The 57671-nt window shown below is 60.7% G+C and carries 46 protein-coding genes and 1 other RNA gene (1 of these 47 running past the window's edge); 11 read left to right on the top strand and 36 right to left on the bottom strand.

Annotated elements, in window-relative coordinates; genetic code table 11:
- Positions 1–207: 207 nt before the first annotated feature.
- The 5 genes from ssrA to GOQ28_RS02420 all read right to left on the bottom strand — a co-directional run bounded on the left by ssrA (position 208) and on the right by GOQ28_RS02420 (position 5175).
- Positions 208–594, bottom strand: a transfer-messenger RNA (tmRNA) gene (ssrA, locus tag GOQ28_RS02400).
- Between the two features lie 90 nt (positions 595–684).
- Positions 685–1314 carry a biliverdin-producing heme oxygenase gene (locus GOQ28_RS02405; protein ID WP_236844202.1) on the bottom strand — a complete coding sequence of 210 codons (630 nt, stop codon included), beginning with the start codon at positions 1312–1314 and terminating at the stop codon, positions 685–687.
- 1 nt (position 1315) lies between these two features.
- Positions 1316–3652 (bottom strand): ATP-binding protein, encoded by a 2337-nt coding sequence (locus tag GOQ28_RS02410; RefSeq protein WP_160355301.1) that lies wholly within the window; start codon positions 3650–3652, stop codon positions 1316–1318.
- Positions 3653–3934: 282 nt separating this feature from the next.
- On the bottom strand, positions 3935–4801 hold the full coding sequence (locus GOQ28_RS02415; RefSeq protein WP_160355302.1) for a YihY/virulence factor BrkB family protein: 867 nt from the start codon (positions 4799–4801) through the stop codon (positions 3935–3937).
- A gap of 95 nt (positions 4802–4896) precedes the next feature.
- Entirely contained in the window at positions 4897–5175 is a 279-nt protein-coding gene (locus GOQ28_RS02420) for a hypothetical protein (protein WP_160350259.1), read from the bottom strand.
- Between the two features lie 27 nt (positions 5176–5202).
- On the opposite strand from GOQ28_RS02420, the gene GOQ28_RS02425 reads away from it, so the two are divergent.
- On the top strand, positions 5203–6267 hold the full coding sequence (locus GOQ28_RS02425) for a D-hexose-6-phosphate mutarotase (protein ID WP_202109607.1): 1065 nt from the start codon (positions 5203–5205) through the stop codon (positions 6265–6267).
- A 21-nt stretch (positions 6268–6288) separates the two neighbouring features.
- Here GOQ28_RS02425 and GOQ28_RS02430 read toward each other — a convergent pair whose 3' ends face one another.
- From GOQ28_RS02430 to GOQ28_RS02440, 3 genes are all read right to left on the bottom strand, one after another.
- Positions 6289–7473: a lytic murein transglycosylase gene (locus GOQ28_RS02430; RefSeq protein WP_160355303.1), complete on the bottom strand. Its 1185-nt coding sequence runs from the start codon at positions 7471–7473 to the stop codon at positions 6289–6291.
- A gap of 264 nt (positions 7474–7737) precedes the next feature.
- Positions 7738–8553: a ferritin-like domain-containing protein gene (locus GOQ28_RS02435; RefSeq protein ID WP_160355304.1), complete on the bottom strand. Its 816-nt coding sequence runs from the start codon at positions 8551–8553 to the stop codon at positions 7738–7740.
- A 72-nt stretch (positions 8554–8625) separates the two neighbouring features.
- Positions 8626–9651: a GGDEF domain-containing protein gene (locus GOQ28_RS02440; protein WP_160355305.1), complete on the bottom strand. Its 1026-nt coding sequence runs from the start codon at positions 9649–9651 to the stop codon at positions 8626–8628.
- A gap of 483 nt (positions 9652–10134) precedes the next feature.
- On the opposite strand from GOQ28_RS02440, the gene GOQ28_RS02445 reads away from it, so the two are divergent.
- The 3 genes from GOQ28_RS02445 to GOQ28_RS02455 all read left to right on the top strand — a co-directional run bounded on the left by GOQ28_RS02445 (position 10135) and on the right by GOQ28_RS02455 (position 10947).
- The gene (locus tag GOQ28_RS02445; protein ID WP_160350263.1) at positions 10135–10335 is read left to right on the top strand and encodes a CsbD family protein; all 201 of its coding nucleotides are present in this window, start codon (positions 10135–10137) and stop codon (positions 10333–10335) included.
- A gap of 24 nt (positions 10336–10359) precedes the next feature.
- Positions 10360–10524 (top strand): DUF1328 domain-containing protein, encoded by a 165-nt coding sequence (locus GOQ28_RS02450; RefSeq protein ID WP_160350264.1) that lies wholly within the window; start codon positions 10360–10362, stop codon positions 10522–10524.
- A 72-nt stretch (positions 10525–10596) separates the two neighbouring features.
- Positions 10597–10947, top strand: a complete 351-nt coding sequence (locus tag GOQ28_RS02455; protein ID WP_160355306.1) for a BON domain-containing protein — start codon at positions 10597–10599, stop codon at positions 10945–10947.
- An 86-nt stretch (positions 10948–11033) separates the two neighbouring features.
- On the opposite strand, the gene phaR is transcribed toward GOQ28_RS02455, so the two are convergent.
- The 5 genes from phaR to GOQ28_RS02480 form a co-directional block, all read right to left on the bottom strand.
- Positions 11034–11597 carry a polyhydroxyalkanoate synthesis repressor PhaR gene (phaR, locus tag GOQ28_RS02460; RefSeq protein WP_160350266.1) on the bottom strand — a complete coding sequence of 188 codons (564 nt, stop codon included), beginning with the start codon at positions 11595–11597 and terminating at the stop codon, positions 11034–11036.
- 91 nt (positions 11598–11688) lie between these two features.
- Positions 11689–12426, bottom strand: a complete 738-nt coding sequence (gene phbB / locus GOQ28_RS02465; RefSeq protein WP_160355307.1) for an acetoacetyl-CoA reductase — start codon at positions 12424–12426, stop codon at positions 11689–11691.
- A gap of 49 nt (positions 12427–12475) precedes the next feature.
- Positions 12476–14098, bottom strand: a complete 1623-nt coding sequence (phaC, locus tag GOQ28_RS02470) for a class I poly(R)-hydroxyalkanoic acid synthase (RefSeq protein ID WP_160355308.1) — start codon at positions 14096–14098, stop codon at positions 12476–12478.
- A gap of 248 nt (positions 14099–14346) precedes the next feature.
- Positions 14347–15111, bottom strand: a complete 765-nt coding sequence (gene pgeF / locus GOQ28_RS02475) for a peptidoglycan editing factor PgeF (protein ID WP_160355309.1) — start codon at positions 15109–15111, stop codon at positions 14347–14349.
- Positions 15099–16073, bottom strand: a complete 975-nt coding sequence (locus GOQ28_RS02480; RefSeq protein ID WP_160355310.1) for an RluA family pseudouridine synthase — start codon at positions 16071–16073, stop codon at positions 15099–15101. Before GOQ28_RS02480 ends, pgeF begins: the two co-directional genes overlap by 13 nt.
- Positions 16074–16178: 105 nt before the next feature.
- Between GOQ28_RS02480 and GOQ28_RS02485 the strand changes: the two genes are divergently transcribed.
- The gene (locus tag GOQ28_RS02485; RefSeq protein ID WP_160355411.1) at positions 16179–16973 is read left to right on the top strand and encodes an outer membrane protein assembly factor BamD; all 795 of its coding nucleotides are present in this window, start codon (positions 16179–16181) and stop codon (positions 16971–16973) included.
- Between the two features lie 67 nt (positions 16974–17040).
- Here the strand turns inward: GOQ28_RS02485 and GOQ28_RS02490 are convergent, their stop codons facing one another.
- Positions 17041–19272: an ATP-dependent DNA helicase gene (locus tag GOQ28_RS02490; RefSeq protein ID WP_160355311.1), complete on the bottom strand. Its 2232-nt coding sequence runs from the start codon at positions 19270–19272 to the stop codon at positions 17041–17043.
- Between the two features lie 302 nt (positions 19273–19574).
- Here GOQ28_RS02490 and tex point away from each other — a divergent pair, with 302 nt between their 5' ends.
- A complete protein-coding gene (gene tex / locus GOQ28_RS02495; RefSeq protein WP_160355312.1) occupies positions 19575–21959 on the top strand; it encodes an RNA-binding transcriptional accessory protein Tex in 2385 nt (794 codons plus the stop codon).
- A gap of 81 nt (positions 21960–22040) precedes the next feature.
- Entirely contained in the window at positions 22041–23381 is a 1341-nt protein-coding gene (locus GOQ28_RS02500; protein WP_160355313.1) for a tryptophan--tRNA ligase, read from the top strand.
- 305 nt (positions 23382–23686) lie between these two features.
- Here GOQ28_RS02500 and GOQ28_RS02505 read toward each other — a convergent pair whose 3' ends face one another.
- From GOQ28_RS02505 to GOQ28_RS02555, 11 genes are all read right to left on the bottom strand, one after another.
- Positions 23687–25690 carry an ankyrin repeat domain-containing protein gene (locus GOQ28_RS02505; RefSeq protein ID WP_160355314.1) on the bottom strand — a complete coding sequence of 668 codons (2004 nt, stop codon included), beginning with the start codon at positions 25688–25690 and terminating at the stop codon, positions 23687–23689.
- A 151-nt stretch (positions 25691–25841) separates the two neighbouring features.
- Positions 25842–27152 (bottom strand): ankyrin repeat domain-containing protein, encoded by a 1311-nt coding sequence (locus GOQ28_RS02510; RefSeq protein ID WP_160355315.1) that lies wholly within the window; start codon positions 27150–27152, stop codon positions 25842–25844.
- Between the two features lie 149 nt (positions 27153–27301).
- Complete coding sequence (locus tag GOQ28_RS02515) at positions 27302–27634, bottom strand: DUF3325 domain-containing protein (RefSeq protein WP_160355316.1); 333 nt, start codon at positions 27632–27634, stop codon at positions 27302–27304.
- Entirely contained in the window at positions 27634–29331 is a 1698-nt protein-coding gene (locus tag GOQ28_RS02520; protein ID WP_160355317.1) for a PepSY-associated TM helix domain-containing protein, read from the bottom strand. The genes GOQ28_RS02515 and GOQ28_RS02520 overlap by 1 nt, the downstream gene beginning before the upstream one ends.
- Entirely contained in the window at positions 29328–29633 is a 306-nt protein-coding gene (locus tag GOQ28_RS02525; protein ID WP_160350278.1) for a DUF3649 domain-containing protein, read from the bottom strand. The genes GOQ28_RS02520 and GOQ28_RS02525 overlap by 4 nt, the downstream gene beginning before the upstream one ends.
- A gap of 256 nt (positions 29634–29889) precedes the next feature.
- Complete coding sequence (zapE, locus tag GOQ28_RS02530; RefSeq protein ID WP_160355318.1) at positions 29890–30981, bottom strand: cell division protein ZapE; 1092 nt, start codon at positions 30979–30981, stop codon at positions 29890–29892.
- A gap of 167 nt (positions 30982–31148) precedes the next feature.
- Positions 31149–32576, bottom strand: coding sequence for a dihydrolipoyl dehydrogenase (gene lpdA, locus GOQ28_RS02535; protein WP_160350280.1), 1428 nt, complete (start codon positions 32574–32576; stop codon positions 31149–31151).
- A gap of 486 nt (positions 32577–33062) precedes the next feature.
- The gene (gene odhB / locus GOQ28_RS02540; RefSeq protein ID WP_160350281.1) at positions 33063–34277 is read right to left on the bottom strand and encodes a 2-oxoglutarate dehydrogenase complex dihydrolipoyllysine-residue succinyltransferase; all 1215 of its coding nucleotides are present in this window, start codon (positions 34275–34277) and stop codon (positions 33063–33065) included.
- Between the two features lie 45 nt (positions 34278–34322).
- Complete coding sequence (locus tag GOQ28_RS02545; protein ID WP_160355319.1) at positions 34323–37196, bottom strand: 2-oxoglutarate dehydrogenase E1 component; 2874 nt, start codon at positions 37194–37196, stop codon at positions 34323–34325.
- Positions 37197–37499: 303 nt separating this feature from the next.
- Positions 37500–39572, bottom strand: a complete 2073-nt coding sequence (locus GOQ28_RS02550) for an OPT family oligopeptide transporter (RefSeq protein WP_160355320.1) — start codon at positions 39570–39572, stop codon at positions 37500–37502.
- 82 nt (positions 39573–39654) lie between these two features.
- The gene (locus GOQ28_RS02555) at positions 39655–40125 is read right to left on the bottom strand and encodes an Lrp/AsnC family transcriptional regulator (protein ID WP_160350284.1); all 471 of its coding nucleotides are present in this window, start codon (positions 40123–40125) and stop codon (positions 39655–39657) included.
- A gap of 127 nt (positions 40126–40252) precedes the next feature.
- Between GOQ28_RS02555 and mdeB the strand changes: the two genes are divergently transcribed.
- Positions 40253–42958 carry an alpha-ketoglutarate dehydrogenase gene (gene mdeB, locus GOQ28_RS02560; RefSeq protein WP_160355321.1) on the top strand — a complete coding sequence of 902 codons (2706 nt, stop codon included), beginning with the start codon at positions 40253–40255 and terminating at the stop codon, positions 42956–42958.
- Positions 42959–42977: 19 nt separating this feature from the next.
- On the opposite strand, the gene GOQ28_RS02565 is transcribed toward mdeB, so the two are convergent.
- The 3 genes from GOQ28_RS02565 to GOQ28_RS02575 all read right to left on the bottom strand — a co-directional run bounded on the left by GOQ28_RS02565 (position 42978) and on the right by GOQ28_RS02575 (position 45402).
- Positions 42978–43301: an NIPSNAP family protein gene (locus GOQ28_RS02565; protein WP_160355322.1), complete on the bottom strand. Its 324-nt coding sequence runs from the start codon at positions 43299–43301 to the stop codon at positions 42978–42980.
- Between the two features lie 57 nt (positions 43302–43358).
- Positions 43359–44333, bottom strand: coding sequence for a Bug family tripartite tricarboxylate transporter substrate binding protein (locus GOQ28_RS02570; RefSeq protein WP_160355323.1), 975 nt, complete (start codon positions 44331–44333; stop codon positions 43359–43361).
- A 157-nt stretch (positions 44334–44490) separates the two neighbouring features.
- Positions 44491–45402, bottom strand: a complete 912-nt coding sequence (locus GOQ28_RS02575; protein WP_160355324.1) for a helix-turn-helix domain-containing protein — start codon at positions 45400–45402, stop codon at positions 44491–44493.
- 148 nt (positions 45403–45550) lie between these two features.
- On the opposite strand from GOQ28_RS02575, the gene GOQ28_RS02580 reads away from it, so the two are divergent.
- Positions 45551–46453 (top strand): LysR family transcriptional regulator, encoded by a 903-nt coding sequence (locus GOQ28_RS02580; RefSeq protein WP_160355325.1) that lies wholly within the window; start codon positions 45551–45553, stop codon positions 46451–46453.
- A 55-nt stretch (positions 46454–46508) separates the two neighbouring features.
- Here GOQ28_RS02580 and GOQ28_RS02585 read toward each other — a convergent pair whose 3' ends face one another.
- Genes GOQ28_RS02585 through GOQ28_RS02595 form a run of 3 tightly spaced genes read right to left on the bottom strand, consistent with a single transcriptional unit; the run spans position 46509 to position 50115 of the window.
- A complete protein-coding gene (locus tag GOQ28_RS02585) occupies positions 46509–47480 on the bottom strand; it encodes a Bug family tripartite tricarboxylate transporter substrate binding protein (RefSeq protein WP_160355326.1) in 972 nt (323 codons plus the stop codon).
- Positions 47481–47489: 9 nt separating this feature from the next.
- On the bottom strand, positions 47490–49079 hold the full coding sequence (betC, locus tag GOQ28_RS02590; RefSeq protein ID WP_160355327.1) for a choline-sulfatase: 1590 nt from the start codon (positions 49077–49079) through the stop codon (positions 47490–47492).
- Between the two features lie 7 nt (positions 49080–49086).
- Positions 49087–50115 (bottom strand): Bug family tripartite tricarboxylate transporter substrate binding protein, encoded by a 1029-nt coding sequence (locus GOQ28_RS02595; protein ID WP_160355328.1) that lies wholly within the window; start codon positions 50113–50115, stop codon positions 49087–49089.
- Between the two features lie 284 nt (positions 50116–50399).
- Between GOQ28_RS02595 and GOQ28_RS02600 the strand changes: the two genes are divergently transcribed.
- Together GOQ28_RS02600 and GOQ28_RS02605 are read left to right on the top strand one after the other, a co-directional pair.
- On the top strand, positions 50400–52688 hold the full coding sequence (locus GOQ28_RS02600) for an NADP-dependent malic enzyme (RefSeq protein WP_160350293.1): 2289 nt from the start codon (positions 50400–50402) through the stop codon (positions 52686–52688).
- 142 nt (positions 52689–52830) lie between these two features.
- A complete protein-coding gene (locus GOQ28_RS02605; RefSeq protein WP_160355329.1) occupies positions 52831–53286 on the top strand; it encodes a DUF2214 family protein in 456 nt (151 codons plus the stop codon).
- Between the two features lie 244 nt (positions 53287–53530).
- Here the strand turns inward: GOQ28_RS02605 and GOQ28_RS02610 are convergent, their stop codons facing one another.
- The 5 genes in view from GOQ28_RS02610 to sdhD are tightly spaced (at most 22 nt apart) and all read right to left on the bottom strand, a layout consistent with a single transcriptional unit that may run on beyond the window.
- Complete coding sequence (locus tag GOQ28_RS02610; protein WP_160355330.1) at positions 53531–54841, bottom strand: citrate synthase; 1311 nt, start codon at positions 54839–54841, stop codon at positions 53531–53533.
- A 21-nt stretch (positions 54842–54862) separates the two neighbouring features.
- Complete coding sequence (locus GOQ28_RS02615; RefSeq protein WP_160355331.1) at positions 54863–55126, bottom strand: succinate dehydrogenase assembly factor 2; 264 nt, start codon at positions 55124–55126, stop codon at positions 54863–54865.
- A gap of 22 nt (positions 55127–55148) precedes the next feature.
- Positions 55149–55865 (bottom strand): succinate dehydrogenase iron-sulfur subunit, encoded by a 717-nt coding sequence (locus tag GOQ28_RS02620; RefSeq protein ID WP_160350297.1) that lies wholly within the window; start codon positions 55863–55865, stop codon positions 55149–55151.
- Between the two features lie 13 nt (positions 55866–55878).
- Positions 55879–57657 (bottom strand): succinate dehydrogenase flavoprotein subunit, encoded by a 1779-nt coding sequence (gene sdhA, locus GOQ28_RS02625; RefSeq protein WP_160355332.1) that lies wholly within the window; start codon positions 57655–57657, stop codon positions 55879–55881.
- A 3-nt stretch (positions 57658–57660) separates the two neighbouring features.
- Positions 57661–57671, bottom strand: partial view of a succinate dehydrogenase, hydrophobic membrane anchor protein gene (sdhD, locus tag GOQ28_RS02630; protein WP_160350299.1) — the end only. 373 nt of this gene lie beyond the right edge of the window; 11 of the gene's 384 nt are visible here — the last part of the coding sequence; its start codon lies off the right edge, out of view; the stop codon is at positions 57661–57663.

Consider the following 57671-nt stretch of genomic DNA (forward strand, 5'->3'; position numbering starts at 1 on the left):
AATTTTGAGAATTACCGCATGAGAGTCTTGGCTCAGTGCGGTTGGAACGGTGTGATTAACCGGGTCTGATGAACGGTCATCCCCCGTTTATGGGGTAGAGCCGTAGAGCCGAGCCTGAATGCTCATCCCCCGTTTATGGGGTAGAGCCAATCGCATCAAAAAAGAAACAGGCACTTATTTCTAAGTGCCTGATAAATAAGGAATTTGTGGTGGAGCCGGGGGGAATTGAACCCCCGTCCGCAAGCCCTCCGCAACCAGTTCTACATGCGTAGTCGGCCTATTTGGTTTTAACTCTGGACTTAGCCAACCGACAGGCCGGACCAGAGCGATTCACGTAATTTAAATCTGAGCCGTGTGACCCCAGCGCAGACCGATTCCTTGTAAATGTCGCTGCTGCGGTTCGGGGTTGCCCCCTAGGAAGTTGCCTTCCTCCGCCTGACCCAAGGACAGATCAGTGCAGCGGCTCACCGATTAAGCGGCGAGAGCGAAACGCTCGTCGTTGGCGTTTGTAGTGTTCCAGTGGATTTACGAGCTTACTGGTGCTCGGCATGCCCTGAGTTGTTTCGCGACCCACGTCGAATCCGGATCGGCCCCAAGTAAAGATCATTGTACCCGTAATGCCCCGCGAAAGCGACCCTCTTGTGCGGAGCCTCCAGAGTGCCCTCTGAGGTACCGAATCCGTCACTAGGCAGTCAGATGCTGCCCAAAAAGCTGGAACATCCGGCGTGCGCCTTCGATGGCTTCGCTGCGGGCGCGTGCATCGTCATCATATTGACTCAGCAACTGCTGCAAATCCATCCACCGAGCCTTGGTGTCGGCACCATACCCCGTAAAGAACTGCAGCCCCGACTGTGCCGTCAGTTCGAAACGTCGCTTGAACTGTTTAGCCAAAACGGCGCCGCCCAGCATAGACCCCTCGACCACATAAAGGGCCCCCAGTAACCGGGCGTCGTCGGCGAATTGCTCGCGCAAATCATCTGCCAGAGCAGCGTCACGCAGCGACCCGCGCGGCAGCCCCAGCGCGTGGAGATCGCTCTCTAACCATGGCACCTTTCGTCTGTCGCGATAATAGAAATCCGCGACTCGCGAAGATGCCCGCGCACGCTCGCTGAGAAATGCTTCGAATACTTCGTAGAAGGCATGGTAGCGCTGCAGCAACTGACCATATTCCTCGCGCGTGTAGTCGTCTCGCGCGAGGTTCATGCGATTCTCGATATCGTCATGCTCGGCACGCGTGGCCGCGCGCAACGCATCGCGTAGCGATAGCATGGCGATCGGCGCGTCTTCGCAGTCAGATTCCATCGAGGAAAGCATGTCAGGCAAGGAGCTTTTCATTACCGTCATTGTCTTGCACACCCATTTCGAGGGGCGTGTTCTCGGCACCACAGGAGGCGTTGATCAGCGTGAAGTGAAACGTACTGCCAACACCCTCTTCGCTGGTCGCCCAAAGCTTGCCATTATGCTGTTCGACAATGCCACGCGCAATCCAAAGACCGAGCCCCGTGCCATGATTCTTGGCTTCCTCGGCCTGCCAATACCGTTCGAAAATGCTTTCCAGATTCTCGGCCGGAATGCCAGAGCCCGTGTCGGCGACACGGAACAATACCTCGGCGCCCTGAGACTGCGCGGAGACCGCGATACTGCCGCCGCGAGGGGTGAACTTCACCGCGTTGCTCACCAGATTGTTGAGCACCTGCAAAATCCGGTAGCGCTCGCAGATGACCTGACTTTCTTCTACTGGCGCATGAATCTGCAAGTTGACGCCCTTTTCCGCCGCGATCGCGTGACAAGACTCGACTGCCTCGCTGATCAGACAGCGCGTGCTTTCGGGCTTGAGCTCCAGATCCATCGTGCCGGCTTCGATCTTCGCCACGTCCAGGATGTTGGTGATGAGCTTGGTCATGAGGTTCGTCGCGCGCAGGCCGCGCTCGATCATGCGTTGCACGGAGGGCTCTTGGCCGGAATGAAAACGCTTGATGAATTCGTAGCTCAAGGAAATGACGCTCAACGGGGTCTTCAGGTCATGCGAGACCATCATCACCATCTCGTCTTTCTCGCGACTAAGCCGTTCGGCGCGCAAGCGGGCCGCTTGCTCCTTGCGATATTCCTGCTTGAGCGCCAGCGCGATGATGTCGTTGCGCAAAGCTGCGACGGCATCGATCTCCACCGCCTTCCAGGGCGCTGACTTTCCCACCACCACTTCTTTCCAGGAATCGAAAGACTGACGGGGATGCAGCGTCAACGTATCGCCTGACATGCGTACCGCCTTGGTGGGCGCGCCAGCCCAGGTCACCGTGGTGCTTTGTTCCGGGCGGAACCAGAAAACATAGTCGCGCCCCGAGCGCCCCAGCGACATTGCCAGCAGGCCGCTGGCGCGCGCTCGGTACTCTCCGGCCGGAGGAAAATGCGCCGACAATTCGCTGGTCTTGAACAGGGACTGCGTGGGGTATGCCTCGCCCAGCCAGGCGATGAGTTGCTCCAACATCTCGACCGGAGGCGTCCGCCCCGCGCAAGTCCATTGGTTGCCGTAGCAAACCGCGACCGCGCCAGGTCCGTCCGAGGTCAATGCCTGCAGGGCATCGATGTGTTGCGAAAGGCCGCAAGACAAGTCCGACACGGACTCCAGCTGATCGACTATCCGTAGCCGCGCCTGCTCCAGGCGCTGACGATATTGGTGTTCTTCGAGGTCTTCCTTTGTGCGCAGCTGCGACGACACAATCCTGCCTATCGTCTCCGCCGCGATCCGCTGGTCGGCGTCGACCAAGAGGGGTTCACTGTGATGGCAAGCGATCAACCCCCACAACTCTCCATCATCGATCAGAGACACAGTCAGCGAGGCTTGCACGCCCATGTTGCGCAGGTACTCCAAATGCACGGGCGACACGCTTCTAAGCAAGCTCTTGCCCAAATCTAGCGGCTGTGCCGAGCCGGGCTTTTGCACATCGGGCACGATGGGCGACGGCACATAATCGACATCCGGGATCATGCGTAGCCAGTTCTGCAAAAACACGGCGCGCGCCTGCGGCGGGATATCCGAAGCAGGAAAATGATGTCCAAGATAAGATTCAAGTTTGTCGCCGCACGCCTCCGCAATGACCACGCCGTGCCAGTCCTTGTCGAAGCGATAAATCATCACCCGATCGAATCCCGTGGCCGACCGCACTTGCCTGGCAGCACGATCGCAGAGATCCTGAACACTGCTGGCGCTTTGCAACGCACGCACGGAATCGCGAATAGTTGTATGAAACCGATTAGCCATGAGCGGCGTCAGTGCCGGCGCTACGGGTTCCAGTTCCAGATATAACGTGTCCAGATGGTAGTGGGCACGCAGCTCCCATGGGCTGCCCTGCCCTAGTTCGGGTAATTGCAGCGAGACATGGACGGTCTGCTCTTCGATAAAGTCGGACCGTATCAGTCGTTGGACGGAATCGATATCGTCCGCTTGGAGCAGAGAGGTAAAGGGTTGGCCGACCAAATCGGCGATGGGAATGTTCCACAGCGTGGCGGCGTTTGAACTGATATTGTGAATCGTCAGCTCATCGCCGCCTACGGTTAGCAGCACTCCGAATGGCTGAATCGCGCCAGGAATGTGTATGGGTTCCTTTGCGCATTGAGATAGCGCGTCCGGAATAACAGCCGAATCAGGCACCATAAAAGACCTAATAGAGAGTAGGCGAGACTCGTGCGGCAAGCAGGCGGGATCGGCAAACCATCCCTGGCATCAGCGTCTGCCTGGCCCATTGCGGGCTGGCAAAGCACCCAAAGTGCTACACGAAGTCAGCCTGAGTGAATGGCTACGAATTTCCGGTAAATCGGGAAAAGCGCTCTTGCAGCTTATTCACTGAGAATAACGCACTTTGACGCCATCGAGCGGAAGGATTATGACAATTTCCTACGCACGTTGAGTCTGAGTAACGCCAAGCCGTGTACACGCTCATTCGGGTTGTTTGGGGAGGGCCCTGCGAGAGCCATGCGCCTCTGCATAAACGCGGGTAAATTCGGCCCCCAGCAGGAAGACCTGGGCTGCGTAATACACCCAAATTAGCACAACGACCAGCGAGCCCGCCGCCGCATACGACGACGCGACGGACGCCTTGCCCATATACAGACCAATGAGCACTTTGCCGATCTCAAAAAGAACCGCCGTCACGAATGCGCCCGTGCCCACATCGCGCCAAGCGACAGGCGCCTGCGGCATGAAGCGGTAAATCATCGCAAACAGCAGGGTGAGTATGCCCAAAGTGAAGACCAGATTCACAACCTGCAGTAGCAGTTCCCAGCCGGGCAAAATACCGCCCGCCCAGGTACCCAGCGCCGCCAGAACCGAACTGACAACCAAGGACACCAACAATAAAAACGCCAGGGTCAACACCAATCCAAATGACAACAGCCGGCTGCGGATCAAGCCCCAAATACCGGACTGCTTCTTGGTATCGACTTTCCAGATCCGGTCCAACGCGCTTTGCAATTCCGAAAAGACGGTAGTGGCGCCCACACCCAACATGATGACACTGATGATGGTGGCGATAATGCCTTGGGATGGCTCCTGCGCTCCCTGGACCACACCCTCCACCGCCTTCGCGCCTTCAACACCGACCATGGAACTGACCTGCGCAAAGAGCTGTCCTTGCACGGCTTCTTCGCCCCAAAAAAACCCGGCAATGCCGATGACGATAATCACCAGAGGCGCGAGCGAAAACACAGTATAGAAGGCAATGGCGGCCCCCATACTGGGCGCGTAATCGTCGAGCCAGCTATTGACGGCCTGCTTGATCAAGCCGAAAAAAGGTTTGACCTGCATCGTGGTCTGGCTCCCGGCGCAAAGTGGTTTTTTGATGATCTATGGCGTGAGACCTGGGCTTTTTACGAAGCGCGGGGCCCCCAGTAGCGGCGGTGTCAGCCGAACCGTCGCATCACTCGCGCCACCTTGGCGATGCCGCCCGTACCGCTTGCGGCCCGGCCGATCAGGGCGGTACCAACGGCCGTCATCAACCCGCGCCGCAAGGGGGTACGGCTGCGCATGCCCGCGACCATCGCCAAGGCGCCCAGCCCAAAAACGATCAAGTGTTCGCCGGGAAAATCTGGACGATTCTGGTCGAATTCCTTTAGCTGCTGCAAGGTACTCTTGGAACCGCGCTTCAGCGCCGGTGCATCGTATTCGGTGGGCGTTTGCATGATAAGCCTCGACGGAGTTGGATTTCCATGGCCAGCAAGTTACGTACCGAACGCTGGGGCGTGGCGATTGCGCCTTGCGGCAAGCTTGGCGTACCGGCTGCCGCCATGACACAATCTGCAGCCACCACAGCTCGCGCTGTCCCCTCTGCTCCCCTACACCAACGACGGCATATGACCACCCCCCGTATCGAACCCACCACCATTGGCGGTCTCACGGCCTGGCGCGTCACGACCCGCTTTGGCGGCGCGCTCATTACCCGGCGTGGCGCGCAATTGCTCAGCTACACGCCGGCTGGCGGGAGGCCGGTGATCTGGCTTTCCGAACAGGCCCGCTACACCCCGAATACCGCGATTCGGGGTGGCGTACCGGTTTGCTGGCCATGGTTCGGGGTGTACGACCGTAATCCCCAATTCGTGCGCGACTGTGTGGCAGCCCCACCGGGTGCGGCCTCGCATGGATGGGTGCGGCAGGTCGATTGGGATCTGGCGGAGCAGCACACGGACGGGGATTGCGCCACCTTGGCTTTCACGTACGCGGCACCGCCCGGGCATCAGCCTGGCTGGAACCAACATGCGCTGTTGACGCTGCGGCTGAGATTAAGCGATCGGATCGAAGTCGCGTTGAGCGTGCAGAACCTGGGCGCGTCGCCGTTGAGCACGACACTGGCCTTGCATACGTATCTGGCAGTCTCGGATAGCCGGCACGTGAGCGTCCACGGTCTATCGGGGCTGCATTATCTGGACATGGTGCGTGAGGGCGAACCGCGCCAGCAACAAGGCCCGGTGACCTTCACGGAAGAAACCGACCGGATTTATCTGAACACCAGCGCACCGATTAGCCTGCGCGATGCCGGCTGGCAGCGCGACATACGGCTGCTGGCGACCAATTCGACATCGACCGTAGTCTGGAATCCCGGCGCGGCCAAGGCAGCACGGCTCAACGACATGGCCGATGATGCGTGGCCGCGGATGGTTTGCATTGAAACCGCGCGCGTGCTGGATGACGCGCTGACCGTGGCGCCGGGCCAAAGCGAGACCGTCGGGGTGACGATCTCGTGGCAACCCGCGAATACGGCTGGCGCAGGCTCGTAGTAACTGCGCGGGCGCGCCGGTCTATTTCGCGGGTGCGGCGACAGGTGCTGTCGTGTTAGCTCGCAGCCATTGCAGCGATTTCATGCCCGCGCGACCATCGGGCGTGAGACCCGCCTCGCGCTGCACGGATTGCAGGGCCTGGCGTGTGCGCGTACCAATAACGCCATCGGGCTGACCGATATCCAGCCCGCGCGCATTCAACAAGGTTTGCAGTTCACGTCGCTGCGCGCGCGATAGGCCAGGGTCGTCGGTCGGCCACGCTGTCACGAACGGACCCTTGCCGCGCAGCCGATCCGACAGATGCGCAATGGCGAGCGCATAGCTTTCTGCCGCGTTGTAGGAGTAGAGCGCATCAAAGTTGCGCGTGACGAGAAATGCGGGGCCCGAGGGGCCGGCGGGCAGCAGCAATCCCAGCTGCATCTCCCCACCCGGCAACGCGCTGCCGTCCACCCGCGTCACCCCCTTGGCGGCCCAGGCGGAGACCGGCTGTTTATTGCGACGCCCGGTACCAGAGGTGTCCATACCCTTAGGCAAACGGACTTCGAAACCCCAAGGCAAGTCGGATTTCCAGCCGGCGCGTTTCAGGAAGTTGGCCGTAGAGCCGAGCGCATCGGGCACGCTGTCCACCAGATCGCGGCGTCCGTCCCCATCGAAATCCACGGCCAGCCGCAGATACGTCGAAGGCATGAACTGCGTTTGACCGAAGGCGCCCGCCCAGGAGCCGTTCAGGCGCTCGACGCCCACGTGTTCCTGCTGGATGATCTTCAGCGTCGCGAAGAATTCGCCGCGGAAATAGCTTTGGCGGCGCCCCATGCACGACAGTGTCGATAGCGAACGCAGCAACGGACGGCCGCCTAGAATGCGGCCGAAATTGCTCTCCACCCCCCAGACCGCGGTCACCGTGTACGGATCCACGCCGAACTCTGTTTCGGCGCGTTTGAGTTCGGCCTGCCAATCTCGCATCGCACGCTGACCGTCGGCGACTCGCTCGTCATCGACCAGGGAAGCCAGATAGTCCCAGATCGGCGTTTTAAACTCGGGCTGCGCGTCGAGCAGCGGCAGAATCGTCAGGTCCGGCTGAAGGTCCCGGGTATAGGTGTCGAACGTCGCGGCGGACACGCCGTCCTTGATGGCCAACGGCCGCAAGCGGGCCAGGCATTGGGTGAACTCCGCGTTATCGGAGGCCGCGCTAGCGGAGGCCGGCATGGCAGCTCCACTGCTCTTGGCGGGCGCGGTCGTGCCGGAGGAGGCATTCCGGGAGACAGCGCTGCCCGTAGCGCTAGCCGTTTGAGCCGAGGAGGTTGTCGAAACCGCGCTTGCACATAAGGCAAGCGCAAGCAGGGTCGAGGTGGAGTGAAGTTTCATGCAAACCATTCTATTCGACACATGCTCGGGAAGAAATGGTCAGGGATCAAAGAGTGTCGAGGGAAGAGATGCTCGCGACGCACCGATCCGGCAGCCGTTTATTCATCACGCTGACTGCTGTTGCAACGCAGCCAGCTCCTCCTCATCGAAGCCCGCCTGGCGCCGTGCTTCTATGTTAAAGGGACCTCGCAGCCGTGGTGCGTGATAGCGCTCGGCCAACTGTGCATAGCAGGCAACGGGTTCCAGACCCTGTTGCGTGCACAGATACCGGTACCAATGGTTGCCGATCGCCACGTGGCCGATTTCATCGCGCAGGATGATGTCCAGGATCGCCGCGCCCGCTTTGTCTCCCGCGCTCTTGAGCTTGTCGCGGATCAGCGGCGAGGCATCCAGGCCACGCGCTTCCAACGTGCGTGGCACCAGCGCCAGACGCGCCAACAAATCGTCACGCGTTTTTTCCGCCATTTCCCACAAGCCATTATGGGCCGGAAAATCGCCGTAGGTATGGCCCAAGGTCGCTAAATGCGCGTTCAGCAATTCGAAGTGATAGGCTTCTTCGCGCGCGACCCGCATCCAGTCGCGATAAAACGCCTCGGGCATACCGGGAAAACGCCACACCGCATCCAAGGCCAGATTGATGGCGTTGAACTCGATATGCGCCAGCGCATGCACCAACACCGCTCGGCCTTGCACGGTTTGTACCGAACGCTGCTTGACCTGCGGAGGGGGCACCAGCTCTGGCGCGGCGGGACGCCCGGGCAAGCCAGCCGGTTCGGCCAGCACCTCATCGACACACAAGCTCGCCCGGTCATCGATCTGGCGCAGCGCGGCGATCTTATCGTGCCAGTCGCGCGCGGCCAAGGCAGCCAGCGCCTGTGCGCGCGCACTCGAGGTTTCAGGGGAAAGCACAGCTTGGGTCATACCACCATCGATCCATGAAAAAACCGCCGGGCAGGGACCGTCCGGCGGCTCACTAATTTATCACTTTGGGAATCAACGTTCTTTGGGATGACGCTGATTGCGGCGCACGAGCTTGACGCGGTACATCGCCTGATCCGCCTGCTCAAGCGCGGTCAGTGCATCCAGCGTATCGGGCAGTACCGCAATCGCGCCGACACTGGCGCCACCGTAATGGATCACCATGCCCGCGCAGTCGAAGCTCCCCACCGTGCAATCAGCCAGCCGCTGAGTGAACGCCTGCAACGCTGTCTGCAAATCCGGTCCCGGCGTCGGGCCGGGTCCGAAGACGACGAGCTCGTCGCCACCATAACGAGCGACGACGTCCTGAGCGCGCATCGTCTGGCGGATGTTATTGGCCATCGCCACCAGAAACCGGTCGCCAACGGTATGGCCGTGCGTGTCGTTAATGCGCTTGAGGCCGTCCAGGTCCAAAAAGCCGACAAACACGGCAGTGCCCTGTCGCTTTCCCACTTCCAGTTCGTGCTGCAGGGTATCGATCAGCGAGCGCCGGTTATGCAACCCCGTCAGTCCGTCCCTGGCGGCAATGCTTGCCAGTAACGCATTGGCCTCTAGCAGCTGGGTCAGCAATTTATTTCGCTGTGCTTCGGCGCCGATCAGGGTCGCAAACAGGCTCAATACGCGCAGGCTGCGACTGTCAGGCACGGAACTGTCCGAGCTAGCCGCGCACAGGGTGCCATACAACACGCCCTCGCCCGCATAGACGGGCACGCTGATATAGCTGTGAATCCCCAACGCCGCGGCGGCCTCGGAATCGGCCCACCGTGTCGCGACATCGGCCGTGGCCATCGTGCCCTCATCGAGCGCCCGTTTGCATAGCGTGTCGCCCCACGGCACGCTGAGCCCTTCTGGGATTTCGATGGTGCTGGTATTGTGTGCGTACACAACCTGCTGTGTGCCCGCTGCCAGATTAATGGCTGTCAGATAGGTGGATTCAAACCCGGTGATCTCCTGCAGCATCTCCAACAGCGGCCGTGTCAATCCTTCCAGAGAACGCGCCTGGGAGATGGACTGCGAGATACGCTCGAGCAAATCATTCATGGCGATACCTGTAGGCACTCCATGAAGTCCGAATCGTCGTCGTACACCGGAGCAAATTGATTGTTTAGAAGCTCCGGGCATCGTTGCGAAAAAGACGCCGCAGGCACGCGCACCGTAGACAGAAGGACCGACAACCGAGCACTGCATATCGTCTGCAATGCCCTTGAGCGTCGTCGCGCTCAAAATAGCCCACGCGCATTTTAGCCAAGGTCGTCTATTTTGCCGACCACAACACAATCAGTGTCGGGTGCCTGCCACGGTCCGCGCCGCCTGCCGTGATGTTCTTGGTTACTGCTCTCGCTCAAACGCGCTCAAATCATTTCTCAACGGTAACAACGCCACCCGGGGAAAAATGCGTTTGTCCCGTCGGAAAACACGAAAACACCGATCTGGGCGATTTACATTTCCCTACAGCGTAGGTTTGACACCCAGAATTGGCCCTCGTACGTTAGTAGCACGCTCATCACAAATAGGAGTACCACCATGAACAACGACATCGTTGCAGGCAAGTGGAAACAGCTGACGGGTAAGGCCAAAGCTGCATGGGGCGAGCTGACAGACGACGAACTCACGCGCGTCGAGGGTAATGCAGAACGCCTAAGCGGTCTGATTCAGGAACGCTATGGCAAGAGCAAAGACGAAGCCGAAAAAGAAGTGCGCGCCTTCTTTGACTCCAATCAATAACGTCGCATCCCAAGGAGAATCCAAATGCTTTACTACGCCGTAGTGTTCTTCGTTATCGCGATCGTGGCGGCCGTCCTTGGCTTCGGCGGGATCGCCGCAGGTGCCGCGGGCATCGCGAAAATTCTGTTCTTCGTGTTCTTGATCTTGGCTGTGCTGTCCATCCTCAGTGGGGTATTAAGAAAAAAATAGCCGTGGGTGTGCGGCTTAGCCGCTGTAACGACCGCTACAGGCCATTTTGATTGCAAGGAAAGGAGAACCGCAATGAAAACAAAAAAACTGCTTATCGCCGCCGCTATTAGTACGGGCACCTTGCTCGGCTCTTTGGGTACGGCTGCTTATGCGGCCAACGGTAATACCCAAAAACAATCCGCGGGCGAATTCGCATCCGATGCGATGGTCACCACCAAGGTGAAAGGCGCGTTTGTCGCTGACTCCGCGCTGAGCGCGTTGGATATCGCTGTCGAGACCAACGACGGTGTTGTAACCCTCACCGGGACCGTTGGTACCGCGGCCGAAGTGGAACAAGCCGGCCGCGTGGCGCGCGACGTCGATGGCGTCAAGCAGGTCAAGAACGACATCAAGGTTGACGCTTCGAAGGCCGATAAAAAATAGCGCCTATTAAACCGTCATTTCGTCGTGGTGAAAAAAGTCGGGCCGCGGAATCCACCAGATTCCGCGGCCCGATTTACTTTTGACGTTTACTTGCGCCCGCCGTTGTTCGGATTGCCGCCAAAAGGAAAAGTCGAGAACATCGCGCGCGTCTGATCCTGCATCTGATCCTGCATTTGCACGAACAGATTTTTGCTTTGGTCGATGTAGCTGTTCATCATGTTTTGCAGCATGGGTGTCTGCACATTCATGAACTGCGCCCAGGCTTCGGGGCCGAATTGGCTACCGTAAAGCCCCTTGGACTGCTCTGCCATACGCTGCTGGATCTCCATGAAGGCCTGGATGTTCTTCTCCAGATACGAGCCCATGATGCCCTGCATGGCATGGCCATAGAAACGGATGATCTGCGACAGCATATTGGAGGAAAACATCGGCATGCCGCCGCTTTCCTCTTCCAGAATGATTTGCAGCAGAATGCTGCGCGTCAGGTCCTCGCCGCTCTTGGCATCCACCACCTGGAACGTCTCGTTGGCCAACACCAGTTGTTTGACATCGGCCAGCGTAATGTAGGTGCTCGTTTGTGTGTCGTACAAACGGCGGTTGGGGTACTTTTTAATCAGGCGCTGCCCGGCGCCAGTTTGAGCTTGCGTCATGGTTGTCCCCGAGATCGGGAGATCTCTTTAACTTTAAAGTAATGCTAGTGTAAGCCGTAAAAAGGGCCGCATTCGAACGATGGGTCCCGCATCAGCCCATGTGCAGGCCGCCGTTGAGCGAGAAATCCGCGCCGGTAGAGAATCCGGATTCATCAGAGGCCAACCATGCCGTGATCGAAGCGATCTCTTCGGGAGTGCCCAAACGCCGCACAGGAATTGTCGCCACGATTTTTTCCAGCATATCCGGGCGAATCGCGCGCACCATATCCGTGCCGATATAGCCAGGAGAGACCGTGTTGACCGTCACGCCGCGACTGGCGACTTCCTGCGCCAGGGCCATGGTGAAGCCATGAATACCGGCCTTGGCGGTCGAATAGTTGGTCTGGCCGAACTGCCCTTTTTGACCGTTGACCGAACTGATGTTGATAATGCGCCCCCACTGGCGTTCCACCATGCCGTCGATCACCTGTTTGGTCACGTTAAACAGGCTGTTCAAGTTCGTGTCGATCACAGCGCGCCAATCGTCGGCGGTCATCTTGCGGAAAAGGCCGTCGCGCGTGATACCGGCGTTATTGACCAGCACATCCACGGGACCGAACTCTTCCTTGACGCGGTTGAAGGCTGCGACGGTGGAATCCCAATCGGACACATTACCGACCGACGCGTGAAAGCTATACCCCTGCGCGGCCTGCTCGTCGATCCACTGCTGATAGTTACGGCTGGGGCCGCAACCGGCCACCACGCGGAACCCGTCTTTTGCCAGGCGACGGCAAATCGCCGTTCCGATACCGCCCATGCCACCGGTGACGTATGCCAATTTCCCGTTCATGATCTTTCTCCTGCGCCCCACGGCGCCTCAATAACGTGCTTTCTGCGACTCACATCGCCCTGACTTTCACATAGCGGCCTGGCGCGGGCTCGATGGGCGCGTAGCGAGCATTGCCCAGCACGCTGCGCGCTTTACGTTTCGCACCGGCATGGCCTGCAAGCCACTGAGCCCAATCGGGCCACCAGCTGCCCGCATGCTGCTCGGTTTGAGCGAGCCACGCCTCGGGGTCGGCAGGCAAAGTTTCCTGCTCGCTCACCCAATAACTGCGCTTGCCCGACGAGGGCGGGTTGATCACGCCCGCGATATGACCCGACGCCCCCAGCACAAACCGCTGCGGTCCACGCAACACCTGCGTAGAAGCATAGGCCGATTGCCACGGCACGATATGGTCTTCGCGCGAACCATAGATGTAAGCAGGCAAAGTCAGACGCGTCAGGTCCAGGGCGCAATCTCCCACATGGGTACCCCCGGGAGTCTTAAGTTTGTTTTCCAGGTAGGCATTGCGGAAATACCAGGTAAAAAACGGCCCCGGCAAATTCGTCCCGTCGCCGTTCCAGAACAACAGATCGAACGCCGGCGGCGTCTGCCCTTTCAGATAATTGCCAACCACATAATTCCACACCAGCTCATTAGGCCGCAAAAAGGAGAACGTCGTCGCCAGATCGCGCCCAGGCATCAGCCCGCGCCGCCCGATTTGCTGCTCGCGCAACGCGACCTGTGCCTCGTCCACGAACACCTGCAATACGCCGGTATCCTCGAAGTCCAACAGCGTGGTCAATAAAGTGAGCGACGCCACGGGGCGCTGCCCGCGCGCCTTGGCCACCGCCAGCGCCGAAGCCAGCATGGTACCGCCCACGCAAAAGCCCAGCGCGTTGACTTGATCCTGCCCGGTGATATCGCTGGCGATCTGCAGCGCCTTGAGCACCGCATCGTCGACATATTGCGCCCAGGTCGCCTCGTCAATGCCATCGTCGTCCGAGGGCAGCGGATTACGCCAGGACACCATGAACACGGTGTGGCCTTGCTGCACGGCATAGCGGACAAACGAGTTCTCGGGTTGCAGGTCTAGGATGTAGAACTTGTTGATATTCGGCGGCACAATCACCAGAGGCCGCTGATACACCTTGTCCGTCTCGGGGCTGTACTGAATGAGCTGAAACAGCGCATTTTCGAACACCACTTGCCCGGCCGTCGTCGCCACATTGACGCCAATTTCGAATTTCTCGTCGTCGTTTTGAGTCAGACGCCCGCGCGCGAGGTCGCGCGCCAGATTCGCCAAGCCATCGGCCAGTGCTCGTCCGCCCGTCTCGATGATGGTTTGTTGCGCATCCGGGTTGAAAGCCAGAAAGTTGGCCGGCGACAGCGCATCCACCCATTGCATGATCGAAAAGCGCAGCCTTTGCCGCAGCGGCTCGCCCACCTGGGCGGCGTCGACCATGCGGCTCAAGGCGCGCGCCGACAACAAATAGGCATGCGCCATCAACAGATGCTGACTGCTCGCCACCCAAGCCGGGCCACGAAAACGTCGGTCAGCCGGCGGCGTGAGCGCACCGCGACATGCCTCGTCGCAGATTCTCAGCCATTCGCGCGAGAAATCGGCCTGGATATCTGCCAACGCGTCCGGCGCGATCGTCACCGGGACGGGCCAGGCAGGGGAATTTGGGGCGTTCACTTCAACACCTTGTTATGGTCAAGAACGGGTACCACCGTCGGAGATCCCGCGCGATTAATCACTGTATATGCGCACCGATGTTGCATCGCACACCGTGGACTGTCAATGCGGGTATACAAGGACCTTTGCCACCATCGGCAAAGCCCAGAGTGAGTCCCGCGAGCCGCCCGCATCCTCCCTGCCCGGCCCGCAGACGACCTGGCCTTTCGTCTGATTTGCAATCAAGCAGATGGGATGGACCCATCCAATCATTCCCGCCACGCCAAGAGCGCCATCCGCCCGGTGATCCCATCGCGACGATACGAAAAGAACCGTTCCGCGTCACTGACGGTACACAGCCCGCAAGCATGCACGTCCTCGACTCCGGCACGCTGCAGGCGCAGCAGTGCCAATGCGGGTAGATCCGCCAACCATTTACCAGGATGAGCGGGACGTGGCTTGAAATGGGGCAATGCCTCTGCGCCTAGCGGGGCGAAGGCATCGCGCACATCGTCGCCCACCTCGAAATGTTCAGGTCCTATGCCCGGTCCGACCCAAGCGCGCCAGCCGCGCGCGCCGGGATGCTTGGCGCGCAGGCGGTCCAGTGTGTTTTCCAACACACCGGCGGCGAGTCCGCGCCAGCCCGCATGGGCCGCGCCGACGACCTTTCCATCCAGATCCGTGATGAACACAGGCAGGCAATCGGCGACCATGATGGCCAGTACTCGTCCACGCGCAGCCGTCACGCTGGCGTCGGCGGCGGGTTCTGGCAGCGGGATGCCAGCCAACACATCGGCATCCACAACGTCCGCGCCGTGCACCTGCCTCAGCCATAGCGGCTCCGACGGCACGGCAGCGCGCACGCGGCGTCGGTTTTCTCGCACCACCTCGGGCCGGTCATCCGCCCGCAGTCCCAGATTCAAGGTATCGTGGGGAGCCTCGCCCACCCCGCCTTGGCGGGTCGTACAAAAATAATGCACACCCGGCCACTGTGGCCCCGTGACGACGGGCAAGCCATGAATCACACGTTCCATTGAATTGCCTCCTGGGTGTGGCACATATCGGCCGGCGGAGGGGCCTGAAGACGGATTTCGCCCCGCCCGCCCGGGTCATCGAAATGGAGCGCGCGCGCGTGCAGCATCTGCCGCGAGGCTTGCGCCACCTCTCGTCCCCCATAAATGGTGTCCGCTAATAATGGATGGCCAAGGCTAGCCATATGCACCCGGATCTGGTGCGTCCGCCCCGTTTCCAGACGGCAGACGACTTCCGTGACCGGCCCGCCTTCCGGGGCACTACCACGACGATGGGGGAAATAGTGGGTGACTGCCGGTTTAGGCGCGATGGGCCTTTCGACGCTCATGCGTACGGGCACCCGCGCGTCGCGGCCGATAGGCCGATCCACCTTGCCCGATGCGGCCAGCCAGCCATGCACCAGCGCGATATATTCGCGACCCATGCTGCGCGCCTGCAACTGCCGGACGAGGTGAGTTTGCGCAAGCTCATTACGAGCCACGACCATCAGCCCGGACGTGTCTTTATCCAGGCGATGCACAATGCCTGCACGGGCGACACGCGCGAGCTCCGGGTAGCGGTGCAGCAATCCATTGAGCAAGGTGCCATGCCAGTTCCCCGCGCCGGGATGCGTCACCAGCCCCGCGGGCTTGTTCACCACGATCCAATCGGCGCTTTCGTCCACCACGTCGAAGGCCACCGGCTCGGGGGTGAATGCCAGACTTTCCGGCGCCGGCTGTTCCCAGACGGTCAGCTCGTCTCCCGCGCCCACGATCTGGCGGACCTTGGCGGGCGCGCCGTTGACATGCACCCACCCCGCTTCGATCCATCCCTGCAAGCGGCTGCGGGAATGGCCGTCCAGGAGGGTCGCCAGGATTTTATCCAAGCGATCCGCTCGCGTACCGGGCGGCACGGTAATACACTGAGGTTCGTCATCGGCTGCGAAGCCGGCGCTATCAACGGCTGGGGCGTCTGTATGGGACATGAAGCAAGATCATATAATTCAGCGTGCCATCCTAACACCAAGGAATCGAATCTCGTGATTTTCCGCTCTGCTGCTCTCTCGAACCGCTCGAATCGCGGCTCGCTCCTGCGCGCGGCCATCGCGCTGTCTGTCGCTTTGACTGTCGCCGGCTGCAGCGGCACGGATACCAAATACGATAAAACCGCCGGCTGGAGCGCCGAACAGCTCTACGCCGACGCCAAGATGGAAATGGACTCCGGCGGCTGGAACGAAGCGCGCGATCGCCTGACAGCGATCGAAAGCCGCTATCCGTTCGGCGTGTATGCGCAGCAGGCCCTCATCGACCTCGCCTACGTCAACTGGAAAGACGGCGAAAACGAGCAGGCCCTTGCCGCCATTGATCGTTTTCAGCAGATGTATCCGAACCACCCGGGTACGGACTACATGCTCTACCTGAAGGGGTTGATTAATTTCACCCCGGCCAGCGCTTTCATGAGCAACCTGACTGGCCAGGATCCCGCCGAGCGCGATCCCAAGGGCCTGCGCGCGTCCTACGATGCGTTCAACGAGCTGATCACGCGCTTTCCCGACAGCAAATATACGCCGGACGCGCAAAAGCGTCTGACATGGCTGGTCAATGCCATCGCCATGAACGAGGTGCATGTCGCGCGCTATTACTACGAACGCGGCGCATACGTCGCGGCGGCTAACCGCGCGCAAACTGTCATTACCGATTTCGAAGGCGCCCCGGCCTCGGAAGAGGCCCTGGTTATCATGGGATTGTCCTACGACAAACTCGGCCTGACCGAACTGCGCGATGACGCCCGACGCGTGCTCAAGGCCAACTTCCCCGACAGCACGATGGACGAGAAACAGCTGCTCGCCGACAAGAGCTGGTGGAATCCGTTCTCGTGGAAGTAATCGTCTGATCTGCGGCGCGCACGCAGTGCGGGTGCGCGCGGTTTACAGACAGCGGGCGCGGGGACGGTCAGACTTCCCCACGTTCGCGGCGACCATAGAAGGCCAGCACCTCGTCGATCTCGCGCGTGCGAGAAAACGGCGGCAGCCCGCGCCACAGGCGCTTGCCATAAGGCTTTTCCACCAAGCGTCCGTCGCCCACCATCAGCACTCCCCAGTCGTCCTCGGTCCGGATCAAACGTCCCGCGCCCTGCTTTAGCGCAATCGCGGCTTCAGGTAACTGATATTCGGCGAAGGGGTTACCCCCACGCTCACGGCACGAACGCAATCGCGCCTCGACCACCGGGTCATCGGGTGGGGCGAACGGCAGTTTGTCGATCGCGACCAGCGTCAGGACATCACCGGGCAAGTCAATGCCTTCCCAGAAGCTCGCGCTGCCCACCAGCACGGGGTGGTCCAGCTTGCAAAAACGTTCCAGCAGGTCTCGCCGCGTCGCTTCACCCTGTTTGAGCAACGGCCATTCATGGCCCAGGTCTTCAAATGCCTCGGCCAACAACGTCGCCACCCGGTCAACCGCGCGCAGCGTGGTACAGAGCACCAGCGTGCCGCCCGGGCTGGCCTCCAGTAGTGGCAGCAAAGTGTCGACGAAGCGCTCCAGGAACTGCGGCGACTGCGGCTCCGGCAGGCCCCGGGGCACGAACAGCAGCCCATGCCGGGTGTAATCGAACGGTGACTCCCAGCGCCCGGTGCGCGCATCGCGCAGGCCCAGCTGGCGAGTGAAGTGACTGAAATCCGCCTGCACCGCGAGCGTGGCCGAGGTCAATATCCAGGCCTGGCCCGGTTTGCGGAACTTGGAAAACGCCCGCGCCACGGATAGCGGTGCCGAGTGCAGGCGGACATGGTGCTGACCCAGTTCTACCCAGCGCACCGCCGGGCCGGAAAACAGCGAGGCCGAAGCCGCGCCCTGCAACAAAGCCTGCGCCGTCGCCACGCTGTCGTTTGTGCCATCTGGAGCGTCGGTGTCAGAGGCGGCCCGAGTACTCGCATCGGCGCCGGCTCTCGCCCCAACGCCCTCTTCGACCGCAGAATCGTCTGATTTCACATCGACGGTCGGCGGCAGTTTTGCCGCGACTTCGACGATCGCCTGCATATCCTTGCCCCAGCCTTCGGCAGCCAGTTCCTCGTCAGTTTGTCCGCCAGCCGCCCCTTCTCGGGCAGGTGTTGCCCAGCGAGCCAGACGCAACGCAATATCGGCGCCACTACGCGCCACCGCAGCCAGATCCGGGTGTTTTTCCGCGACGCCCGCCAGCGCACGCGTGGCCGCCTCGACCGCCTCGCGCAATGCCGCCAGGGCCGCATCGAAGGGCTCGGGATCGGGAAAGGCCTCGAACGTCGCCTTGCGCCCCGGCATCCGATCCAGCGGCGCGCATGTCAAACGCAATTCGCGCGCGGCCGTCTCGACATGCCGGCTGACATCGGCCCACTTGGCCGCCTCGCGCGCATAGGCAAGCCCGGCGGCCTCCATGGCTTTTGCGAAATCCAGCAGTTGGTGTGTCGACACGCTGCTACCCAGGAACCGCGTGGCGGTATCCGGCAACTGATGCGCCTCGTCGAAAATCACCGTGTCGGCCTCGGGTAGCAGATCGGTGACCCCCTCTTCGCGCAACACCAGATCCGCCATGAACAGCGCGTGATTCACGACCACAATGTCGGCTTCCTGCGCCTGGCGCCGGGCTTTGACCACGAAACAGTCGCGGATGCGCGGGCACTCCTGTCCCAGACAGTTTTCCCGGGTGGAGGTCACACGCTGCCAGATATCCGCGTCTTCGGGAATATTGCCCAGGTCGGATCGGTCGCCGGTCTTGGACACGCCGGCAAAGACTTGGATCTGACGCAGTTGCGCAATCTCGGCGCGCGATTTCAACGCGCGCTCATCGCCTTGCAAACGTTCCAGATGGTAGTGACAGATGTAATTGTTCCGCCCCTTTAGCAACGCGGCGATCACCGGCACGCCCAAGGCGGCCCGCACGCGCGGCAGATCGCGCGAAAACAGCTGATCCTGCAGGGTCCGGGTTCCCGTGGAAATGACGACTTTGCCGCCCGCCACCATCGCCGGGACCAGATACGCCCAGGTTTTACCGATACCCGTGCCCGCCTCGGCCACCAGCGTCGCGCGATCCTGGATCGCTTCGCCAATCGCTTGCGACAGCTCGATCTGGGCCGGCCGTGGCGAATACCCCGGCAGCGCCGTGGCCAACGGACCGTCTTCGGCAAAAAATTGGGAAATTTCCAGATCTAACATCAAAAGCGTCAACGTGAGGGGGGACTCGCTGCCCCGGTTCGCTCACAATCGGAACGGGTCGCTGGCGGCAAGTCCTAAAGCGGCTTTGGCCCTACCCGCAGCACCCGATATCCGTGGGGTGCGATTAAGGCGGGGCGAAGGAATCGCGGGAGGTCGAAATGCGCCAGACACGCCCGCAAAAGAGGCTCAATAATACTCCGAGCCGTCTTCGCCACCGTGCGCGAAATGATCACGCTCAAAGCGGCCGATGATCACCTTATGGCAAAATCCGGGCCTTGATTTCCCTTTGCAGCCGTATCGAGATGCCTGAAACTTCCGCCACCACGAGCACTGCGCCCAGCGTTGACCAAGCCCGTATCGTCGCCCAGCTTGCCACCGAGCTGGCGTGCCGCCCCTCCCAAGTCGCCGCTGCCGTTGAACTGCTGGACGATGGCGCAACCGTGCCGTTTATCGCGCGCTATCGTAAAGAAGCCACCGGCGGCCTCGACGACACCGTGTTGCGTAACCTCGAGGTCCGCCTCGGTTACCTGCGCGAGCTCGAAGAACGCCGCGGCGCGATTCTGGAATCCATCGCGCAACAGGGCAAATTGACCCCTGAATTGCAACAGGAAATTGCCAGCGCGGATACCAAGCAGCGCTTGGAAGACTTGTACGCACCTTATAAGCCCAAGCGCCGCACGCGCGCTCAGATCGCTCGCGAAGCGGGCCTGGAGCCGCTGGCCGACGCGATCCTGGCTGACGCCAGCTGCGATCCCGCCACCTTGGCTGCCCAGTATCTGAACCCGGAAGCGTCCATCAACGACGCCAAGGCCGCCCTGGATGGCGCCCGGGACATTCTGGCCGAGCGCTTCGCCGAGAACGCCGACCTGCTCTCCAATCTGCGCGATCACCTGTGGTCCACAGGACTGCTGTACGCCAAGGTCGCGGAGGGCAAAGAAGCCGAAGGCGCGAATTTCCGCGACTGGTTTGATTTCAACGAGCCGCTGCGCACGCTGCCTTCGCACCGGATTCTGGCCCTGATGCGCGGCCGCCAGCAAGGTGTGCTGGAGCTGCGCCTTGGCCTGGAGGCCGAACTCGAAGCGCAAACGCCGCATCCTTGCGTGGCGCGCATCTCGCAGTTCCTGAAACTCGGCAACGATCTGTTCGCGCTGGACGCATCGCCGCGCGCACGCTGGCTGGGTGAAGTCTGCCGCTGGACCTGGCGCGTCAAACTGTTGACCGCGTTCGAAAGCGAATTGTTCGGTCGCCTGCGCGAAGAAGGCGAAGCGGAAGCCATCCGCGTTTTTGCCGCCAACCTGAAAGATCTGCTGCTGGCCGCGCCCGCAGGCCCGAAGGTGGTGCTAGGTCTGGACCCCGGCATCCGCACGGGCTGCAAGGTCGCGGTCATCGACCGCACCGGCAAAGTCGTCGATACCGCCACGGTGTACCCCTTTGAGCCACGCCGTGACCGCGAGGGCACCATCGCCACGCTGGCTGCGCTGTCGGCGCGTCATGGCGTCGAACTGATCGCCATCGGCAACGGCACGGCCTCGCGCGAAAGCGAGAAACTGGTGGGCGACATGATGGCCCAATACCCGAATCTGAAGCTCACGCGTGTCGTGGTTTCCGAGGCCGGCGCATCGGTGTATTCCGCATCGGAACTGGCCGCTCAGGAATTCCCCGATCTGGACGTCACGTTGCGTGGTGCAGTATCGATCGCGCGCCGCTTGCAAGACCCCCTGGCCGAACTGGTCAAGATCGATCCCAAAGCCATTGGTGTCGGTCAATATCAGCACGACGTGAACCAGCGCGAGTTGGCCCGCTCGCTCGATGCCGTGGTCGAGGACTGCGTGAACGCAGTCGGCGTGGACGTAAATACTGCCTCTGCCGCGCTGCTTGCACGCGTCTCCGGTCTGAACTCGCTGCTGGCCAAAAACATCGTGTCTTGGCGCGATGCCAACGGCGCTTTCCCCACGCGCGACGATTTGCGTAAAGTGCCGCGTTTTGGCGAAAAAGCGTTCGAACAGGCAGCCGGCTTTTTGCGTATCCCGAACGGTGACAACCCCTTGGACGCATCCGCTGTCCACCCGGAGGCATACCCCGTCGTCGAACGCATTCTCGCCAAGATCAAAGCGGATGTGCGCCAGATCATCGGCCAACGCGAAGCCTTGAAAGGCGTCTCGCCCTCGGAATTCACCGACGAGCGCTTCGGCTTGCCCACGGTGCGCGATATTTTCAGCGAACTTGAAAAGCCGGGCCGCGACCCGCGCCCGGAGTTCAAGACGGCGCAGTTCAAAGAAGGCGTGGAAACGCTCAACGACTTGTATCCCGGCATGGTGCTCGAGGGCGTGGTCACCAACGTTGCCAACTTCGGCGCGTTTGTGGACATCGGCGTGCACCAGGACGGCTTGGTGCATATCTCGGCGCTGGCGGAGAAATTCGTCAAGGACCCGCGCGATGTCGTGCGCGTGGGCCAGACCGTGACGGTCAAGGTGCTGGAAGTCGATGTGGCGCGTAAACGCGTGGCGCTGACCATGCGCTTGAACGACACGGCGCAGCCCGCGCGTCGCAGCGCCTCGGATGCGCCGGCGCGTGGCACCAATGCGGCGCGTGGCGCGGGCGGCAGCCGTCGGCCGCAAAACGACGCGGGCCGCAATGATCTGCGCAACAACGCAATGGCCGAAGCCTTTGCCAAGCTCAAGCGCTAGGGTGGCCCGATCGGTTCAGCTGCAGCACGGTGGACGCGTTAAACTGGGCGATTGTTCATCAACGCAATATCCCGCCTACTCATGAGTATCCGCGTCCTCACCGGCATCACGACCTCCGGCACCCCCCACCTCGGCAACTGGGCAGGGGCCATCCGCCCCGCCATCAATGCCAGCACCCAGCCGGGCACCGACGCGTTCTACTTCATGGCGGACTATCACGCGCTGATCAAGTGCGATGATCCGGCCCGCGTCGCGCGTTCGCGTCTGGAGATCGCGGCCACCTGGTTGGCGGGCGGCCTCGACCCCGAACGCGTCACGTTTTACCGGCAATCGGATATCCCCGAGATTCCAGAGTTGTGCTGGATTCTGACTTGCGTCACGGCCAAGGGATTGATGAACCGCGCGCACGCCTATAAAGCGTCGGTGGATCAGAACACCGCCAAGGGTGTCGAGCCGGACGATGGCATCACCATGGGGCTCTTTTCCTACCCGATTCTGATGGCGGCGGACATCCTGATGTTCAACGCGAACAAAGTCCCGGTAGGACGCGACCAGATCCAACATCTGGAGATGGCGCGCGACATCGCGCAACGGTTCAATCATCTGTATGGCCGCGAGTTCTTCGTGCTGCCCGAAGTCGCGATCGAGGAATCGGTGGCGACGCTGCCCGGCCTGGACGGTCGCAAGATGTCCAAGAGCTACAACAACACGATTCCGCTTTTCGAGGGTGACGCCAAATCACTGCGCGCGGCCATCATGCGCATCGTGACCGATTCGCGCCAGCCCGGCGAACCCAAAGATCCGGACAACTCGCACTTGTTCACGATCTACCGCGCCTTTTCGACCGAGGACGAGGCGGCGTCATTCCGGGCCGAGCTCGAATCCGGCATGGGCTGGGGAGACGCGAAAGAGGCCCTGTACCAGCGTCTGGAGCGCGATATTGCTCCCATGCGCGAACGCTATCAGGCCCTGATGGCCCATCCTGAACGGATCGAAGACATCCTGCAGGCAGGCGGAGAAAAAGCGCGCAAATTGGCTACGCCCTTCATGGCAGAGTTGCGTGACGCGGTGGGGCTGCGGCGCCATACTGCCGCGCCCGCGCCCAGCAAATCGAGCAACAAAAAATCGGGGAAAACCGCCCGGTTTGTTAGCTTTCGCGATGAAGACGGGCAATTCCGATTCCGCTTGGTAGGCGCGGACGGCCAAGAGCTCTTGCGTTCGCGCGGCTTTGCCGACCCTAAAGCGGCTGGCGCTTTCGTACAGCGCTTGCAGTCGGGTAGCGATGGCGACTGCCTGCAGGCAGAAGGCTTGGCGATCAAAGCCGTACTGGATGGCGAGACTATTGCCGAAGGACCCGTCGCCCGCGACGAAGCAGAACGCGATGCATTGCTGCAGCAGACACGCGTAGCTTTGGGTCTGTAAAACGGGGGTTAGTCGAGGCCCATGGCGGGGGGCGTCCGGCGATCTGCCTGGCCCCAACCCGCCTCATGAGGTTACCGCACCTCAGCTGCGTGGCCACCGCGAATAGCCCTGAACAGGACAGCTTCGCTGGACCGCGTTCGGCGCGCTCCAACAACACAAGCGCGAAGTGTTTGCGACAGGCGCGGATACGGTGTGGACAGGATCCGTGCTTGCGTACTCGGTACTCCACCCATGGTAACCCTCCCAAGAAGCCTACGCGTGGTTCGGGGACCACGCGTTTGGATCGGTGAAGGTATAGCGGGCCGTTACCCGGTTGCGGACACATCGGGATCACCGGAACGCTTGCGCAGGGTATTCATGAGCGTCGCATCACTGCCCAAGGTCAACATGAACACATTCAGCAGTTGCTGCGCGCGTTCCGCATTAGCCGTGTCGCCGCGTTCCTCATATCTCTGAATATTTTCAGTCAAATATGCCATCGCTGGAGCAAGATTAGGACCCAAGCGCATGAAGCGCGAGGTATCGGCTATGGCCTGATCGTCTCTTTTAAGCCGCCTCTCGCATAGCCGCACCACCGCAGCGGTGGCCGGAACGTCGGCATTCACCAGCAGTTTCACCGTTGCCCAGTGTTCTTTATCGAGAGCATCGCGCATCAGTTGACTGGCGGCGTCATGCACTTCGGGTAGGGCCGTTAAGTTCTTTATTTGGCCGACCTTATCGGCGTATGAAAGATCCGATCGAGAGAGTAAGTGCTCCAGTACCGTATAGGTGACGACCTTGGCTGAAGCCAGCAAAATCGGATTCCCCGTATCGCGAAAAGCTTCTACATTGCGGGGTATCGACTCAACACACTCTGCATCTCGTTCAATGAGCTGGCGCAACAAACGGCCCGCCGGCGAGCGCACAGCATTTTGAATCCTGTGCTGCGGGTCGTTGTCCACCGCCCGGGCGACGGCTCTGGCCAAAGGTCTCAAGCCATTCGTCGAATCCACTGGATAACCCGCGCGAAGGAAAAGCGCCACATTGTCTACATCTTGCTCACTGCAGATGCTGATCTGATGTGCGATCGCCTCTGGGTGCCCTACCGGCAGCAACGCGTTCAGTCCGGCCACCTTTTCTTCATTAGAGAATTGCTTGCTATGTATCCAGCCTTGCACGGCGTCCGCCGTCAGGCGAAACTGATCCTCTGGCCGAAGCTGCGGTAGCGCTTGGGTGACGTCAACGCCTAACCGAAGCAACACTTTGGAAGCGAGATCATCGTGGTAGAGACCATACGTAGAATCGGATTGCGACACGATCTTCTTGATGGCTGGAGCGCCCGCCGCGACTAATACCCGGACCAACGACAGGTTCCAGTTCAACCAGATTCCGCCGTCATCAAGACCAGCTTCAGAACTGATCGAGTACTTCGAATCGTCTTCAATCCACTTCTCTATCGCGCCAGATAACAATGACTCCCCATCCGCACCGGCGTCCATTACTAATGTGGCGCAAAACAGAAGGAGATTTTCGTCAACGTGCCGCTTTTTTAATGTCAGCAACACCTGCATCGCTAATGGCGTATCTTTCAGTGCGGCTAGCGTTTTTTCGTAGCCGGGCGCGCGGCTCCTGAGCATTAATTCGACCAGGCCATAGCCGTTGCCGTCGAGATCATTGTCTAGCATCCACTTCAATGACTCGGCATCGTGTGCAATATCGCTGATCGGATTAGCTCCGCCTCTTGCGAAAAAACGGGCGACTTCAGCGAGTCTGTGGTGGACCGCCAGGATGGCCGCTTGCGATATATCACCTCGACTTTCAGACAGCGCCCATGCGGCAGCAATGGGGAAAGAGCTCTCCGCTTCCCATTCATCAAATCGCCCCTCTCGCAGTGCCTGAATGGAATCGATGAAGGAAGAGGTCTTCATTCCCTCCGCAGGCGGCGAATACGGCCTACCCACCGTTCCTCCCGCCTCGACAATCGCTTCCATCCATGCAAGTTTGCGTTCGTGCGCCGCATAAACCAATAGCGTGTCTCCATGCCGATCTCTGGCATTGAGCAAAGTCGGATCACCCCCGAGGCGGGCGACCAAGGGTTTTGCCAACGCAGTCGTGCCGTTCTCGATCGCATAGTGTAGAAACGTCCTACCTTGGGCATCGACGGCGGAAATATCGAAGCCTGACGCATCTATCATCGCCAGCAAGGTGGCCGCACTGGCTTTCTTAACGGCTGCGTAGATGTCCTGCTCAGAAAATTCAGCGGTCGCCCGCTCCTCAAGCGGATGTAATTGAACACCCCCGCCAGTCTGCACACCAGAAGTCGAGCCCATGATTAGTCCTAGGGAAAATACGTTAGTAACGATTGCACTGCAATTGTTCCTACCAGGACCCATATGTGAGATCGGCTTTGTCACCGAACTATGCAGCACAACGTCTGATGTATTTCCGAGCCGCGATAGTCAGCTAGGAGCTCGAGCGGAGTCATGTCCTAGCGACAGAGTCGACATCTCCCCCGTGTGCTTTATATATAGCTAGCATGCGACTGAAGGTCGCATGATCGAGTGCTTCCGAGCCATTGCTGAGAGGGAAAGGCCAGGGGTTTACCTCATTGGGATGCGCCTGCCGCATTCGCGCGCCCGCGATTGCCAACGTTTCAAACAGTTCTACATCTCCGCTGCTTGCCGCTTCGACGTATGCGCGGTACATGTCTCGCTGATACTCCGGAGGAACGTCAAAACCGGCACGGTTAGCGAGCCGTGCCGCGATTTCCATCCTTCCTTCCTGCAACACAACTTCAAACGGCGTCTTTTTTCTTTCTGGACCAGAGCCGCCGCCCCGTGCCGGGGGGCCATTGAGTCCGATGCCTGCATCGATGAGGATTTTTGCAACCTCGAAGTCCCGGATCTTTATAGCGCTCAACAGACTCTTCGAGTCTGCACGGTCCGGTGCGCCGAAATCGGCGCCACTCGCCAATAGCATATCCAGGGTTCGACGGTACTTTTCGAGACCAGCTGCCTCGTCATCCCGGAAGCGCGCAAATATTAACACCGAGCTGCCATCGAGATCCGGCCCCGCTTGCGCAATTATCGACGACAGGAGGTCCATCTTTCCCTGCTCAGCAGCCTGCTCAGCCGCGCTCTGCAGCTCCGATCCATGTAGCCCGACGTTAGCGCCGGCCTCAAGCAGCACCTCAGCACACTCCCAGTGCTGGTTTTGGATGGCGAGGGCTAGGGCAGTGCGAGAATTGCCGTCGCAGCAACTCAGCATTGACCTTATCACCTCTGGCTGGGCGGCTTTGGGAGCAGGATGCGCGATTTCCGAGCTTCTTTCGTATCCCAGAAGCACCTTGATTGCGTCAATGGCATTCCGGGACACGGCCCAGAAGAGCGCACTCCACCCCTGCCGGTCTTGCGCCTCCGGACGGGCCTCGGCCTCCAGCAACACGCGCACCGTGTCGGCATTACCGTTTGCTGCGGCGATCATCAACGGCGTTGTTTGCGTATCCCAAAGATCCTGCGCATTCACCAGGTCTGGCAGGTGCTGAAGTACGACAGCGACGAACTCCGGATCCTTTTGCTTGGCGGCCTCGTGCAAGACCGTAAATCCCTCTCTTAACGTGTCCAACTCTGCCAGCGAAGGGCTTCCTTCAAAAAAAGAACGGAAATTTTCGATATCACCCGCCTTTATCCAATGCGACAGGGCCTCTTTATTGCTCATCGTGTGATCGCCGTCTTGCGACGTGTACGTGAGGTGAACGTCTGAAGAAACGGGAGGATTAAAGTGGATACTCATACGGTTCTCTCATGAAAATTCCAGGGCGGAGCTCCCTGTGGCGCTTTTAAGCAGGAAGCACAACTGCTGAGTAACCGCGATTTTTATGTAGTTCCAAATTACACGCATACATGAGCGCGTCGTTGGCGCCGACCGGGTTGTGGCGGATCCTATGTCAGGGTCGGAATCAAGATCAACGGCGCGACCATCGCGCATACGGCCCCCGCAACGAGCGCTGCCACGGGCCGATAGCTGACCCACCAGATCAACATCAGCCCAGCAAAGCTCAAGATGCCTATCCATTCCACCGCGCCATAGGACCAGCCCCACACGCGTGTCGAAAGCCAAAGGGATAGGGCAAGCGCGCTCGCGCCGACCAGTCGCAACATCACGCGATGCCGGGACGGCAATGCGCGATCAAAGACGGCCTCATAGTGGCGGTCCATGCCCAGACACAGCGCCGAGAATCCAGCATAAGCGCAAAAGAAAGCAGCGATACTCATCACGACGTCACCTCATTGCTTGTACAGCTCGCCTCGGTGACAACAACAGGCGATCGAACGGTGCTTGTGCCTTCATGCCGCTCATGCACGCGCGTCGCGGTGGTGCTGGAGGGAGCTGCGCGCGTCCGGCTCGCTTTCGGCATACCCGCATAGGCCCGGTGCGCCTTGTACGCGATCCACCCCATCAACGCGGCCGCGGCCCACGCGGTGAGGTCGAATCCCGCCATCACCCAATCACCGTCCGCTAATGACGCCGCCAGGTGTCGCGAGGTTGTCATCGCGTTCAAGGCGGGCAATGCCAATGCGCCGACTGCCGCCAGGGCCCAAAGGTCACGCCACTGGCGTCTTGGAAAGACGAAGGCATAGAGATAGCTGAGGCCCCAGACCATGAAAAACGCGCGCGTTTCCCATAGCGCGCGCCCAGGCAGGTCCACCGGCAATAACCGGTTGGCGCAGAAGTACACGACGATGGCGAGACAAAACCCGGCGATGCTGCCAGCGTTCAAGCCATCGACCAGGCGCAACGACAGCTGCTGACTTTTGGCCGCACCCGACTTCTGGCGACGTTTGACGACCCAAAGCACGAGGCCGGTACCGACCATGGCGGTGCCAGCCAGGCTGACGATGAAATAAAGCCATCGCAACACAGGCTGCGCAAAAAATCCCAAGTGCAGCCCGATCACCGTATCAGCCGCGGTGACGGCCGGACCATTGTCCTCATGATGCTTGAGCAACTTCCCCGTCACGCCATCGAATTGCACGCTGGGCGGATTACGCGCGTACGAGACCTTTTCTTCCGAACTGCGCTGCACGGAGACGATCGCATTCGGTTTACTTGGGTTGGCCACAATGACCGCACCCGCGATGCCACCCTGCCATAGCGATTGTGCCGCGGTCACAAATTTGCCTAGCGGCAATAGCGGCGCCTCGCCTGGAGCCGCCTTCTGGGGCGCGAGGCCAGGGAATCGCTCCTCGGAATACTGTCGCGGATAGTCATAGGCCGCGTTGATGCCAGCGGGCAGCAACATCGCGACGAAGATCAACAAGCCGCTGAACGTGATCATCAGATGGAACGGCAAACCCAGCACCGATAACGCGTTATGCCCATCCATCCAGGCGCGTTGGCCGCCCTTGGCCGGGCGAAAGGTGAAGAAGTCCTTGAAGATTTTCTTATGCGTCACGATCCCGCTGAGTATCGCGATCAACATAAACATGCCCGCGATACTCGCGAGCCACCGACCCCATGGCGGACCGATTTCCAGTTCGAAGTGAAAGCGATAAAGAAAGTCGCCGCCTCGTGTTTCCCGGGCGGTGACCTCCTGCCCTGTTTGCGGATCTAGCGTCACACGCTTAAAGCCCCGCGTACCCGGCGCAGGTTTGGGTACTTGGTACAGCACGCTTAGATAGGGTGCGCGCGCGGACGGCAAATCAATGTACCAGCGTGTCGCATCGGGCGCATGTTGCGCGAGATAGCGCTGGGCCATGTCCGCCGCATGATCCGCCGCGACCACGCGATGCTGGGCGGGCAGCTCCGGCCGCATCCATGTCGTCATCTCGGGCCGAAAAAATGCAAGCGTGCCCGTTAGAAACATCGCGAACAGGATCCAACCCATGATCAGCCCTGCCCACGTATGCAGCCAAGCCATGGCTTGTCGGAAGCCTTCCCCATGCGGGGCGCTGTCTTTACGCACGGTCATACGCCCACTCCCGAGCGTGCGATGGCATAGAGCCCCGCGCAGATCGCGGTCCAAATAAGCACCCCCGCCCACGCGCGCCCGGCGTTACGCGCGGCAAACACGCCCATGACGGCGATGGCATAAATGACAAAAGCCAGAATGGCCGAGGTGGTAACCGCCTCAACGCGCGCCAAAGGCAGCCATACAGCGAGCGCCGCCGCTGCGGACGCGGTCAACGCATAGCCGCCGAATACGGCGGCAAGCACGCGCGACAGCACGGCGCATCGATAACGCGCGAGCCCGGTGCCGGGGATGGGTTTCATTGTTTCTCGTCTACCAGGTAATCCCACAGGACTGTCTGCGACGCGCGTGGCTGCCTCGCCGCAGTCCTTAGACACGCGGGCGTGGCCAGTCATGGCTTATGCGCAGCAAACAGCGTCAACGCGGAAAGCGTCAACAGGACTCGTGCAGGTAAACGGGGCGATACGTTAGTGAGGTCACGGAATTGCAGGTATAGACGACAAACCGCAATCTTAATTGATAACCAATATCAATCGCAATTAACCGTGACATTCCGGGCTATAAGCCCACGGTCAAACGTCGCTCGGACTCCAAATACTCGCGCGACTGCATTTCCAGAATGCGCGACACCGTGCGATGGAATTCGTTTGCCAACGCGCCTTCGGTATAAAGCTCCTCGGGCTCGCACTCGGCGGACATGATGAGTTTGATCTTGTGGTCGTAGAACACGTCGATCAGCCACGTAAAACGGCGGGCCTCCGATGCCTGGCGCGGGCCCATGCGCGGCACCTCGGACAAGATGACTGCATGAAAACGGCTCGCCAGTTCCAGATAATCATTCTGCGAGCGCGGACCGCCACACAGCGTCGCGAAGTCGAACCACACCACGGAGCCTGCCAACGCCTGCGCACGGATTTCGCGGTGTTCGATATGCAGCACGGGATCTTGTGGCGGCGTATCGGACAAATGGTTAAAGGCTTTCTGCAGCGCGGCCTTGGCTTGCTCGTTAAGCGGCGAGTGATAGCACTGCACTTGTTCGAGCGAACGGCGCCGGTAATCGATACCCGCGTCCACATTCATTACGTCCATCCGTTGCTGAATCAACTCGATGGCCGGCAAGATACGATCGCGATGCAAGCCATCCGGATACAACGTAGACGGCTCGTAGTTGGACGTCATGACAAACGAGGTGCCGTATTCAAACAGCTTTAACAGCAACCGATAAAGAATCATCGCATCGGCCACGTCCGACACGTGAAATTCGTCAAAGCAGATCAGACGATATCGTTTCGCCACCCGGCGCGCGACTTCGTCTAACGGATCCTGCATCCCTTTCACGGTCTCAAGCTCGCGATGCACGCCACGGATGAACTCATGAAAATGAATACGCGTCTTGCGGGTCACCGGCACCGTGGCATAGAACGCGTCCATCAAGAAACTCTTGCCACGACCCACACCGCCCCACAGGTAAACGCCACGTGGCACCTCCGGGCGATGCAACAAACGCTTCAAGGCATTGGAGCGCATGCCCTTGAATCGCACCCAATCATCAAAATAGACTTGCAGCCGATCGATCGCCCGCTTCTGCGCCTCGTCGGGCTGATAGCCCCGTTCGGCCAGAGAATTTTCATAATATTCACGGACGTTCATAAAAGCTCCGGACCCGATAAAAGTAGCGAAGGCCGCATTCTACTAAGTCGCCCGCACGCCCGGGTCCAGAGCGTGCACAAGCGCTATGAAGCGGCTATTGAATGACATAAAAAAAAAGCGGGCGCCAGGCATTGCTACCTTAGCGCCCGCCGGCATGCCGAGCGGAATTAGAAGTTCAGCGCGCGCTTGTCCACGGCCAGGGCCGCTTCCTTCACGGCTTCCGACAACGTCGGGTGCGCGTGGCAAATACGTGCGATGTCTTCCGCAGCGCCACGGAATTCCATGATGGTCACGGCTTCCGCGATCAGCTCCGATGCCATCGGGCCGACGATGTGCACACCCAGGACTTCGTCAGTCTTGGCATCAGCGATCACCTTGGCAAAGCCCGTCGTGTCGCCCAATGCGCGTGCACGGCCGTTGGCCAGGAACGGGAAGCTGCCTGCCTTGTACTCGCGGCCTTCGGCCTTGAGCTGCTGTTCGGTCTTGCCGACCCAGGCGATTTCCGGCGAGGTGTAGATCACCCAAGGCACAGTGGCGAAGTTCACATGGCCATGCTGCCCCGCGATACGCTCGGCCACGGCCACGCCCTCTTCCTCGGCCTTGTGCGCCAGCATCGGGCCGCGCACCACATCACCCACCGCCCACACGTTCGGCAGATTGGTCTTGCAGTCGCCATCGACCTCGATAAAGCCACGCTGATCCAGCTTCAGGCCCACGCCGTCGGCATTCAGACCACCGGTGTAGGGCACGCGGCCGATCGACACGATCAGCTTGTCCACCACCAATTCCTGCTCGGCGCCCTTGGCGTCCACATAAGGAATCGTCACCGACTTCGCCGTCGCCTTGATCTCGCCGATCTTCACACCCATCTGGATGTTCAGACCTTGCTTCGTGAAGGCCTTCAGCGCCTCTTTCGCGACCTGCTGGTCAGCAGCGGCCAGGAATTCCGGCGCGGCTTCCAAGATCGTGACTTCGGCACCCAGGCGGCGCCACACGCTGCCCATTTCCAGACCAATCACGCCGGCGCCAATCACGCCCAGCTTCTTCGGCACGGCGCCGATATTCAGCGCGCCGTCGTTAGACAGCACAACCTTTTCGTCGAACGGCAGACCCGGCAGTTCACGCGCGGCCGAACCGGTAGCCACGACCACATGCTTGGCCACCAGTTCTTCTTCCTTGGCGCCCGACACCTTGATGGTGTAGCCGCCCTCGGCCTTGGCCGCAAACGAGCCCGTGCCGTGGAAGAACGTGACCTTGTTCTTCTTGAACAGGTACAGAATGCCGTCGTTGTTTTGCTTGACCACCGTGTTCTTACGGCCGATCAGCGTATCGAGCTTCAGGCTCACGCCCTTGACCTCGATGCCGTGCTCGGCAAAGTGGTGGTTAGCCTGTTCGAAGTGTTCCGACGATTGCAGCAAAGCCTTCGACGGAATGCAGCCCACGTTAGTGCAAGTACCGCCAGGCGCCGGCTTGCCGTCGGCCGTCTGCCAGGCGTCGATGCAAGCCACCGACATACCCAGCTGGGCCGCGCGGATCGCCGCGATATAGCCGCCAGGACCTGCACCGATGACGACGACGTCAAATTGTTTGGACATAATGATCTCGATATTCGGAAATTAAAGAAGCGCCACCAGAGCTCCAGGCCAGCCGCATCACCACCGCCCCCTCCCACCGTTACGCTGCACCTGCCACAACCGGGCACGAGCGCCAGCGATGTGCCGGGGCCGCAGGGCTGCGGCGTGGCGGGCCCGTAGAGACCGCCGAGCGCTACCGAAGGAAGGCGGGGGGAAGTCGGCTGGGCATGTTTGAGCGTAGCGTAGCGGAGCGAGTTTGCCCAGCCGCCCCGCCTGACGAGGTAGGCGAAGGGAAGTCTGGCCGTTCAGGCCAGACCGGTCGAGCGGGCCCGCCACGTCGCAGCCCTGCGGCCCCGGCACATCGCGACAGAAGAACCCTACCGCCCCCGCACCAACAGCCTGCACCGCCGCGACAACCAGACACCCCCACCGAGCAAAGACCCGAAGATCCCGCAAACATCCGGCAGAGGCATCCCAGCAACCCGTCAACCTAATCCCACCTAAGACTTACAGATCCAGCAACAAACGCTGCGGATCTTCCAGCGCATCCTTCATCGCAACCAGACCCAACACCGCCTCACGACCGTCGATGATCCGATGGTCATACGACAGCGCCAGATAGTTCATCGGACGAATCACGATCTGACCCTTTTCAACCACCGCACGCTCCTTGGTCGCATGCACGCCCAAGATTGCCGATTGCGGCGGGTTGATGATCGGGGTCGACAGCATCGAGCCGAACACACCACCGTTGGAGATCGAGAACGTACCGCCCGTCATTTCCTCGATACCCAGCTTGCCGTCAGCAGCACGCTTGCCGAAGTCAGCGATTTGCTTTTCGATCTCGGCGATCGACAATTGATCCGCGTTACGCAGGATCGGCACCACCAGACCACGGGGGCTGCCCACCGCGATACCGATGTCGAAGTAACCGTGATAGATGATGTCCTTGCCGTCGATCGACGCGTTGATCAGCGGGAACTTCTTCAGTGCGGCAACAGCGGCCTTCACGAAGAACGACATAAAGCCCAGCTTGATGCCGTGCTCTTTCTCGAACTTCTCTTTGTACTTGTTGCGCAGATCGATCACGGCCTGCATGTTGACCTCGTTGAACGTGGTCAGAATCGCGTTTTCTTGCTGCGATTGCAGCAGACGCTCGGCGATACGAGCGCGCAGGCGGCTCATCGGCACGCGCTGTTCCGGACGGCCATCCAGCGACAGCGTCGTCGGAGCCGGAGCGGCGGCGGCCTTGGCCGGCGCGGCGCTGGCGGCCTGAGCGTCAGCCTTGGTCACGCGACCATCACGGCCGGTGCCCGACACGCTGGCGGCGTCCACACCCTTTTCCGAGAGAATCTTCGAAGCAGCCGGCGAAGCCACACCAGCGGCGCTCTTCGAGGCAGGGGCTTCTGCGGCGGCAGCCGGGGCAGCGGCCGGAGCGGCTTCAGCCTTCGGCGCGGCGGCCGGGGCAGCAGCAGCCTGAGCAGCCGTATCGATCTTGGCGATCAGTTGACCAGAGGTCACCGTGGCGCCGTCGGCTTCGACGATCTCAGCCAGCACGCCCGAGGCGGGAGCCGGCACTTCCAGCACGACCTTGTCGGTTTCGATTTCGATCAGGATCTCGTCGGCTTCAACCGCAGCGCCAGCCTGCTTCTTCCAGGTCAGCAGCGTCGCTTCGGAAACCGATTCGGACAATTGGGGGACAACAACGTCAGTAATAGCCATGGTAATTAAATTCCGTTCAATAAATGTTCGTATCGACAGCTGCGCTTACTTGGTCAGCATGAAGCCTTTGTACTTGGCGGCAAATGCCTGCTCGATCAGCGCCTTTTGCTGCTCGATGTGCTTGGCCAGATAGCCAACGGCAGGCGATGCCGAAGCCGGACGGCCGGCATAACCCAGTTTCTGACCGTCGGCCATGTTCTCGTACAGGTGGTGCTGAACGTAGAACCAAGGACCTTGGTTCTGCGGCTCGTCTTGCACCCAGATCACTTCAGTCGCGTTGCTGTACTTGCTCAGTTCGGCTTCGAAAGCCTTGTGTGCGAACGGATACAGTTGTTCAACCCGAACAATCGCCACGTGGCTGGCTTCGCGCTCACGACGAGCATTCACCAGGTCGTAGTAGACCTTGCCCGAGCAAGCCAGCACGCGCTTGACCTTGCTGGCGTCGATGTTGTCGTCCAGCTCACCGATCACCGGACGGAAGCTGCCGCCGGCCAATTCGGTCAGGGGCGAACCTGCATCCTTGTTACGCAGCAGCGACTTCGGCGTGAAGATCACCAAAGGCTTGCGGAACGGACGGATCATCTGGCGACGCAGCAGGTGGAAAATCTGCGCGGCCGTCGTCGGCTGCACCACCTGGATGTTGTTGTCGGCGCACAGCTGCAGGAAGCGCTCGATACGACCCGACGAGTGCTCGGGGCCTTGACCCTCGTAGCCGTGCGGCAGCATCAGCGTCAGACCGGATTGACGGCCCCACTTGGCTTCACCCGAGGTGATGAACTGGTCGATCACGACCTGCGCACCGTTGACGAAGTCACCGAACTGCGCTTCCCAGATGGTCAGCGTGTTGGGCTCGGCGCTCGAGTAACCGTATTCGAAGCCCAGCACGGCTTCTTCGGACAGTACCGAGTCGATCACCGTGAACGGAGCCTGGCCTTCGGAGACGTTTTGCAGCGGCACATAGGTGCCATCGTTCCAGCGCTCACGATTTTGATCGTGCAGCACGGCGTGGCGGTGCGTGAACGTACCGCGACCCGAATCCTGACCCGTGATACGGATGGCATAACCGGAGGACACCAGCGTCGCAAACGCCAGGTGCTCGCCCATACCCCAGTCCAGATTTTGCTCGCCTTGAGCCATCTTGCGACGCTCGGCCAACAGCTTGTTCACCAGCGGGTGCGGGGTGAAGTTTTCCGGCAAGGTGGTGATGCGTTCACCGATGCGCTTCAGTTCAGCCAGCGGCACGGCGGTGTCGGCGTGGTCGGTCCACTTGGCGCCCAGGAACGGGGACCAGTCGATTGCGTACTTGCTCTTGTAGTCGGTCAGCACGGGCTCGATCGTGCGCTGGCCGTCTTCCATCAGCTGACGGTAATCCTTGACCATCTGCTCGGCATCGCCTTCGGCCAGGACGCCTTGGGCGACCAGCTTGTCGGCGTACAGCTTGCGCGTGCCGGGGTGATGGCCAATGCGCTTGTACATCAGCGGCTGCGTCAGCGACGGAGTGTCTTGCTCGTTGTGGCCGAGTTTGCGGAAGCAAACAATGTCCAGCACGACGTCGTGATGGAATTCCATGCGGTAGTCCAGCGCCAGCTTGGTCGCGAACACCACGGCTTCGGGGTCGTCGCCGTTGACGTGGAACACCGGGGCTTCGATCATCTTGACCACGTCGGTGCAATACAGCGTCGAACGCGTATCGCGCGGATCAGAGGTGGTGAAACCGATTTGGTTGTTGATGACGATGTGCAGCGTGCCGCCCGTGCCGTAACCGCGCGTTTGAGCGAGGTTCAGCGTTTCCATCACGACACCCTGGCCCGCGAAAGCGGCGTCGCCGTGCACCAGCACCGGCAGAACTTGTTTGCCTTCGGCGTCGCCACGACGTTCCTGGCGAGCGCGGGCGCTACCTTCGACCACGGGGTTGACGATTTCCAGGTGGGACGGGTTGAACGCGAGCGACAGGTGTACCGGACCGCCACGGGTGGACAGGTCGCTGGAGAAACCGTTGTGGTACTTCACGTCACCATCGGTCAGGCCCTCGGCGTGCTTGCCTTCGAATTCGGCAAACAGATCGCCGGGCATCTTGCCCATGATGTTGACCAGCAGGTTCAGGCGACCACGGTGAGCCATGCCCACCACGATTTCCTGCACGCCGCATTCGCCCGCGTGGTTGACCACTTCGTCCATCGAGGCGATGAAGCTTTCGCCGCCTTCGAGCGAGAAGCGCTTCTGGCCCACATACTTGGTGTGCAGGAAGCGCTCGAGGCCTTCGGCTTCGGTCAGCTGCTGCAGAATGTGGCGTTTTTGCTCGGGCGAGTAGGATGCCGCGCCAAAAGTCTTTTCCAGACGCTCTTGAATCCAACGCTTGGCGGCGGGGTCGGAAATATGGGTGTATTCGGCACCGATGCTGCGGCAGTAGGTGTCGCGCAGCGCCTTCAGGATGTCGCGCAGCGTCATCGTGCTGGCGGTCGTGAAGTAGGTATTGGTGGCCGAGTAGACCTGATCGAGGTCGGCTTCGGTCAGGCCGTAGAAAGCGGGGTCCAGTTCCGGGATTTGCGGACGTTCTTGGCGCTTGAGGGGGTCCAGATCGGCCCAACGCGAACCCAGCGAACGGTAAGCGCCAATCAGCGACTGTACCGACACCTGCTTGCTGGCCATGGCCAGATCAGGCTGCGAGGATTGCTGCTGCACAAAGCCGTTGGTGCGCGCACGCTGCGCGAACGACTCAACAATCGGGGCGTGGGCGCGGTCGCGCGTCGTTTCCTGACCGTCGGTGGCGGGCGTGTGTTGCAGCTGGTCGAAGTACTCGCGCCAGTTGTCCGGCACGGAGCCGGGATTATCTAGGTACGCCTCGTACAACTCTTCGACGTAGGGCGCATTACCCCCGAAGAGATAGGAGGTGGATAGAGATTCTGATTCGGAAGACATATATTGCTTCACCTTGCGAGTGCTTCACTCGATACGATGCAGGAAAACCTTCCGCGACACGGGCTTCCCGTTTAGCGGATAGCAGGGGCAGAAGGCACGTACAAGCCCTGAAAGCCTATGGCGCAAAAGTATACCCCCCAGGGCTACGCCTGTCTTGCCGCAGCGCGGCAACCCGGACCGAAGCCAGGGCATGGCAATCGGCCGGGAATATCGGGGCAACCCCCGTCAACGTCCGTCATGATGTTGACTACGTGCCTGCAGGATCCAACATTTCAGGACTGAAAGAGCAAAACGGCGCTGTCTCTAGAAAACCACGACACGCCGGTAAAACCACACTGCGACCGCCGCGAATACCGCGAGGCCCAACCACTCGGCCACCGACGCAAAATCGGCGCCCAGCAAAGCCAGCGGTGCTTCGTTGCCGGTTGCCCCTATGATGGCAGCCATTAGCACCCCGATCAAGCTCTCGCCCACGATCATCCCCGAGGCCATCAACGTGCCGCGCCGGATGTGCGGCTCGGCGAAGGCATCATAAGGCTGACCCGTGCGTTCGGCACGCCGACGCAGCGCTCGCTCGATCAACCAGGCCAATACCGCGCCCACGACCAGAGACGTGCTGACGGTCGGGGGCAGGTAAATGCCAATCCCAACGGCCAGCACCGGCATCCGCGCGACACGGCAGGTGCGCTTCAAAATCGCATCAAGAACGATCAGACCGACACCCACCGCCATCCCGATGACGATCATCAGCCAGTTCAATTGGTGGGTGAAAATCCCTTGCGCGATCGCCAACATCAGCGTGGCCTGCGGCGCGGACAGCGCCTGCGCGGGGTCCATTTCCGGGCGAGGCAAAGCGCCGGCGAAACCGTACGCGTTGTAGAGCAGCTCCAGAATCGGCGAAATGACGATCGCCCCCACCACGCAGCCGATCAACAGCGCCACCTGCTGACGCCAGGGCGTGGCGCCCACCAACCAGCCCGTCTTCAGATCCTGGAGGTTGTCATTCGCAATCGAGGCCACCGCGACCACCGCCGAGGTGGTGAAGATCGCCAACGCGATGGCCATCTGCACGCCTGCTTGCGAGCCGAGCAAGCCGGTGGCGCTTTCCAACGCCAGCATCAGCAGCGACACCAGCACGATGGCCACGATCCCCACGCCGGAAATCGGACTCGTCGACGAACCCACCAGGCCGGCCATGTAACCGCAAGCCGCAGCCACCAAGAAGCCAAACACAAACGCAAAGGCAACGGCATAGGTGACCAGCATGCCGATGCTACCTTGCGCGGCTGGCTCCCCCTTGAGGAACGACACAAACGTCGCCACCAGGATAGCCACCAGCACCACCGTCACCAGGGCAATCCATTTGCCCGACATATCCCGCTCCGTGCGCGCGGCCGCGCCGGCCTGGGCCCGTCCTTCCCGGCTGAGCGCGAAGAACGAAGTCTTGATCCCGCGCATCATGGGCATAAAGAGCGTCGCCAGCGTCCAGACGGCTCCCACGCCGATCACGCCCGCGCCAATGAAACGCACCTGCGAACTCCACAGGCCGGTTGCGTAATCCACGATGGACATATCGGCTGCCCGGTCGCCCATGGCGGTCAACACCGGCACGGCGATACCCCAGGCGATCACCAGGCCGGTCAGCATCGCCAACCCCGCGACAATACCGATCAGGTAGCCTGCGCCCAGCAGCGCGAGCGAGAATCCCATGGGCAGACGAAACACGGCAGCGCCGATCGATTGCCACAGGCTGATCGAATCGCCCAGCACCCGCAGGCCGCTGGCCGCAAAGCTCACCACCGCGGCAATGCCTGCACCCTTAATGATGTCGCCCATGCCGGTGGCTTTCGGCTGGGAGCCTTCGCGTTGCGCAGTCGCCGCCGTACCCACTGGTGCCCCCTTGCCTTCGCCTATCGGAGGACTGCCCACGCGCAGAATTTCGGCGGCTGCGACCCCTTCCGGATAAGGCAGGTCACTTTTCACCACCATGATGTGCCGCAGCGGTATCGTGAACATCACGCCCAGCATGCCGCCGGCCGCGCATAGACCCAACGTCTGCCAGAACGGAAACCCTTGCCAATGCCCCATCATGACCAAGGCAGGCAGGATAAAAATAATGGACGACAATGTGCCGGCCGCCGAAGCCTGCGTCTGCACCATGTTGTTTTCGAGGATGTTCGATGTCCGGAACAGCTTTAGCACCGACATCGAAATCACGGCCGCGGGAATCGCCGAGGAAAACGTCAGGCCGACCTTCAGGCCCAGGTACACGTTTGACGCGGTAAAAACAACGGTAATCAAAGCACCGATGATCACGCCACGGAGAGTCAGTTCCGGTAGCGTCATCGAATCGGGAATGCGCGCAGGCTCAGCCATGAGTCAACCTGTCCTTGCAGTGTGAGGGGGGTAAGTATTCAGAGAGGTGCCGAATTCTACCTCTCGTCAAAAAACGCCTACCTTACTCCAACGGTAAAGCCGTCTGATATTTCACCTGTTTCAGTGCGAAACCCGATCGTATGTTCTTAACGCCGGGGATCCGCGACAGGCGATTGACAACGAATCGCTCCAGCCCTTGGATGTCTGGGACGACCACACGCAGCAGGTAATCGGAGTCTCCGGTCATCAGATAGCACTCCATGACTTCCGGACATTCCGCCATGGCGTTCTGAAAGCGCTCCAGTTCTGGCTCGACCTGCTTTTCCAAGCTGACCTGGATAAACACATTCAGACTCAGGCCCAGTTGCAGCGGATCGGCCAACGCCACATAGCCGCGTATCACGCCGGCGGCTTCCAGCGCCTTGACCCGTGCCAGGCACGGCGAAGGTGACAGATGGACCCGGCGCGCCAGTTCCACATTCGTGATGCTGGAATCGGTTTGCAAAATGCTAAGAATCCGGCGGTCAATGGCGTCGAGGGCAGTCGTCGGCATATTTTTTCGTCTCAGATATATTCTCCAAAACATTATGCCGTGGCTTCGCCGTTTTCAGCGCATTTTCGAACACTCATGCCAGCACGGACGCGCTAGGATGATGTTTCATAACGGAGACACCTTCACCATGCTTGACGCCGTGGCCACCCCTTCCCCCTACGACATCGATCCCCTCGAAACCGGCGAATGGCGCGAGGCGCTATGCGCGCTCGTACAAGCCGCGGGCATCGAGCGCGCCGCGTTTGTGCTCGACGCCCTGCTCGCGCAAGCCGCCTCGCTAGGCGTGCGCGCGGCCGGCCAGACGCGCAGCGCCTATCTAAATACGATCTCCGCGCGCCAAGAGCCGCCCTTTCCCGGCGACCTCGCGATGGAGGAACGCATCGCGTCGATCAACCGTTGGAATGCGCTGGCCATGGTGGTGCGCGCCAATCAGGCCCACGGTGAGTTGGGGGGCCATATCGCCAGCTATGCCTCGGCCGCGGACTTGTTCGAGGTGGGGTTCAACCATTTCTTTCGCGCGCCGTGCGAGGGATTTGCCGGGGATCTGGTTTATCTGCAGCCGCATTCCGCGCCGGGCGTCTATGCGCGCGCGTTCCTGGAAGGCTTTCTCAACGAAGCCGACCTCGCCCATTTCCGCCAGGAGATTACCGCCAAAGAACGCGGCTTGCGCGGGCTGTCTTCCTATCCGCATCCCTGGCTGATGCCCGATTTCTGGCAATTCCCAACCGGCTCCATGGGCATCGGGCCGATCAACGCGATCTATCAAGCGCGCTTTATGCGCTATCTGGAAAATCGCTCGCTGGCACAACCGTCCGGGCGCAAAGTGTGGGGGCTGTTCGGCGACGGCGAAATGGACGAACCCGAGTCGATCGCCGCCCTGACACTGGCCGCGCGCGAAAAACTCGACAATCTCGTTTTTGTAGTGAATTGCAACCTGCAGCGCCTGGACGGGCCGGTGCGCGGCAACGGCCGCATCATTGACGAACTCGAAACGCTCTATGCCGGCGCCGGCTGGAACGTCATCAAACTGGTGTGGGGCGGGGATTGGGATCCCCTGCTCGCCCGAGATACCGAAGGCGCTTTGGCTCGGGCGTTTTCTCAGACCGTGGATGGTCAGTTCCAGACGTTTGCGGCAAACGACGGGGCTTATAACCGCGCGCATTTCTTTAATCAGAATCCCGAGCTGGCCGCGCTCGTGGCTGATTGGTCGGACGAGGCCATCGACCGACTGCGTCGCGGCGGGCACGATATCGTCAAAATCCACGCCGCCTATCATCGCGCGGTGCGCCATCGCGGCCAGCCCACGGTTATCCTGGCTCAGACCAAGAAAGGCTTTGGCATGGGCGCGGCGGGCCAAGGGAAAATGACCACGCACCAGCAGAAAAAGCTGGACGATCAGGCGTTGCTGGCATTCCGGGACCGGTTCGCGCTACCGATTTCCGACGCGGATTGCGTGGCGCTGAAGTTCTACCGTCCGACCGACGACAGCGCGGAAGTGCGCTATCTGCAAGCGCGCCGCAAGGTCTTGGGCGGGCATTTGCCGCGACGCCGCACGGAGTCGCCACGCTTGCCCGTGCCCACGGTTGAGCAATGGGCGCGATTTGCCCTGCAAGCCGATGGCAAGGAGATGTCGTCGACCATGGCCATCGTGCGCATGCTGAGCGCGCTGTTGAAAGACTCGACCCTGGGCGAACGCATCGTGCCCATCGTCGCTGACGAAGCGCGCACCTTCGGCATGGCCAATCTGTTTCGCCAGATCGGCATTTATTCCGCGCAAGGCCAGCTGTACGAGCCCGAGGACATCGGCTCGGTGCTCTATTACCGCGAGGCGCTGGACGGTCAGATTCTCGAAGAAGGCATCACCGAAGCCGGCGCGATCTCGTCCTGGACGGCGGCGGGCACCAGCTATTCGGTCAACGGCCTGCCCATGCTGCCGTTCTATATCTATTACTCGATGTTCGGCTTTCAGCGGATTGGCGATCTGATCTGGGCCGCTGCCGATCAGCGCGCGCGTGGCTTTCTGATAGGCGCGACCTCCGGGCGCACCACGCTCGGCGGCGAAGGCCTGCAGCACCAGGATGGCTCCAGCCATCTCATCGCCTCGACCGTGCCGAATTGCCGAGCCTACGATCCGGCGTACGCGTACGAGGTCGCCGTGATTCTCGAACACGGCATGCAGCGCATGCTGGAAGAACAGCATGACGAGTTCTACTACATCACCGTCACGAACGAGAACCTGCCGCAACCCAGCATGCCCGACGCAGACGTGCGTGAAGGCATCTTGCGCGGCATGTATCGGGTCGCCGCCGCGAGCAACGCCAATGGTCCGATCGAAGGCACGGCACAAGTGCGCCTGCTCGCGGCCGGCCCGATGCTCAATGAAGCCTTGCGCGCGGCAAAGCGCCTGAAGGATGAATTCGGCGTCCATGCCGAAGTCTGGAGCGTGACCAGCTACTCCGAGCTGGCGCGTGATGGGCGTGCCTGCGAGCGCGCACGCGTGCTGGGCTTGGCCGACGCGCCGACGCAAAGCTGGATCGAACAGTGCCTGCCCGGCTCCGTGCCGGTCGTGGCGGTCAGCGACTACGTGCGCGCCGTGCCTGAACAAATACGAGGTTGGATCAAGGGCCCCATGCGCGTGCTGGGCACGGACGGGTTTGGCCGCAGCGATACGCGGGCACGGCTACGTGACTTCTTCGAAGTCAGCGCGGATTGGATCGCGCTGCATGCGCTCGATTTAGCGGCGGGCGAGGAACCGCGCTTGGGAGATGCGTTGCAGCGCTTGCGCAGCGAAATGCACACCGCGCAGCGCTCCGATAACCCGTGGCAGTTGTGAGGAGCCCCCCCACGCTGACTCACTGTGCGGGTTTGAAAAACGGCACCGGTGTCATCAACTGATTGCGTTGCGACACCAGATAACCCGCCTCGGCACTGCGCGCCAGATAATCCACCCATGCCGGGTCGGCCTGCAGCGCCGCACGCTTGCGGGCACGATCGGCGGCATCCTCGTACACCCAGATGTGCACATAGCTATTCACGTCGCCCGTTTCGGTTTGCATATAGGCCAGGGGCTCGCCCAGATGACGACGTTGCACGTCAAAACCATACTCGGCGTATAGCGCCAGGTGTTTTTTGATTTTGCCGGGTTGGCAGGTATAGGTTCTGACATCGTAGAGCATCACATTTCTCCATATAAAGGGGATGCTGGCCGCCGATATGGCGGCCGCGCGCACCAATCACTCCACCGAGGCGCCCGAGGCGACCACCAGATCGCGCCAGCGCTCGACTTCCTGTTTCACGTACGGATCAAACGCCGCGGTGCCGTCGCCCACCGGGTCGGCGCCCAGGTCCTTGAGCTTGCTTTGCACGGCCGGCGATGCAACGCTGGCCGTGATCGCGTCTGACAGTTGCGTCACCACGTCGGGCGGCGTTCCCGCGCGCACAAATAGCCCGAACCAAGAGCGCGCGTTCATCTCCGGAAATTTTGTTTCCGAAAACGCCGGCACATCGGGCAACGCCGAGTGGCGCTGTTTACCGGTCACCGCGATCGGCTTGAGCCGGCCGGCTTGCACCTGAGACAACACCTCCGGCAGATTGGCGAACATAAACTGCACCTGGCCGCCGATCAGGTCGTTCAGCGCCGGCGCGCCCCCTTTGTAGGGCACGTGGGTGGCACTGCCTTTGGACACTGAATTGAACTGCGCTCCCGCCAGATGCGCGGCCGTACCGGTGCCGCCCGAGGCGTACGACACGCGATCGCCATTGGCGCGCACATAGTCGGACATTTCAGAGGCATTGCTGGCCGATACCTGTGGGTTGACCACCAACAGCAGCGGTACGGATGCCAGATTCGACAGACCCGTGAAGTCCTTGGTCAGGCTGTAGTCGAGATTCTTATATAGCGTGGCGTTAATCGCATGGCTGGAAGTCGCCATCAACAGCGTGTAGCCGTCCGCCTCGGCACGCGCTGCCGCGCCCGCGCCAATATTGCCGTTAGCACCGGCCCGATTTTCCACGATGACGGGCTGCCCCAGCTTCGTCGACATTTCCTGCGCCACCGTGCGCGCGATCACATCGGTCGCGCCGCCGGCGGCAAACGGCACGATGATACGAACCGGGCGGTCGGGAAAGGCGGCCGAGGCGACCGCGCAGGTCAAGGCCAGGGTGCCGGCAAGAATCGGGCGCAGCAGACGCGCGAGAGTCGGGTTCATAGTTGTCTCCTCTGGCGGCTCGCGAGCGAGCCGTGTCGTTCGTATAGTCAGACGCCATATCCCTGTCGATGCAGGGCTTCGGCATAGGACGCACTTTACGCAGGAAACGTGGGAACTTGGTAGGACGGATCAGTGCTTGAATTGCACTTTTCTGCGCTCAACCGCGCAGACTCAGCATGCTGGCGCGAAATTGCCCCGGCGTCATCGCGGTGTGCTTTTTGAAAAAGCGCGCAAAATAGGCCGGGTCGTCAAAGTGAAGCTGGAAAGCAATTTCCGCGACGCCCCCATCGGTATTGGCGAGCAGGCGCTTGGCTTCCAGGACGTACCGTTCCTGCACCAGGCGGCTGGCCGTACGCCCGACGGTGCGTTTGACGGCGTCGTTGAGCTGCCGCTCGCTCACGCATAAGGCATCGGCGTACTCGCGAATACTACGAAAGTTCAGGTATTTTTCTTCGACCAACAACGTAAACCGCTTGGCGAGGGAATAGCTGCGCCCCGCCGAAAGGGCCTGCGCATCGACGGGATACAGACGGCGCAGCCGGGTCAGCAGAATCAGCAGATAAGAACGCACCACGTCGTAGCGGCCGAGCTGGCGCGCCTGCATCTCCTGCTCCATCACTTGCAGCAGGGGCAGCAGCTCATCATGCTGCGCCGGCGTCAGATACAGCACGGGCTGACCGCTAGTCGGATGAAAGAACGGGAACTTTCCGATATCGTCCGCGCGGGGAAACATATGCGTGAAAAACGCCGTGCTCAGATTCATCACATAGCCTTCCGGCGGCACGGACGACTGCCACGCATGCAACTGCCCCGGCGCAAGGAAAAACACCGAGTGATCCCGTACCTCCAGCGGATGAAAGTCCACCATGTGCGTACCTCGCGCCCGTGACATCCACAGGATGTGGTAGTAGGCATGGCGATGCGGAAAATTACGCGGGATCTCGGGCCTGCCTTGCAGGCGGACCAAGTCAAAATAGAAAGAGCCCTCGCCCGAAAAATCCGTCGACTCGAAAGTCGGAAAGTCGGCAGCGGCGGTGCGGGAGTCCTGATCGGTGAGCGGCCCGGTCATATGTTTATCGATTTACGAACGCGCTGTCGGGGCGAAAACTTTACCATCATTCGAGCGCAGCGCCCTCCCCGGACGAAACCCATTGGTTACCTGCCCCGTCCTTGCTACGATGCGGCTACCACTCACCTGGACTGCCCGCCCTCGCGCCATGGAACTACGCCAACTGCGCTACTTTGTCGAGACCGCCCATCGTCGCAGCATCACGAAGGCGGCCTCCGCGTTGCATATCGTGCAGCCCGCGCTGACCGCCCAGATAAAAGCGCTGGAAGAGGAACTCGGCACGCGGCTGCTGGAACGCTCGGCCAGGGGCGTCAGCCTGACAGAAAGTGGTGAGGCCGTTCTGCGCGACGCCACGGCAATCTTACGCGCGGTCGATCAGCTCAAGCGCCGGCATGCGACCACGCCCTGCTCGGGCCGCGCCGTGAAAATTGGCATCCCCAACGGTATGACACGCACTTTCGCGGGCCAGCTACTCGAACGTGCCCGGCAGGAAGGGCGATTTGAAGTCGAACTCATTGAAGGCATGTCGGGCCATCTGCTGGAATGGCTGAAATCGGGCCGTCTCGACATCAGCGTGCTATTTGCCAGCCAGCCTTTGCGGCAGCTGCACATATCCAAACTGACCACCGACGTCATTGATCTGGTCGGTCCATCTGGCGCACTGCATGACACGCAACCGGTGGAGTTCAGGGATCTAGGCCGCTATCCCCTGATCTTGCCCACAGCCAAACACGGTTTGACGCGCCTGATCCACGCGCAGGCGCGCTTGGCTGGCGTCGAGTTGCAGCAACATGCCACGCTGGATTCGATCGCCGAGATTAAGCACCTGGTGTCTCAAGGGGTGGGGTATACGTTGCTCGCACCCATGGTTTATCAGCCCGAAAAAGATCAAGGCCTGCTGTCGGCAGCGCCCCTATGCAACCCAACCTTGACGCGCGACCTCGTGACTGCCACGCGTCGCGCGCACGAGGACGACGATATCGCACAGGCCCGCGCCCTGGTGCATGACATCTGCGGGTGCCGGCAGGGCATAGCGGGCATACGGTCCTGAGGACATCCGAGGCACGATCATGTCTGTACTTGCCGGCCGACGGCAGCACGAAGGTCTAATCGACCGTCACGCCCGCGCGACGCACCGTCGACTGCCATAGCTGCGCTTCCGCTACCAAGCGTTGTTGGAACGCTTGCCGCCCTTGAGGCTGCACCATCAGGCCCATCGCTTCGAGTCGCCCGGCGATGGCGGGATCCTTCGCCGCACGGAGCACGGCTTGCTCCAGCACCTCGATACGCGATGGATCCGTGCCGCTGTGGGCCACCACACCGATCCAGCCCATTCCCGCCAGCTGACTCAATCCCAACTCGGTCATGCTGGGCACATCCGGCAGCAACGGCGAGCGCTGGTCTCCTAATGTGGCCAAGGCCCGCACTTTTCCACTGCGTATGGATGCCACCTCGGCAAATAAATTGTTCATTGCGGCATCGACACGCCCGCTCACCAGATCGGGCATCAGCGCGGCACTGCCTTTGTAGGGAACGGGTACCACGCGAACATTCAACTCCTGCCCGATCAGCAGACTCACCAAATGGGGAACCGTTCCAATCCCCGGCGAGCCGATCGTCAGCGTATCCGGCCTGGCCTGTGCCGCCTCGAATAGCTGTTGTGGCGTCTTAAAGGGCGAGCTGGCAGGTACAACCAGCACGTTCGGATTCAGGGCCACCAGACCCACGGCCTGCATATCGCGTAGAGGCTGGTAACTCAACTGCGGGTAAAGCGCCGGATTGACCACAAGCGGAGGCACTGCCAGCAGCAGCGTGTACCCATCAGCGGGCGCCTTGATCGCGGCTTCCGTACCGATGTTGGTCGCCCCGCCCGGACGATTGAGGATGACGACAGGCTGGCCCAGTTGTTCGCCCATCGAGGCCGCCACGGCCCGAGCCACCGAGTCCGTCGCCCCGCCGGGCGGATAAGGCACGATCCACTGCAACGGGCGGTCGGGATACCGCGCCGCCTTCGCAGACCCGTTCAGGCCCAGCCACGCGCCAGCCAGCGCGCTCGTCAACAGCGTGCGTCGCTTCATGGTGTTCTCCTATTTGATTGCGCGGCTTGTGCTGGGTGCGCGCGGACGCTGTGGGGCCACCGGTTCCACCGGGGGATAACGTAGCTTGCCTTTGACAACTGACGGACTGGACTGCGCACCGGCACGTACGTATTGGCGGCTGGCATCCGTAAAGGGTTGAAAGTCCCAGGCGGGAAAATCGCCTGTCAGCCGGGTTTGTTGAATCAATCGACGACGCGCCTGACTCTGCAAGATTGCTTGATGTAGGCCCGTCGCGTCCCACTTTTGTCCGGCCAGCGCCACCAGTTGCCGCTCCACCTCACGCACTTCGGACTTACCCGCCAGGTTGCGCTGTTCGTGCGGATCGTTCTGCAAATCGAAGAGCTGTGGCGCATCGCTGTCGGCCACAATGAGCTTCCACCACGCTTTCCTCACCATCAAACACGGCGCATGCGCGCCCTCTCCGTTCATCTCGCCGTACACCACGCCAGTCGTGTCATTCTGCTGGACGCCCAGGCCATCCGCGAGCGAGCGCCCGTCCAGCGCAGGCAACGCGTCATCTGGCACATGCACTCCGGCCAAATCTAATACAGTGGGAAAGATATCCACGAGCGACACCAGTTCATGGCGCACGGCGGCGAGCCTACGTCCGGGCACTGAGATAAGGAGCGGAATACGCACCGCGGGTTCGAAGTGCACCCACTTGTACCAGAGGCCGCGCTCGCCCAACATGTCTCCATGGTCGGCAGTAAACACGACGACCGTGGACTCGTCCAAGTCCATGGCGCTTAGCGCATCAAGCAGCCGTCCGACTTGCGCATCCACATAGCTCACCATTGCATAGTAAGCATGACGCGCGGTGCGAACATGCGCATCGTCGAGGTCGTATTCGTCCTGGCGGAACATGTACCAGAGGCGCTGACTATGCGCGTCCTGCTGGTCGAAAGGAATGGGTCCGACGCGAGGCATGTCGATTTCTTCGGTCCGATACAACTCGAGAAAATCACGCGTGGACACATACGGATTATGCGGATGCGTCATCGACACAGCCAGAAAAAATGGGCGATCGCGATGCAGCCGGCCGAGGTCGTACAGTTTTTGAACCCCACGAAACACCACTTCGTCGTCGTAGTCGATCTGCATGCTGCGCCGACATTCGCCTGCCTCGATGACGCTACGCATATTCATTCCGGTCGGCGCGATTGGGATTTCCTCGCGCCAGTCAGGCGTCCATCCAAAGTCCGACGGGTAGATATCGGTTGTCAGTCGCTCCTGGAAACCATGATGCTGCTCCGGGCCCACGAAGTGCATCTTTCCCGACAAAATGGTGTTGTAGCCTGCCAAGGTCAGGTGGTGCAGAAACGTAGGCACCTCGGCCGAGAACTCCGAGGCGTTGTCGTAAACGCCTACTGCACTGGGCAAGCGCCCGGACAACATCGCCACACGAGACGGCGCACAGAGCGGAAAGTTGCAATACATATTCGCGTAGCGCGTCGATCGCGCCGCAAGCCGGTCCAGATTGGGCGTGCGGCACACGCCATTGCCGTACATGCGTAAGGCGAACGCCGTTAATTGATCCGCCATCAAAAAAAGAAAATTGGGTTTTTGGCCTGGAGACATCGCGCTCTCAACTCTGTGGGGATAATTTCATCTGGCTCATCAGCGCGGACCATTGCGCGGATTCGTCTTTGATGCGCTTGCGCACCGCCGTCGCGTCGGCATAAAACGGGTCGATGCCCGCCGCCTGGAGCCGCTCGATGACGCGGGGTTCGCGCAGCACCGCAGACAGTCCCGAGGAAAGGCGTTGCTCCACGTCCGATGGCAAACCGCGCGGCGCCATCAGCGCCAGCCATGACGCACCCACAAAACCGGTGAGCCCCTGCTCGGACAAAGGCTGCACACCCGTCAGCATGACTTGTGGGCGAGCGGCGGTCAGTCCCAATGGGCGCAGCGAGCCTGCGCGTATATGCGACAACACACCGGGGATCAGCGCCACGATGCAGTCGATGTTGCCAGCCAGTAAATCCTGCACGGCGGGACTCAACCCTTTATAGGGAACGTGAGTCAGCTGTACCCCGAAATCGCGCTTTAACTGCTCGGCGTACAAGTGGCCGGCCGTCGCATTTCCCCCCGAACCCGCGGTCATGGCGTTGCGTCGTCCATAGGCGAGAAAATCCGCCGCATTCTGTATCGGCGACTTGGCATTGACGACGAGCACGCTGGACAACTCGCCGACCAGCCCGATGGGCGCCAAGGCAGGGACGGCCTGCTCGCCTCCCTTGGCATAAAAATAAGGGTTCACCGTCAAGATAGAGTCCAATGCCAGCAACAGTGTGGATCCATCCGGCGCTGACCTGGCTACCTCTTCCGCACCGATGTTTCCGCCGGCGCCACCTTTATTGACGACCACTACCGTTTGCCCCAATTCCTGACCTAGGTATTCGGCCAGCACACGGCCGGCCAGATCGACGGGCCCACCGGGAACAAAGGGAACGACGAGATTCAGCGGTCGAGCTGAGCGCGCCTGGCCTTGCGCCGCAACGCTCAGGGGTAATGCCGCAATCAGCCCCGCCGTACCCGCGAGCCATTGACGGCGGGTCAGTCGTGTCGCGTTGGTTCTGCGAGATGACGCATCCTCATCAGGCGGCTTGTGCATGGGCGTCTCCTTTTATTGTGTCTGCCGTGTAATCCGGCAAAGCCATCGTACCCGTGACGATACGGCCGCAGGTAATAGGAAACGTTGAGGCCAGCGATCACAAAAAATGATGGGTTACCGGCACGCATCGCGCGGCGGACGCGGGAGCAAAACGCCCTCGCTGCACTGCAACAACCCAAACCCCTCGCTTTCTGTTGAAATATGCCCTTTCGCGAATCCCGAACGGGCCCCTTGCGGGCCCGTTTTTCTTCATTTCCGGTAATGCAGCAAGGGCATTGATCAGCATGGATGAACAACTAACCAAACTGGCGCTCGACTACCACGCCTATCCCACTCCGGGCAAGATCTCGGTGACTCCCACCAAGACGCTGGCCAATCAGGATGACCTTTCGCTGGCCTATTCGCCAGGCGTGGCCGCCGCGTGCATGGCGATTTACGACCAGGGCGACGATGCCGCGTCCATGTATACCTCGCGCGCCAATCTGGTGGGCGTGATCACCAACGGCACCGCCGTGCTGGGTCTGGGCAATATTGGTCCGCTGGCCGCCAAGCCCGTGATGGAAGGCAAGGGCTGCCTCTTTAAGAAGTTCGCTGGCATCGATGTGTTTGACATCGAACTGGCCGAGACCGATCCGGATAAATTGGTCGATATCATCGCCGCGCTCGAGCCTACGCTGGGCGGCGTAAACCTCGAAGACATCAAGGCGCCCGAATGCTTCTACATCGAGAAGAAGCTGCGCGAGCGCATGAAAATCCCCGTCTTTCACGACGATCAGCACGGCACCGCCATCATCTCGGCCGCTGCCATCCTGAACGGCTTGAAGGTCGTGGGCAAGGACATCAGCAAGGTCAAACTGGCGGTTTCCGGCGCCGGTGCGGCTGCGATCGCCTGCCTGGATCTGCTCGTCAGCCTGGGCATCAAGCTCGAGAACATCTACGTGGTGGATTCGCGTGGCGTGATCTGGGAAGGCCGTGAAGAAAACATGGAGCCCAACAAAAAGCGCTACGCCCAGAAAACCGACGCGCGTACGCTGGCCGACGTGGTCCGCGACGCCGACATCTTCCTGGGCTGCTCGGCAGCAGGCGTATTGACCGCCGACATGGTCAAGACCATGGCCGACAAGCCGCTCATCCTGGCGCTGGCCAATCCCGAGCCCGAAATCCGCCCGGAAATCGCGCTGGCCGCCCGCCCGGACTGCATCATCGCCACCGGCCGTTCGGACTATCCGAACCAGGTGAATAACGTGCTGTGCTTCCCGTTTATCTTCCGTGGCGCCATGGACGTGGGTGCGTCGCGCATCACCGAAGAGATGAAGCTCGCCTGCGTCAAGGCCATCGCCGAGCTGGCCGAAGCCGAGCAAAACGATGAAGTTGCCCTCGCCTATGCCGGCCAGAACCTGTCCTTCGGCCCGGAATACATCATTCCGAAGCCCTTTGATCCGCGCCTGATCGTCAAGATCGCCCCGGCCGTGGCGCAAGCGGCGGCCGATTCGGGCGTGGCGGCGCGTCCGATCCAGGACATGGAAGCGTATCGTCAGAAGCTCATGAGCTTCGTCTATCACTCGGGCCAATTGATGCGCCCGTTGTTTGCCCAGGCCAAATCGGCGCCCAAGCGCGTCATCTATGCCGACGGCGAAGACGAACGCGTGCTGCGCGCCGTGCAAACCGTGGTCGATGAAAAGCTGGCCTTCCCGATCTTGGTCGGCCGTCCCTCTGTCATCGAAATGCGAGTCCAGAAAGCCGGCCTGCGTCTGATCAACGGTCAGAACATCGAGATTGTCGATCCCGAGGACGACAGCCGTTTCAACGAAACCTGGAACGCCTACTACCAGCTCAAGGGCCGTGAGGGTGTGACCCCCGACATCGCCAAGGCCATGATCCGCAAGCACAACACGCTGATCGGCGCGATGCTGCTGCGTCGTGGCGACGCCGATGCGCTGCTGTGCGGCGTGGCGAGCAAGTACGACAACCAGTTGAAGTACGTCGAAGAAGTCATCGGCAAAAAGCCCGGTGAAACCTTCGCCGCGCTGAACGTGTTGATGCTGCCGGGCCAAACGCTTTTCGTCACCGACACCCATGTGAACGAAAACCCGAGCGCCGAGGAAGTCGCCAACATCACGATCCAGGCCGCCAACGAAATGCAACGCTTCGGCGTCGTGCCCAAGATCGCGCTGCTGTCACACTCGAACTTTGGCAGCCGCGTGACCGAATCGTCGCGCAAAATGGCCGAAGCCCGCCGCCTGGTCGAACAACGCGCTCCCGAGCTGGAAGTCGACGGCGAAATGCATGCGGACGCCGCCCTGTCGCAAAAGATCCGCGATAAGGCCTACCCCGACAGCAAGCTCAAGGGTCTGGCCAACTTGCTGGTGATGCCGAACCTGGATACGGGCAACATCACCTACAACATGTTGAAGATGACGGGCAGCAACGGCATCGCGATGGGTCCGATTCTGCTGGGTGCTGCGCGCCCGGTGCACATCCTGACCACCAGCGCCACGGTGCGCCGCATCGTCAACATGACGGCGCTGGCCGTCGTAGACGCGCAACAAGAAGCAGCCCAAGCGCGCGCGTAACGCAGCACGATTGCCCCCGTGGCTCAGGGGCAATCGTGCAATTGCAAGGCGGTTAACACCCCGTCTTGGTAACGCTGTGATGCAAGAAAAAATGGCGGATCGGATTAAACTGATTCGCCATTTCCTTTTCCGGAGCCTGATCATGTTGCAAGAAGCACTGCTCGCCTGGATCCACTATTTGGCGATCTTTCTGCTGGTTGTCGCAATGACCGCGCAAACGGTTTTGCTGCGGCCCACGCTCGATGCCAACACGATACGGCGCCTCGCCATATACGATCGTCTTTACCTGGCCGCCGCCATTGCGGTGATTATCACGGGCTTGCTGCGACTGACCCTGGGACCCAAGGGGATTGCCTTTTACATGAGCAATCCCTGGTTTCACGCCAAGATGGCCTTTTTCATCCTGATCGCGCTGTATTCGATTCCCCCGACGCTGGCGTTTATCCGATGGAACAAACAGCTGCGCATCCATCCCGATTACGTTCCCGACGACACGCAAGTCCGCCGCGCCCGGCGTTGGGTGATGGTCGAAGTACATCTGTTGATTCTGCTCCCTTTGTTCGCGGCACTGATGGCGAACGGGGTGGGATTTGATTAGATGTCGGACAGAACCAACTCGGCCAATGTGGCTGTCAACGTATCAAACCACAGCCTGGGAAATCGGCCGTCTGCCAACCAGACCGCGCCGGCCATGAAGGGCCGGCAATGACGCCTCGGGGCATTCCTTATCACTCATTCGGGTGCGCCCCCCTAAAACAAAAGCCACGCATCCGAAGACGCGTGGCTTTTCTTTGTCACGGTTCTGACGCCACTCCAAAGAGTAGCGTCAGACAGGGCGACGATTAACGCTGATCCATTGACGGCACGTCGCGGGTGGGAGCACCCGTGAACAGCTGACGCGGACGGCCGATCTTGTATTCCGGATCGGACAGCATTTCGTTCCACTGAGCAATCCAGCCCACCGTACGAGCCAGCGCGAAGATCGCGGTGAACAGCGAAGTCGGGATGCCGATCGCGCGCTGAACGATACCCGAGTAGAAGTCCACGTTCGGGTACAGTTTGCGCTTGACGAAGTAATCGTCTTCCAGCGCGATACGCTCGAGCTCCATCGCGAGCTTGAACAGCGGATCGTTTTCCAGACCCAGCGACTGCAGGACTTCCTTGCAGGTTTCCTGCATCAGCTTGGCGCGCGGGTCGTAGTTCTTGTAGACGCGGTGGCCAAAGCCCATCAGGCGCACGCCCGAGTTCTTGTCCTTGACCTTCTCCATGAACTCGCCGACTTTCGCCACGCCACCGTTGGCTTGCAGCTCTTCCAGCATCTGCAGGCAAGCTTCGTTGGCGCCGCCGTGAGCCGGGCCCCACAAGCAAGCCACGCCCGCCGAGATCGCGGCGAACGGGTTCGTGCCCGACGAACCGCACAAACGCACGGTCGAGGTCGAGGCGTTTTGCTCGTGATCGGCGTGCAGGATAAAGATACGGTCCAGCGCGCGCTCGACCACTTCGTTGACCTTGTACTCTTCGCAAGGCGTCGCGAACATCATGCGCAGGAAATTGCCGGTGTACGACAGATTGTTCTGCGGATAGATGAACGGCTGACCCACCGAATACTTGTACGCCATCGCAACCAGCGTCGGCATCTTGGCGATCAGACGGATAGCCGAGATGTGACGATGTTCCGGGTTCGTGATGTCGGTCGAATCGTGGTAGAAGGCCGACAGCGCGCCCACCAGCCCCGTCAGCACGGCCATCGGATGCGCATCGCGACGGAAGCCACGCAGGAAGAAATGCAGCTGTTCGTTGACCAGCGTGTGATTCGTCACTTGCGAGTCGAAATCGGTCTTCTGATCGCGGTTGGGCAATTCGCCGTTCAGGATCAGGTAGCAGATATCGAGGAAATCGCAGTTAACAGCCAACTGCTCGATCGGGTAACCGCGATACAGCAGTTCGCCCTTGTCGCCATCAATGTAGGTGATCGCCGACTCGCACGACGCCGTAGACATAAAGCCGGGGTCGAACGTGAACATACCCGTCTGGCCGTACAGCTTGCGGATGTCGATGACGTCCGGGCCAACCGTACCCTTGTATACGGGAAACTCGATCGGCGAGGTACCGTCCGAGAACGATAGGGTGGCTTTTTTGTCTGACAGATTCATCGTTTAATTCCTCACAATTGATTAAAGCTCACGCATCTGGGCGATGATGCTGCGCAAGCGGGGCGTGTCCAACGCCCCATCGAGCTCCTTGCGCGCCAGCAGCAGATCGAGCAAATCGTTGTCTCCAAGCTCGAACAGCTGCGTCAAAGCCACCACGTCTTCGTCAGTGAGCTGCGTTTCGTACGCGTCCAGGTAACGGGTAATGATCAGATCATTCTCGAGCAACCCGCGACGCGCCCGCCAGCGCAGGCGAGCCCGTTGAAGTTCAGTCAGGTTGCCACTCATATCGTTCTCTTTACCGAAATTACTAGACCGTGCGACGGACCATCAGTTCCTTGATCTTGCCGATCGCCTTGGTGGGGTTCAGCCCCTTGGGACAGACATCGACACAGTTCATGATGGTGTGGCAACGGAACAGGCGGTACGGGTCTTCCAGGTTGTCCAGACGCGCGCCGGTCGCTTCGTCGCGGCTATCGGCGATGAAACGGTAGGCTTGCAACAGACCCGCGGGACCCACGAATTTGTCCGGGTTCCACCAGAACGACGGGCAGGAGGTCGAGCAGCAAGCGCACAGAATGCACTCGTACAGACCGTCGAGCTCTTCGCGCGCCTCGGGCGACTGCAGGCGCTCGCGCTCGGGAGGCGGCGTATCGTTGATCAGATACGGACGCACCGAGTGGTACTGGTTGAAGAAGTGCGTCATGTCCACGACCAGGTCGCGGATCACGGGCAGACCGGGCAGCGGCTTCAGAACGATGGGCTCTTTCAGCTCGCGCAGGTTGGTCGTGCAGGCCAGGCCGTTCTTGCCATTGATGTTCATGGCGTCGGAACCGCACACGCCTTCACGGCACGAACGACGCAGCGACAGGCTGTCGTCCACATCGTTCTTGATGCGCACGAGCGCGTCCAGCAGCATCTTGTCGGTGGGCTGGAGTTCGACTTCCAGCTTCTGCATGTACGGGCGCTCGTCCTTGTCCGGATCGTAGCGGTAAATCTCGAATTTGACGATTCTCTTGGTGCTCATCACGGCATCCTGCTTAGAAAGTACGCGCCTTGGGCGGGAAGGACTCGACCGTCAGCGGCTGCATCTGGACCGGTTTGTATTCCAGACGGCTGCCCTCGGAGTACCAGAGGGTGTGCTTCAGCCAGTTTTCGTCGTCGCGAGTCGGGTGATCGTTCAGCGCGTGGGCGCCACGGCTCTCGGTACGGTTCGCGGCCGACTTGATGGTGGCGCGAGCGACCTCGGTCATGTTGGCGACTTCGAGCGCCTCGATGCGAGCCATGTTGAAGACCTTGGACTTGTCCTTGTAGTAGATGTGCTCCGCTTGCTTGGCCAGATCTTCGATTTGACCCACGCCTTCGTTGAGCAACTCCAACGTACGGAACACGCCGCAGTGACGCTGCATGGACACGCGGATGGCGTTGGCCACGTCTTGCGTTTTTTCGCCCGAGGTGCGGCCTTCCAGCTTGGCCAGGCGGCTCATCGAGAAGTCGACGGCTTCCTTGGGCACCGGCTGGTGGGAATGCTGACGCTCGGGGTGCGAGTTGACGATGTGGTTACCGGTGGCGCGACCGAACACGATCAGGTCGAGCAGCGAGTTGGTACCCAGGCGGTTGGCGCCGTGCACCGACACGGCCGCGCATTCGCCCACGGCGTAGAGGCCGTTGACGACACGGTTTTCGCCGTTGACGCGCTCGAGCACCTGGCCGTGATAGTTGGCCGGAATACCGCCCATCTGGTAGTGGATGGTCGGCACAACCGGGATCGGTTCCTTGATCGGATCGACGTTACCGAACTTGATCGCGATTTCGCGGATCGAGGGCAGACGCTTGTTGATCACGTCAGCGCCCAGGTGATCGAGCTTGAGCACCACGTAGCTGCCGTCCGGACCGCAACCGCGACCTTCCTTGATTTCCTGGTCCATCGAACGCGACACAAAGTCACGCGGGGCCAGGTCTTTCAGCGTGGGCGCATAGCGCTCCATGAAGCGTTCGCCATCCTTGTTCAACAGGATGCCGCCTTCGCCGCGCACGCCTTCGGTGATCAGCACGCCCGCGCCGGCCACGCCAGTCGGGTGGAATTGCCAGAATTCCATGTCTTGCAGCGGAATGCCGGCACGAGCCGCCATGCCCAGACCGTCACCGGTATTGATGAAGGCGTTGGTCGATGCGGCCCAGATACGGCCCGCGCCGCCCGTGGCCAGCACGGTGGTCTTGGCTTCGAGGATGTAGACGTCGCCAGTTTCCATTTCCAGCGCGGTCACACCGACCACGTCGCCGGCTTCGTTGCGCAGCAGATCGAGCGCCATCCATTCGACGAAGAAGTGCGTGCGCGCAGCGACGTTACGCTGATAGAGCGTGTGCAGCAGTGCGTGACCGGTACGGTCGGCAGCGGCACAGGCGCGCTGCACGGGCTTTTCACCGAAGTTGGCGGTGTGTCCACCGAACGGACGCTGATAGATGGTGCCATCGGCGTTACGGTCAAACGGCATGCCGAAGTGTTCGAGCTCGTACACGGCGTTCGGTGCCTCGCGGCACATGAACTCGATGGCATCCTGGTCGCCCAGCCAGTCCGAACCCTTGACGGTGTCGTACATGTGCCAGTACCAGTTGTCTTCGCTCATGTTGCCCAGCGAAGCACTCACGCCGCCCTGCGCCGCAACGGTGTGCGAACGGGTCGGGAAAACTTTCGACAGCACGGCCACGGACAGACCGGCTTGAGCCAATTGCAACGAGCAACGCATGCCGGCTCCGCCGGCGCCAACGACCACCACATCAAACTGGCGGCGTGGCAAGGAATTCATGACAGAGACCACGGCTTAGATACTCC

The sequence above is a fragment of the Bordetella sp. 02P26C-1 genome, from assembly GCF_009763255.1.
Taxonomy (GTDB): domain Bacteria; phylum Pseudomonadota; class Gammaproteobacteria; order Burkholderiales; family Burkholderiaceae_B; genus Bordetella_A.

Bases quoted from the DNA above. Each gene is read 5' to 3' on its own strand.
- GOQ28_RS02595 (WP_160355328.1), bottom strand. From the start codon at position 50,115: ATGCACAAGCCGCCTGATGAGGATGCGTCATCTCGCAGAACCAACGCG.
- phaR (WP_160350266.1), bottom strand. From the start codon at position 11,597: ATGACGCAAGCTCAAACTGGCGCCGGGCAGCGCCTGATTAAAAAGTAC.
- GOQ28_RS02520 (WP_160355317.1), bottom strand. From the start codon at position 29,331: ATGACCGTGCGTAAAGACAGCGCCCCGCATGGGGAAGGCTTCCGACAA.
- GOQ28_RS02490 (WP_160355311.1), bottom strand. From the start codon at position 19,272: ATGTTAGATCTGGAAATTTCCCAATTTTTTGCCGAAGACGGTCCGTTG.
- GOQ28_RS02515 (WP_160355316.1), bottom strand. From the start codon at position 27,634: ATGAGTATCGCTGCTTTCTTTTGCGCTTATGCTGGATTCTCGGCGCTG.
- GOQ28_RS02500 (WP_160355313.1), top strand. From the start codon at position 22,041: ATGAGTATCCGCGTCCTCACCGGCATCACGACCTCCGGCACCCCCCAC.
- phbB (WP_160355307.1), bottom strand. From the start codon at position 12,426: ATGAACGGGAAATTGGCATACGTCACCGGTGGCATGGGCGGTATCGGA.
- GOQ28_RS02455 (WP_160355306.1), top strand. From the start codon at position 10,597: ATGAAAACAAAAAAACTGCTTATCGCCGCCGCTATTAGTACGGGCACC.
- betC (WP_160355327.1), bottom strand. From the start codon at position 49,079: ATGTCTCCAGGCCAAAAACCCAATTTTCTTTTTTTGATGGCGGATCAA.
- GOQ28_RS02480 (WP_160355310.1), bottom strand. From the start codon at position 16,073: ATGTCCCATACAGACGCCCCAGCCGTTGATAGCGCCGGCTTCGCAGCC.
- GOQ28_RS02450 (WP_160350264.1), top strand. From the start codon at position 10,360: ATGCTTTACTACGCCGTAGTGTTCTTCGTTATCGCGATCGTGGCGGCC.
- GOQ28_RS02545 (WP_160355319.1), bottom strand. From the start codon at position 37,196: ATGTCTTCCGAATCAGAATCTCTATCCACCTCCTATCTCTTCGGGGGT.
- GOQ28_RS02410 (WP_160355301.1), bottom strand. From the start codon at position 3,652: ATGGTGCCTGATTCGGCTGTTATTCCGGACGCGCTATCTCAATGCGCA.
- GOQ28_RS02510 (WP_160355315.1), bottom strand. From the start codon at position 27,152: ATGAGTATCCACTTTAATCCTCCCGTTTCTTCAGACGTTCACCTCACG.
- GOQ28_RS02620 (WP_160350297.1), bottom strand. From the start codon at position 55,865: ATGAGCACCAAGAGAATCGTCAAATTCGAGATTTACCGCTACGATCCG.
- GOQ28_RS02430 (WP_160355303.1), bottom strand. From the start codon at position 7,473: ATGCCGGCCTCCGCTAGCGCGGCCTCCGATAACGCGGAGTTCACCCAA.
- GOQ28_RS02420 (WP_160350259.1), bottom strand. From the start codon at position 5,175: ATGCAAACGCCCACCGAATACGATGCACCGGCGCTGAAGCGCGGTTCC.
- zapE (WP_160355318.1), bottom strand. From the start codon at position 30,981: ATGAACGTCCGTGAATATTATGAAAATTCTCTGGCCGAACGGGGCTAT.
- GOQ28_RS02425 (WP_202109607.1), top strand. From the start codon at position 5,203: ATGGCCAGCAAGTTACGTACCGAACGCTGGGGCGTGGCGATTGCGCCT.
- GOQ28_RS02615 (WP_160355331.1), bottom strand. From the start codon at position 55,126: ATGAGTGGCAACCTGACTGAACTTCAACGGGCTCGCCTGCGCTGGCGG.
- GOQ28_RS02565 (WP_160355322.1), bottom strand. From the start codon at position 43,301: ATGCTCTACGATGTCAGAACCTATACCTGCCAACCCGGCAAAATCAAA.
- lpdA (WP_160350280.1), bottom strand. From the start codon at position 32,576: ATGTCCAAACAATTTGACGTCGTCGTCATCGGTGCAGGTCCTGGCGGC.
- GOQ28_RS02585 (WP_160355326.1), bottom strand. From the start codon at position 47,480: ATGAAGCGACGCACGCTGTTGACGAGCGCGCTGGCTGGCGCGTGGCTG.
- GOQ28_RS02405 (WP_236844202.1), bottom strand. From the start codon at position 1,314: ATGCTTTCCTCGATGGAATCTGACTGCGAAGACGCGCCGATCGCCATG.
- GOQ28_RS02525 (WP_160350278.1), bottom strand. From the start codon at position 29,633: ATGAAACCCATCCCCGGCACCGGGCTCGCGCGTTATCGATGCGCCGTG.
- GOQ28_RS02570 (WP_160355323.1), bottom strand. From the start codon at position 44,333: ATGAACCCGACTCTCGCGCGTCTGCTGCGCCCGATTCTTGCCGGCACC.
- GOQ28_RS02415 (WP_160355302.1), bottom strand. From the start codon at position 4,801: ATGCAGGTCAAACCTTTTTTCGGCTTGATCAAGCAGGCCGTCAATAGC.
- GOQ28_RS02600 (WP_160350293.1), top strand. From the start codon at position 50,400: ATGGATGAACAACTAACCAAACTGGCGCTCGACTACCACGCCTATCCC.
- odhB (WP_160350281.1), bottom strand. From the start codon at position 34,277: ATGGCTATTACTGACGTTGTTGTCCCCCAATTGTCCGAATCGGTTTCC.
- mdeB (WP_160355321.1), top strand. From the start codon at position 40,253: ATGCTTGACGCCGTGGCCACCCCTTCCCCCTACGACATCGATCCCCTC.
- pgeF (WP_160355309.1), bottom strand. From the start codon at position 15,111: ATGGAACGTGTGATTCATGGCTTGCCCGTCGTCACGGGGCCACAGTGG.
- GOQ28_RS02505 (WP_160355314.1), bottom strand. From the start codon at position 25,690: ATGGGCTCGACTTCTGGTGTGCAGACTGGCGGGGGTGTTCAATTACAT.
- GOQ28_RS02435 (WP_160355304.1), bottom strand. From the start codon at position 8,553: ATGACCCAAGCTGTGCTTTCCCCTGAAACCTCGAGTGCGCGCGCACAG.
- tex (WP_160355312.1), top strand. From the start codon at position 19,575: ATGCCTGAAACTTCCGCCACCACGAGCACTGCGCCCAGCGTTGACCAA.
- GOQ28_RS02440 (WP_160355305.1), bottom strand. From the start codon at position 9,651: ATGAATGATTTGCTCGAGCGTATCTCGCAGTCCATCTCCCAGGCGCGT.
- GOQ28_RS02580 (WP_160355325.1), top strand. From the start codon at position 45,551: ATGGAACTACGCCAACTGCGCTACTTTGTCGAGACCGCCCATCGTCGC.
- GOQ28_RS02550 (WP_160355320.1), bottom strand. From the start codon at position 39,572: ATGGCTGAGCCTGCGCGCATTCCCGATTCGATGACGCTACCGGAACTG.
- GOQ28_RS02555 (WP_160350284.1), bottom strand. From the start codon at position 40,125: ATGCCGACGACTGCCCTCGACGCCATTGACCGCCGGATTCTTAGCATT.
- GOQ28_RS02575 (WP_160355324.1), bottom strand. From the start codon at position 45,402: ATGACCGGGCCGCTCACCGATCAGGACTCCCGCACCGCCGCTGCCGAC.
- GOQ28_RS02610 (WP_160355330.1), bottom strand. From the start codon at position 54,841: ATGAATCTGTCAGACAAAAAAGCCACCCTATCGTTCTCGGACGGTACC.
- GOQ28_RS02605 (WP_160355329.1), top strand. From the start codon at position 52,831: ATGTTGCAAGAAGCACTGCTCGCCTGGATCCACTATTTGGCGATCTTT.
- GOQ28_RS02445 (WP_160350263.1), top strand. From the start codon at position 10,135: ATGAACAACGACATCGTTGCAGGCAAGTGGAAACAGCTGACGGGTAAG.